This window comes from Sphingomonas sp. GC_Shp_5 (assembly GCF_026540855.1).
Taxonomy (GTDB): domain Bacteria; phylum Pseudomonadota; class Alphaproteobacteria; order Sphingomonadales; family Sphingomonadaceae; genus Sphingomonas.
On record NZ_JALNUP010000008.1, the window covers coordinates 54,446 to 112,116 of the forward strand.

Consider the following 57,671-nt stretch of genomic DNA (forward strand, 5'->3'; position numbering starts at 1 on the left):
CGCGCTCGACACCGCGGACACGCCGGCATGAGCGGCTGGGGTCCCGAGCTCCTCGACGACGGGGGCACCCGGTTTCGGCTGTGGGCCCCCGACCGCGATGCGGTGACGCTGGAGATCGACGGCGGCGACGCCGTGGCGATGGCGCGCGGAGACGACGGCTGGTTCTCCGCCACCGCGGCGGTCGGCGCGGGCACGCGCTATCGCTTCCGCCTCGCCGACGATCTGGCCGTGCCCGACCCCGCGTCGCGCGCGCAGAGCGGCGGCGTGCATGGCTGGAGCCTGGTGATCGACCACCGCCATCCCTGGCGCGCCACCGACTGGCGCGGGCGGCCGTGGGAAGAAACCGTGCTGGTCGAACTCCATGCCGGCGTGCTCGGCGGCTTTGCCGGGGTGATGGACGAACTGCCGTCGCTGGCTGCGCTCGGCATCACCGCGATCGAGCTGATGCCGGTCAACGCGTTCTGCGGCACGCGTAACTGGGGCTATGATGGCGTGCTGCCTTATGCTCCCGCCGAAGCCTATGGCAGCCCCGCCGAGCTGAAGGCGCTGGTCGATGCCGCGCATGAATTCGGGCTGCAGGTGTTCCTCGACGTGGTCTACAACCACTTTGGCCCCGACGGTAACTACCTCGCCGCCTATGCCGCCGGCTTCTTCGACGCCGCGGTCGACACGCCCTGGGGCGGGGCGGTCGCGGTCGACGAGCCGGCGGTACATCGCTTCTTCGTCGACAATGCGCTGATGTGGCTGCGCGACTATCGCATCGATGGCCTGCGCTTCGACGCCGTCCATGCCATTGCCAATGACGGCTTCCTCGATGCGATGGCAACCGAGATCCGTGCCGCCCTGCCCGATCGCCACGTCCATCTGGTGCTCGAGAATGAGGGCAATGACGCCGAGCGACTGTGCGCCGACGCGTTTGACGCGCAGTGGAACGACGATTTCCACAACGTCCTCCATGTCCTGCTCACCGGCGAGACCAGCGCTTATTACCAGGATTTTGCCGATCGCCCCGCCGAGCGGCTGGCGCGCTGCCTTGCCGACGGCTTCATCTACCAGGGCGAGGGCTCGCCCAATCACGACGGCGCGCCACGCGGCAAGCCGAGCGCGCATCTCGCGCCCACCCGCTTCGTGTCGTTCCTCCAGAACCACGATCAGATCGGCAACCGGGCGATGGGCGAGCGGCTGACCGTCCTCGCCGATCCCGACAAATTGCGGGCCGCGACCGCGCTGCTGCTGCTCGGCCCGCAGATCCCGCTGATCTTCATGGGCGATGACACCGGCAGCGACACGCCGTTCCTGTTCTTCACCGATTTCCATGACCAGCTGGCCGACGCGGTGCGCGAGGGTCGGCGGCGCGAATTCGCCAAATTCGACGCCTTCGCCGACCCGGCGGCGCGCGAACGGATCCCCGATCCCAACGCGCCTGCCACCTTCGCGCAGTCGCGCCCCGCGCCCGGGCCGCAGGCGCATCACTGGCATCCGCTCTACCGCACCCTGCTTGATCTTCGCGCGCGCGCGATCGTGCCGCGACTCGCCGGGGCGGTGTCGATCGCAGCCGAGGCGATCGGGCCCGCAGCGGTGGTCGCGCGCTGGCGGATGGGCGATGGCACGACGCTGACGATCATGCTCGATCTGGGTGACGAGGCGGTGGCTTGGCCCGAACCGGCCGAACCGCCGCTGTACCGCGACGGCGCGCGGTTCGCGGCGTGGCTGACGGCATGACCGCGGTGCGCACGGCGGCCGCCGCCGCGGGGCTGGTGGTCGACTGGGAAGATGCCAACGGTGTCGCGCATCGCGTCTCCGACGAGGTGCTGGCCGCTATCCTCGCCGTGCTGGACACCGACACCGGCGATGGTCGCTTCGTCACCGCCGACCAGCATGCCCCGATCACGCTGCCGGCGACTGCACCCGCCGGGCCCGCCAGGCTGATCCTCGAGGACGGCACCGAGCGCGACGTGGTGATCGACGCCGCGCACCGGATCGCGGCCATCGAGACCGCGGGCTATCATCGGCTGCGCGCCGGCGCGGGCGAGTGGCAGCTTGCGGTCGCGCCGCCGCGTTGCTTCACCTTGCCGGCGGGGCGGTATTGGGGGCCGGCGGTGCAGATCCCGGGACTGCGCGGCTCGCGACCGAGCGCCTATGGCGATCTCGGCACGCTCGCCGAAGCGGCGCGCGCCTTTGCCGCCGCCGGTGCCGATGCCCTGGCGATCAGCCCCACCCACGCGCTGTTCCCAGCGGACCCGACGCGGCTCAGCCCCTATTCGCCCTCCACGCGCCTGTTCCATCACGCCCTGCTGGCCGACCCCACGCTGGTGGGATCCTCGCCGAGCACGCCGGCAGGACCGGCGCTGATCGACTGGCCGGCGGCCCTGCCCGAGCGGCTTGCCCAGCTGCGCGCCGCATTTTCGGCGCTGCCGGAGGATGCACAGGCCGATCTGGCTGCCTATCGCCGCGACCGCGGCGCGGCGCTGGAAGCGCATGCCCGCTTCGATGCGCTGCATGCGCATTTCCTCACCGCGACCGGCGCTAGCGGTTGGCAGGACTGGCCGACGGCATTCCACGACTGTGCCGGCGATGCCGTGGCCCGCTTCGCGACCGAACATGCTGGTGACGTCGCCTTCTACGCCTTCCTGCAATGGCTCGCCGAACGCAGCCTCGACGCGGCACAGGCGGCGGCGACCGGTGCGGGGATGAACATCGGCCTGATCGCCGATCTGGCCGTCGGCATGGATGGCGGCGGCAGCCACGCCTGGAGCCGCGGCAGCGATCTCCTGTCCGGTCTGTCGATCGGCGCGCCGCCCGACCCGCTGGGTCCGCAGGGGCAGAATTGGGGCATCACCGCTTTGTCGCCGTTTGCGCTGCAGCGGACCGGCTTTGCGCCGTTCATCGAGACGCTGCGCACCGCGCTCGCTCATGCCGGCGGGCTGCGCATCGACCATGCGCTGGGGCTCAAGCGGCTATGGGTGATCCCCGATGGCGGCTCGGCAGCCGACGGCGCCTATCTTGCCATGCCCTTCGCCGACATGCTGCGCCTGATCGCACTGGAATCGCACCGCGCGCAGGCGGTGATCATCGCCGAGGACCTCGGCACCGTGACCCCCGGCTTCCGCGACACGTTGGCCGAGCGCTCGATGCTCGGCATGAAGGTGCTGCCGTTCGAGCGGCAGGACGACGTGTTCATCGCCAGTCGCGACTGGGGCCGCGACGCGGCGGCGATGACCGGCACCCATGACACCGCCACCGTCGCCGGCTGGTGGCGCGGGCGCGACCTCGAATGGGCGGCGGCGCTCGGCCGTACCGATCCCGATGCCGACCTGGCCGAGGTGGGCGTTCATCGCGACGAGGAGCGCGCGGCGATGTGGCAAGCGTTCACCGATGCCGGGGTCGCCGGTGGCCCGGTGCCGGCCGAACCGGCGCCGGCGGTCGATGCCGCGTTGCGCTTTGTCGCCGATTCTCCCTGCCCGCTGGTGATCGTGCCGATCGAGGATTTGCTCGGCCTCGAGGAGCAGCCAAATCTGCCCGGCACCACCACCGAACACCCCAATTGGCGACGCCGGATGCCGGACACCACCGTCGCGCTGCTCGCCCGCCCCGACGTGTCGCGCCGCACCGCCCTGTTGACGAAAGCCACCGCATGACCCCGCGCGCCACTTATCGCTTCCAGTTCCACCGGGAGTTCACCTTCGCCGATGCCGAGGCGCTGGTGCCCTATCTCGACCAGCTCGGGATCAGCCATCTCTACGCCTCGCCGATCACGGTGGCGCGCGCCGGTTCCACCCACGGCTATGACGTGATCGATCCCACCCGGATCAATCCCGAACTTGGCGGCGAGGACGGCTTCCGTCGCCTGGTCGCGGCCCTGCGCGCGCGCGACATGGGGATGATCATCGACATCGTCCCCAATCACATGGGCGTCGCGGGCGGCGGCAACGCCTGGTGGAACGATGTGCTCGCGAACGGCGAGGCGAGCGACTATGCGCGCTTCTTCGATATCGACTGGCGTCACCGCCTGGTGCTGCCGGTGCTCGGCGATCCGCTGTCGCAGGCGCTGGCGAACGACGACCTCGCGCTCGAGGGCGACGAGATCGTGGCCTATGGCGAGCACCGTTTCCCGATCCGAGCAGAGGACCGCGCCGAGGCCGCCACGCTCGACATCGCCGACCTTCTCGACCGCCAGCATTACCGCCTCGCCTCATGGCGCGTCGCCAATGACGAGCTCAACTGGCGGCGCTTCTTCACCGTCAACGATCTCGCCGGCGTCCGCATCGAGGATCCATTGGTGTTCGAGGCCACGCACGCGCTCTATTTCCGCCTGCACGACGAGGGCCTGATCGACGGCGTCCGCGTCGACCATGTCGACGGCCTCACCGACCCGATCGGCTATTGTCTCAAGCTGCGTGAGCGGCTCGGGCCCGACGCCTATCTCGTCATCGAGAAGATCCTCGGTGTCGGCGAGCCGCAGCCGACCGGCTGGGGAACCGACGGCACCAGCGGGTACGATTTCATGGAGCAGGTCAGCACCCTGATCCACGACCCCGCCGGCGAGCCGGGGCTCGGCGCGCTGTGGGACCGGATCAGCGGCCGCGGCGACTTCTTCGCGCCCGAGGAGTTTGCGGCGCGGCAGGACTTGCTCGCCTGGCAGTTCAGCGGCCAGCTCGACGGCTGCGTTGCCGCCTTCGCCGCGCTCGCCGCTTCCGCGCCCGAAGGCGATGGCCTGACCGCGGCGATGCTGCGCCGCGCGATCGAGCGGATGCTGTGGGTGTTCCCGGTCTACCGCACCTATGGCGATGGCGCCGCCGCGCCCGAGCGCGACGCGCGTACCCGCGCGCTGGTGCGCGAACAGGTCGCCGATTTGATCCCGCCGGGCGAAGCGCCGGTGATCGATCTCGTCCTCGCCTGGCTTGCCGGCGATGGTCCCGGCGACCGCGCGCTGGCCGCCGAGGCGGTGCGGCGCTTCCAGCAGCTCTCCGCGCCGATCGCGGCCAAGGCGGTCGAGGACACTGCTTTCTATCGCTACGGCCGGCTGCTCAGCCGCAACGACGTCGGCTTCGATGCCGAGACGCTCGGCGTGCCGATCGATGAGTTCCACGACGAGATGGCGACACGCGCCCGCGAGGTGCCGCGGGCGATGCTCACCACCGCCACCCACGATCACAAGCGCGGCGAGGACATGCGCGCGCGCCTCGCGGTGTTGAGCCAGATCCCCGATCGCTGGGCTGAGCGGGTGGAGGATTGGATGACGACGGCGTCCGATCATGACGTGGACCCAGCCGATCGCTACATGCTGCTCCAGACGTTGGTCGGCGTCTGGCCTGCCGAAGGCGCCTCGGCCGACTTCGCCGAACGGGTGATCGCCTGGCAGCAGAAGGCGCTGCGCGAGGGCAAGCTGCGTTCGTCCTGGGAAGCGCCGGACGAGGCGTATGAACAGGCTTGCGCCGAGCTGGTCCACGCGTTGCTCGCCGATCGCGGCTTCACGGCCGACCTCGAAGCGTTCTTGGCGGAGATCGCCGCTGCCGCCGAGGCCAATAGCCTCGTCCAGGTTGCGCTGCGCTATACGCTGCCGGGCGTGCCGGACCTCTACCAAGGCACCGAATTAGCGGATCTCAGCCTGGTCGATCCCGACAACCGGCGGCCGGTCGATTATGCCCGCCGGCAGGCGCTGCTCGACGACGGCGGTGACGCCAAGCTGGCGCTGATCGTCGCGCTGCTGGCGCTACGCCGCGCGCGACCGGGTCTGTTCGCCGATGGAAGCTACGAGCCTGCCACCGTGGCGGGCGCCGCCGGCGAGCGCATCCTCGCCTTCACCCGGCGGGCCGGTGACGAGACCCTGGATGTCGCGGTGCTGCTGCGCGGCACCGCGCTGCCGGGTGAAGGCGCGGCGATCAGCTTCGCCTCGGGGCGGCAGCTCGATGGCGATGAGGCGTTCAGCGACGGTACCGTCTGGTTCACGGCCAACAGGTGACCTGAGCGGCGCCAGCCGATTAGCCTCGGCCGAAATCGGTTTCGATCAGGGCGGTGCCGCTGCGCTCGCAAACGTCGCGCAAGGTGCGGTCGATCAGGTGATCGGTGACGAAGAAATCGACGTCGTCGAGATGGCCGATCCGCACCGGCGCCGGCCGGTCAACCTTGGTGGAATCCGCGACCAGGATAACCTGGCGCGCGTTGCGGATGATGGTCTGCGAGACCTGGACCTCATCCAGGTCGAAATCGAGCAGGTCGCCGTCGGGGTCGATCGCGGAGGCGCCGATCAGCGCAAAATCGACCTTGAACTGGCGGATGAAGTCCACCGCCAGCCCGCCGACCACCGCACGATCGCTGCCGCGTACCCGGCCGCCGACCATCACCAGCTCGACGCTGTCATGGCCATTGAGCAGGTCGACGACATTGAGGTTGTTGGTGATCACCATCAGTTCGCGGTGGTGCGCGAGATTTGCCGCAACCGCCTCGGTCGTCGTGCCGATGTTGATGAACAGGGACGCGCCGTTCGGGATCAGCGCCGCCGCTGCCGCACCGATCGCCGCTTTAGCGCCCGAGGCGACGACCCGGCGCTCGTCATAGGCGATGTTGTCGACCCCCGAAGTTACCACCGCGCCGCCATGGACCCGCGCCAGCATCGAGCGTTTGGCGAGCAGGTTGAGGTCCTTGCGGATGGTCTGCGGGGTGACCTGGAGCCGCTCGGCAAGATCATCGACGGTGACGCTGCCGGCGTGTCGCGCCAGCTCGAGGATCTCGCGATGGCGCGCGGCGACGACATCGGCTGAGCTCGGCTGGTCCGGCATCAGGAGCGCGCGATCTGCGTCGCGGTGTCTGCCCAGCCGATCATCCATGCCCCCTTGTCATTGAGCGGCGGACAGTAGCGACGGTTCGCGCACGATCAACGCCTTGCCCGCGAGATAGCGGTCGATCGCCGCGGCCGCGCCGGCCGGCACGTGGAGGCCAAGCTTGCTGCGGCGCCACAGGATGTCCTCCGCCGCCTGCGCCCATTCCTGGTCGACCAGATAATCGATCTCGCGGGCGTAGAGGTCGGCGCCGAAATGCTCGCCGAGATCGGCGACATCGCGGGCATCGCCGAGCAACCGGTCCGCCCGCGTGCCGTAAGCACGCGCCAGCCGACGCAGCAGCGTCGCCGGCAAGGACGGAAAGCGCGCGGTGAGCCGGGCCAGGAACCGCTCGAAATCGGCATCGGGCATGTCGCCGCCGGGCAGCACCGCGCCCGCCGTCCACGCCGCGCCCGCCTCGGGGAAGAACGGCGCGAGTTCGGCCATCGCGTGTTCGGCGAGCTTGCGATAGGTGGTGATCTTGCCGCCGAAGATGCTCAGCATCGGCGCGCGGCCGTCCTCGGCGTCGAGATCGAGCACATAATCGCGCGTTACCGCCGACGCGCTGGCCGCGTGGTCGTCATAGAGCGGCCGGATTCCCGAATAGGTCCAGACGATATCGGCAGGAGTCGTCGGCTTCTCGAAATAGCGAGTCGCCGTCTCGCACAGATAGTCAATCTCGGCCTGGTCGATCGTCGCCTTGCCCGGTGCGCCCTGCCAGGCCTCGTCGGTGGTGCCGATCAGGGTGAACTCGCCCTGATACGGAATGGCGAAGACGACACGCTTGTCCGGGTTCTGGAGCAGGAAGGCATGATCGCCAGCGAACAGCTTCGGCACGATGATATGGCTGCCCTTGATCAGCCGCACGCCACGATCGCGGCGTGCATCAGGCACCTTGCCCAGCACGTCGGCAACCCACGGCCCTGCGGCGTTGACCAGCACCCGCGCCGTTATCGTGCGCCGCCCTGCTTTATCCTCGATCGTGGCGCGCCATCCGCCTTGCTGGCGCTCGGCATCGACCAGCCGCGTATGGGTGAGCAGGGTCGCGCCGCGCTCGGCCGCATCGCAGGCATTGAGCACCACCAGCCGGCTGTCCTCCACCCAGCAATCCGAATAGACGAAAGCCTTGGCCTTGCCTGGCTTCAGCCCGGCACCGAGCAGGTCGATTTCGAGGCTGACGGTGCGGGTGGCGGGCAGCTTCTTGCGACCGCCGAGATGGTCGTAGAGGAACAAGCCGAGCCGGACGAGCCACGCCGGCCGCGGCGAATTGGTCTGCGGCAGCACGAATTGCAGCGGCCAGATGATGTGCGGCGCCATGCCGAGCAGCCGCTCGCGCTCGATCAGCGCCTCGCGTACCAGGCGAAATTCGTAATATTCGAGATAGCGCAGGCCGCCATGGATCAGCTTGGTCGAAGCGGACGAGGTGTGGCTGGCGAAATCGTCCTGCTCGACAAGCATGACCCGCAGCCCGCGGCCGACTGCGTCGCGGGCGATACCAACGCCGTTGATGCCGCCGCCGACTATCAGCATATCCACATCGTGCCCGCTGCCGGCTACCGGCTTAGCCATCCTCACATCCTCTTGATTGCGCAAAGCTTTATAGAAAATCGCACGTGGTTCCCTTCGCTTCATATACGTGCGAACGTTCGAAAACTCAATTGATGGTTCGAACGAAGCTGTTGACGTTCGTTTCAAATGGCTCAAGGAAGCGAAGCAACGAAGAACGAGAGGACGGGCAGGCATGGCGCACCCGAACGAAGCGGCAACCACCGTGGCATCAGCAAGCGCGAGCGCGCCGCCGCTGTCACCCGCCCGCAAGCTGATCGGCGAGCTGATCTCGGAGGCGCTGGCAATGGCGATCGTCATCGGCCTCGGCGATTCCGCGGCGGCGATGTTCACGCTGTACGATCCAAGCCCCTATGCCACCGCTTATTGGGGCGTGTGCATCGCCTGGGGTCTCGCCGTCACCACCGCCATCTACGTCACCGGTGCCGTCTCGGGCACCCACGCCAACCCGGCGGTGACGCTGGCGCTGACGCTGTTCCGCGGTTTTCCCCGCCACAAGGTGCTGCCCTATATGGCCGCGCAGGTCGTGGGCGGCTTCATTGGCGCGGCGCTGGTCTATCAGATGTTCTCGCCGGTGATCGATGCGTTCAACACCCTCCATGGCGTCGGGCGCGAGGCCGGCGGCGCGGCTGGCGTGTTCTTCACCCATCCTGGCGAGCATATCACCCCGATCCACGCCTTCTGGGACGAAGTGATCCTCACCGGTATCCTGCTGCTCGGCATCTTCGCGATCACCGACGAGTTCAACACCCAGGCGCCGATGGCCAATGCCAGCGCGCTGATCATCGGCCTGCTAGTCGCCTGCATCGGGGCGTCCGCCGGGTATCTTGAAGCCTGGCCGCTGAACCCGGCGCGCGACTTCGGACCGCGGCTGTTCTGCTATCTGTTCGGCTGGGGCGGCGCCGCATTGCCGGGGCCTGACCATTATTGGTGGGTGCCGATCGCCGGCCCATTCGTCGGCGGAATATGTGGCGCGGCGGTCTACCAGTTCCTCGTCAAACCCTATCTGCCGCGCCGTGCCGAGGCTAGGCACGGGTGAGCGCCAACCGACCACGATGACAGCATGAGGATTGCCCCCGATGGCCCCTGCCCCCACCCACATCCTGGCGATCGACCAGGGCACCACCTCCACCCGCTCGATCGTGTTCGACGTCCACGCCCGCCCGGTCGCCACCGCGCAGACCGAATTCGCGCAGCATTATCCCAATCTCGGCTGGGTGGAGCATGACCCCGAGGACATCTGGCGCGACACGCTCGCCACCGCGCGCCAGGCGATCGCCGACAGCGGCGTCGGCGCCGACGGCATCGCCGCGATCGGCATCACCAACCAGCGAGAGACGGTGGTGGTATGGGATCGCGCTACCGGCGCTGCCATCCACAACGCGATCGTCTGGCAGGACCGCCGCACCGCCGAGGTGTGCGCGCGGCTGAAGGCCGAGGGCGCCGAGCCGATGGTCCGCGCCAAGACCGGGCTGCTGCTCGACCCCTATTTCTCGGGCACCAAGCTCGCCTGGATCCTCGACCATGTCGAGGGCGCGCGCGCGCGCGCCGAGGCCGGCGAGCTGGCGTTCGGCACCATCGACAGCTTCCTGCTGTGGCGGCTGACCGGCGGCGCGGTCCACGCCACCGACGTCACCAACGCCGGCCGCACCCTGCTGTACGACATCCGCGAGCAGCGCTGGGACGAGGAACTGTGCGCGCTGATCGGCGTACCGATGGCGATGCTGCCGACGGTGCATGACAACAGCCACCTGTTCGGCACCACCGCCGCCGGGCTGTTCGACGCGGCGATCCCGATCGCCGGGATGGCCGGCGACCAGCAGGCGGCGCTGTTCGGCCAGGCCTGCTTCGCCCCCGGCATGGCCAAGTCGACCTACGGCACCGGCTGTTTCATGCTGCTCAACACCGGCGAGGAGGCGATCGACTCCGAGCATCGCCTGCTCACCACGCCGGCCTACCGGCTGAACGGCAAGATGACCTATGCGCTCGAAGGCTCGATCTTCGTCGCCGGCGCCGCGGTGAAATGGCTGCGCGACGGCATCGGGGTGATCACCCATGCCCGCGAGACCAACGACATGGCGACGCAGGTGCCCGACAGCCACGGCGTCTATATGGTGCCCGCTTTCGTTGGCCTCGGTGCGCCGCACTGGGATCCCGATGCCCGCGGCGCGATCTTCGGGCTGACGCTCGGCGCCACCGCGGCGCACCTCGCCCGCGCGGCATTAGAAGCGGTCGGCTACCAGACCATGGACCTTGCCGATGCGATGATCGCCGACGGCGGCGCCGCGCCCGCCACCATCCGGGTGGATGGCGGCATGGCCGCCAACGACTGGCTGTGCCAGTTCCTCGCCGACATGCTCCAGGTGCCGGTGGAACGACCGCTACATCTCGAGACCACCGCGCTCGGCGCCGCCTTCCACGCCGGGCTGGCCGTGGGGCTGTGGCCGGATCTCGAGGCGCTCGCGCGCACCTGGGCACGCCGCGATGCCTTCGCGCCGCGGATGGCGGACGAGGCGCGCGCCACGCTGATCGCCGGCTGGCAGCACGCGCTGGCGAGAACGCTGACCGACCCGGCCGCCTGACCGCGAGGGACCGGCGCGGCTGCGATCCCGCCGGTTACTCCACCCGTCGCAGCCTGCGTTGACGAAAAGCAGGCTGGCGGCCAGGGCTGGAGCTGTTAGATAATCGCTCCATCCCCTTGCTGCGGCCGCATATTTCGGCCTGGAACCATCCAGCTCATGCGTCTGCCTCGTTTCTTCCACCTCGCCTCGACCGATCTCGCGATCGATCTCGGCACCGTCAACACCGTCGTTTACCTGCGCAATCACGGTATCGTTCTCAACGAGCCGTCGGTGGTGGCGATTGAGACGATCGACGGCATCGCCCGGGTCCGCGCCGTCGGTGTCGAGGCCAAGCTGATGATGGGCAAGACCCCCGACGGCACCCAGACCATCCGGCCGATGCGCGACGGGGTGATCGCCGACCTCGACGTCGCCGAGCAGATGATCAAGCACTTCATCGACAAAGCGCACGGCGGCCCCAGCCGGCTGCCGCGGCGACCCAAGGTGGCGGTGTCGATCCCATCGGGGGCGACCCAGGTCGAACGCCGCGCGATCCGCCAGGCCGCGTCCAGCGCCGGCGCGAGCAGCGTGCTGCTGATCGAGGAGCCGATGGCCGCGGCGATCGGCGCCGGCCTGCCCGTGACGGAGCCGATCGGGGCGATGATCGTCGACATCGGCGGCGGCACCACCGAGGTCGCGGTGCTCTCGCTGCGTGGCCTCGCCTATAGCGCCTCGGCGCGGGTGGGCGGCGACAAGATCGACGAGGCAATCGCCTCCAGCATCCGCCGCCGCCACAATCTGATGGTCGGCGAGGCGACCGCAGAGCGGATCAAGCTCACCATCGGCATCGCCCACTTCCCGGCCGACGGCCATGGCGAGACGATGATGGTCAAGGGCCGCGACCTCGTCGCCGGGGTGCCGCGCGAGGTGGAGGTCAGCCAGGGCGACATCGCCGGCTCGGTCGCCGACCTGATCGGCCAGATCGTCGAGACCGTGCTGGTCGCGCTGGAGCAGACCCCGCCCGAACTCGCCGCCGACATCGGTGATCGCGGCATCGTCATGACCGGCGGCGGATCGCTGCTTGCGGGGATCGACACCGTGCTGTCGGAAGCGACCGGCCTTTCCGTGATCGTCGCCGAGGATGCGCTGACCTGCGTGGCGCTCGGCGCCGGCCGCGCGCTGGAAGACCCGGTGTATGACGGCGTGATGAGCGAGATCTGAGGTGACACCGGGGCGTCCTGCCAGCCTGACAGGCCGATGACGCTTTCGACAGTTGCAGTGCGCGGCCCCGCCGTCTAGGCGCTGGGCCAATGCGTTCGGCGTCTTACCTGCCCTCGTCGGACACCCCGCGCGCCGCTCGCCGGCGGACAGGATCGTTCCTGCTCGCGATCGCCGCGCACATCCTGATCATCTGGCTGCTGCTGCGGCTCGCGCCCACGCTCAATCCGCCGCCGCGCGAGGTGGAGCGGCCGCCGACCACCTTCAGCATGCTGCCCGAGCCACAGAGCACCTCCACCGCCGACAGTCGCACCCGCAAGCCGGTAACTGCCAAGACGTCCGGCGGGGCGCCGCCCAAGCGCTCGGTGCCGACCCCGGTAAAGACCACGCCGACCACCCCCACGCCGGTCACGCCCCCTTTTCCCAAGATGCTCAACCTGTCGCTAACATCGGCCGACATCAGCAAGATCCAGTCGGCGCCGGCAAGCGACGCCGCGGCGGACGAGGGCGACGGCACCGGCAGCGGCAAGGACAGCGGCTCGACCTATGGCCCCGGCGAAGGCCCGGGCGGCGAACGCCTGTACAATGCCGAATGGTATAAGGGGCCGAGCCAGTCGCAGCTCTCCTTCTACATGCCGCACAATGTCGCCAAGGGCAGCTGGGCGACGATCGCGTGCAAGACCATCCCGCGCTTCCATGTCGAGAATTGCCGGGCACTGGACGAATCACCGGTGGGATCAGGCCTGTCGCGCGCGGTTCGCGAGGCGGCCTGGCAGTTCCTGGTGCGACCACCGCGGGTCGGCGGCAAGACGCTGGTGGGCGCCTGGGTGCGGATCCGCATCGACTTCACCGACCCCGCACCCGGCCCCGCCAAGTAGCCGCCGCGGCATAACCGCCGGCCATCCCGCGGGCGGTCAGCAGCGGCGCGTGCGCATCGCCCAGACGATCGCGACGATCGGTATCACCAACGCCACCCAGGAGATCATGTCGCGAAGGCCGTCGCCGGTCAGCGCGCTGATCAGGCCGATGCAGCTGATCACGCCGATCGCCATGGGCACTGCAAAGATGGTGGTGAGCGACTGGGCACCGCGGCGTGGCGGCGCCGGGCGGACCGACGGATAGGCCTTCATGCGGCCGTCACCGGCACGGCGATGCCGCCGGTCTCCACCTCGCGCACCCGCGCGTCGAGCGAACTGCGCCGCTTGCCGAGCCACAGGTAGATCCCTGAGCCAAGGATCACGATCGTGACCAGATCGAGCAGCGCCCACAGGATCTTCATCGGCAGCCCGCCGTAATCGCCGAAATGGAGTGGCTGCGACACCAGCAGCGCCTGCACGTACCAGGGCATCGGCGCGATCGCGGTCAGCTTACCGGTGACGGCATCGACCAGCGCCGGGGTGAGCAGCCGCTTGGTCAGCGGCGTGGTGCCCTGGAGGAACACCGCATAATGATGCTTGCTGCTGTAGGTGGTGCCGGGGAAGGCAACGAATTGCGGCCGGTTGCCGGGCGCCGCCGCCTTGGCGGTATCCACCGCCGCCTGGATCGAACCGAGCTTGGCGGGGGCGATCGGCGGCAGGCCGGCATAAGCCGCGGTCATCCGCGCCAGATCATTGGCTTGCCATAGCTGGACGATCGGCGTCGCCAGCGTGTTGATCACCCCGGTGAGGCCGACGACGCTTGCCCACGCCAGCGCGACGACGCCGAGCAAATTGTGATAGTCGAGCCACTTCAGCCGCCGGCTGCGGGTGGTGCGCAGCGTGCCGAATTGCAGCTTGCGCATGAACGGCGCGTACAACACCACGCCCGAGACGATCGCGACGAAGAACAACAGGCCCATGAAGCCGAGGAACAGCAGGCCGGGCAGCCCCAGGAACATGTCGGTGTGGAGGCGCAGGATGAACGCCATCACCCCGCCACCGTTGTTGGCGGCGCCGACAGGCTTGCCGCTATAGGCGTCATAGCCGCGGAAGGTGTAGTCGGTGATCTTGTCCGGCGGGCTGGTGGTCACATAGACGACCGGCTTTTCCTCGTCGAAGCTGAGATATTGGCCGACGTCCTTGGGGCGATCCTTGAGCGCGGTGCGGACGATGCTGTCGAGCGACGCCGGCGGCCCGGCAGGCGCGGCGGACACGGCCGGCGCCGGCGAGGTCAGTTCGTCGATTTCCTCGGTGAAGATCAGCGGCAAGCCGGTGACGCACAGCATGAACAGGAACAGCGTACAGACGAGGCTGGTCCATTTGTGGACCAGATACCAGGCGCGGACGGTCGTGTTGGTCATTCCTGCGCTTGGCCGATCGTTGCGAGTGACTTTCAATAGCGTTGTTAGGTGAAGGGGATTGGCGTGGCAACCCCCGGGGATCGACAAGCGGTTACCGAGGAGACGGGGCAGGCGTCGACGCCCGCCCGCCGTCTCCCGGCTCAGGCTGACGTGACGGGGTAGATCAGCTGAGGGTGATGGCGAGCGAGCGCGCTGCGATGCCCTTGGCGGGCACCTGCATCACCAGTCCGCCGCCGGACGTCGGCTGGAGGCATTGGCGGTCGTTGCCGGCGGCCTGCAGCACCACGCTGTTGCTGCCCATCGATACCCGGCGGAACAGCTGGCTGCTGCTAGCGCCCGGCGCCACCAGCGTCACGCGACCCTGCGCATCCCAACCGAGCCGCGACTCGGGCCGCGTGATCGGCTGGATCGCGACCAGATCCGACGACGCGCCCGATGGCAGGAAGCGGAACTGGGTGGCGGCGAGCGGCCCGCTGCCGAGCTGCAGCGCGCGTTGCCGATGCACCACGAACTGGCCGACGTGCGCGGCGAACGACAGCCGATCGGGCAAGGGGCCGTTGCCGACGGGCACGCCGAAGTCCGGCGTGCCGTCGGCCTGATAATAGAGCCGCTGTACCCGGGTATGGCGGTTGGGGTCGAACAGCGGATCGCCCTTGATCGCGGCATAGTCGCGGCCATGGTAGACCAGCATGTCGCGGCCCTGCTCGTCGACGGTGAACGAATTGTGCCCGGGGCCATAGACGCCGGTTGCCGCCGAGGTGGTGAACACCGGCTGCGGCGATTTGGTCCAGCTGCTCGCCTGCATGATGTCGGCGTCGGCACGCGCGGTGAGCATGCCGAGGCAATAGCGCTGGTCGGTGGCGCTTGCCGAATAGGTCATGAACAGCCGGCCGTGGCGTTCGAGCACCGCCGGCGCCTCGTTGACCTTGAAGCCCTGGATCTCCCAGTCGAGTGTCGGCACCGACAGGCGCACCGCCTTGGCGGCCAGCGTCAGCGGCGTCTTGAGCGGGGCGAGATAAAGGTTCGAATTGGTCTCGATCCCCGGCTCGCGCTGCGCCCAGGCGAAATAGCGGGTGCCGCGGTGGACGAAGCTGGTCGAATCGAGGTTGAAGCTGTCCCACGGCGCCTGGAACTGGCCGAGCACGCGCCAAGTGCCGGTCATCGGATCGGGGCCGTCGCAGGCGACCGCCCAGGTGCGGATGCGGAACACGTCCTCGCCGCCGCCGCTCGGGCCGGCGGCGAAATACATGATCCAGCGATTGTCGACGAGATGGAGCTCGGGCGCCCAGATGAAGCCCGACAGCGGGCCGCTGGCGAGATGGCGCCACAGCACGCGCTCGTCGGCGGTGGCGAGGCCCGCCAGCGTCTTCGACCGGCGCAGCACCAGCCGGTCATATTCGGGCACCGAACCGGTGAGATAATAATAGCCGTCGGTATGGCGAAACACCTGCGCGTCGGCGCGCTGGCGGACCAGCGGGTTCTGCGGCACCGCGCCCGCCGGGGCAGCGGCGCGGGCCAGCGCCGGCGCGGCGCCGGCAAGGCCGATCCCGGCGAGGACGCCGCGGCGGCTCGGCGACCAGGGCGCGCTCAACGCACCGCCTCCGGCCAGCCGTCGCTTGTCCAGTTCAGCGGCGAGATGCGCAGCGTCGGGGCGCCGCGCGCGGCTTTGTCATAGGCGTGGTACACGATGTAATCCTTGCCGTCGGTGTCATGGAAGATGCCGGGATGGCCCGGGCCGCGGAAGCGCCCCTGCTCCTCGAGATCGGCGCGCAGAACGATCGTCCCCTCCCCATCCAGCAGCCGGCTGCCGTCCTTGCCCAGATAGGGCCCGTCGATCCGCGCGGCGCGGCCGACCACGGTATAATAGGTGCTGTTCACGCCCTTGCAGCAATAATCATAGCTCGCGAACAGATAGTAAAAGGCGCCGTGGCTGACGATGAACGGCGCCTCGACCGGGTTGGGGCCGCCGGCGGGCGCGTGGCGGCTGGCGAGCGACACCGGCTTCTCGCCGGGGTGGAGCAGCTTGCCGGTGACGGGATCGAGCGCGAACAGCTTGATCCCGGTCCAGAAGCTGCCGAGCGACAGCCAGTGGCGGCCGTCGCGATCAATGACGTGGTTGGCGTCGATCGCGTTGAAGTCGTCGCCGGGCCGCGACATCACTACCAGGCCCTCGTCGCGCCAGCCGAAGCCGGGCGCGGCGGGGTCGAGCGTCGGGCTGGTGGCGAGGCCGATCGCCGAGCGGTTCGAGCCGAAGGTCGAGACCGCATAATAGAGGTGCCAGCGGCCGCTCCAGAACGACAGGTCCGGCGCCCACATGTCCTTGGCGCCGGGGATCGCGGTCGTCGCCCAGCCGGGCAGCGCGGCGAACGGCTTGGCCGCCGCGGTCCAGTGGATCAGATCGGGCGAGGTCTTGACGTTGAGGCCGGTGCCGTAAACGTAATAGCGCCCCCTGTCCTTCGCCAGCACCGGATCGTGGGTGGGGACGAGGTCGCCGGTGATCACCGAGTTGATCGGCCCGGTGTCGGCGGGGCCGGATGACGGCGCCGGGGCCTGCGCCGGCGCGCTGCCGCCGCTCGCCAGCCATGCCGCCGCGAGCGCGGTGGCGAGATAGGTCCGAAGCGACATGCGCGTATCTCCCTGTGCAACAACGGGCGTGACGGCACCCCCGCCCCGCTCGTCGTGCAGGCTAGAACTTGAAGCGACCACCCACGGCGAAGGTGCGATCATAGGTGCGGGTATCGCGCGGGGTGCTCGAATAGAGGCCGGTGGTCTGGCTCAGCCCCTCGAAGCGATCATGATAGACGCGATCGGTGATGTTGGTCGCATCGAAGGTCAGCGTGATGTTCGAGGTCAGCGCGTAGCTGCCCGAGAAGTCGAGCTGGCCGGTCGGCTGCACGACGATGCTGCTCGCCTGCGAGCCGCCCGAGGTGTAGCTGTCGACGAAGCTTGAGCGCCAATTATAAGCGAGCCGCGCCGAGATGCCGTACTTCTCGTAGATGCCGACCACATTGTACGAATATTTGGAGACATTGACCAGCCGCTGCTGGCCACCGAAGATCGGATCCTCGGTGGTGCCAATGATATACGTGCCGTTGACCTGGGCACCGAAGCCGCTGAGCGCGCCGGGCAGGAAGTCGAAGAACTGCTGATAGGCTAGTTCGGTGCCGTAGAGCTTGCCCGAGCCGGTGTTGCGAGGCCGGCTGACCAGCGCCCGCTGGCCCTGATAGATTTCGTCGCCGGTATAGGTCTGAATGTAGCCGCTCAGATCCTTGTAGAAGCCGGCGGCGGTGATCGACGTCGAGCGTGCAGGATAATATTCGAGCGAGATGTCATAGGCTGTCGTCTTGATCGGCTGGAGATCGGGATTGCCGCCGCCGCCGGTGTAGACATAGTTCTGGTTACCGGTGGTGCCGGTGGTGGTGTAGCTGACCAGCGGGTTGAGCAATGCGAAGTCCGGCCGGGTCAGCGTCTTGGCGTAGGACAGGCGCAGCTGCAGCTTGTCGGTGAGTTCCACCTTCGCGTTCACGCTGGGCAGCACGTTGACGTAATTGGCCTTGCCCGACACGCCGGCGCCGACCAGATCCTCGACGGTGTTGACGACGCGGACGCCGCCGACGCCGCTCACCCGCAAGGTGCCGACATCGAAGCCATAGCCGACCTGGCCATAGAAGGCGTAGGTCTTCTCGGTATCGAAGAAGGCGAGGCTCGGGTCATAGGCCCGATCGCCCGCGGGCTGCGAGAACAGCGCGCGAATGGTATCGGTATTGTCGAGCAGATAGTCGGTATCGGCGAGCGCGAACTGCCCGATACCGGCGGCGCCCTTGACCAGATCGTTGGGCGACAGCGAGCTCAACCCGTCGACGCTGCTCAGCAGCACCGGATTGGTGATGCCGATGCCCTGCGACGCGGTCGCCTGCGAGGCCGCATGCCGGTTGGTGTAGCGGGCGCCGATCTTGAAGTTCGTCAGCAGCCCGCCGTCGAACGTGTACAGCAGGTCGCCACGCCACGCCCACTGCTTGCTGGTCGCGACGCTATGGTTGTCGAACAGAGTTCGCAGCGTGAAATTGGCCGGGTCGGTAATGTCGACCCCGCCGATATTGACCAGCGGCGTGCCCTTGTTGTCGAAGTTGATCCCGATCGTCGGTGCGTTGAACGAGGTGTCGAGGATGACGCTGCGGTTTGGCAGCTTCGAATAGTTATAAGTCACCTCGGTCGACAAGACCGCCGGCCCGGTGGTCCACTTGGTGCCGATATCGGCCTGGTAGGTATCCGTCTTGTCGGCATAAGCCTGCTTGCTGGTCAGCGTGTAGGCGTTGGTCGAGGTGGTGCCGCTGGCGAGTTCCGGGCTGTCGGGATAGGTGCCGGTCACGGTCGTCGTTTCGGCGGCCTTGGGCAGCCCGATGAAGAAGTTGACGTCGTGGGTGTTCTTGTAGCGCGTGAAGATGCCGTCGGCGTAGAATTCGAGATTGTCGGATGGCTTCCACTGCAGCGAGCCGTTGACCGCCAGCCGGCTGCGCTCGCCAAGCGCATAGGTACCGCCGACCGTGTCGGGGATCGCCGGCTGCCCCGCCGCGATCGGGTTGGAGACGAAATCGAACGCGGTATCGTCACGATATTGGCGGCGGTTGTACGACACGCCGACCAGTGCGCCGATCTCGCCGATGCCGGTGGTCCAGCGATCGCTCACCAGCCCGCTGCCAATATAGCCCCACTTCTTGGACTGGTCGCTGTACACCGCGCGACCGCCGCCCGCGATCTGCAGACCGTCGAAATCGAGGGGGCGGCGCAGGCGGACGTCGACCGTACCGGACAGGCCGCCTTCGACGATGTCGGGCGTGGTGGTCTTGTAGACGTCGACGCCAGCGATCAGTTCGGCCGGAATATCCTGCAGCGCGACGCCACGCGCCGTGCCGGTGAAGGCCTCGCGGCCGTTGATCAGGGTGGTGATGTTCGGCAGGCCGCGGATCAGCACCGTGCCGGCCTCGCCGGCACCGCGGGTCACCTGCACGCCGGTGACGCGTTGGAGCGCATCCGACACGGTATTGTCCGGCAATTTACCGATATCTTCGGCAACAATCGAGTCAACGATCTGGGTGGCGTTGCGCTTGAGCGCCTGTGCCGAGGCGAGGCTGCCGCGCACCCCGGTGACGACGATGTCGTCGCCGGTATCCTGGCTCTGCGCAGGGGCAGCGGCATCGGGTGCCGTCGGCGTGTCGGTGGTGGCCTGAGACTGTGGGGTCGTCGCCTGAGTCGCGCCCGAGCGGCCGGCGACGCTGCTGTTGACGTCCTGCGCCAGGGCGGGTGCCGCGACGGACGCGGTGATGGCGAACACTGATGCGGTCAGCACGGCACGATGCTTCAAGCGCATGATTATCCTCTCCGATGCTCCGCGGCATTGGCGCTCGCGGATTATTACTCGGACAATTGGCTAGGAGGCTCCTCCGTCAGTTGCAACCCGGTTTTGCGTGTGAATGGCAGGTGCTGGCCAGCTGTTGCCAATCCGCCACGCCCGACCGCACCGGTCGGCCTGCGCCCCCTCCACAACGACAAACCGCCCGCAAGCTCATGTCTGCGAGCGGTTGCCATCAAGGTCCGGAGGGCGGCGCCGGTCGTCAGGCGCGGCCGAAGTAGCCGATCAGTGGACGACTGGGTCCGGCAGCGCCTCGGTCACCCGGCTGCCCCACACGGCATAGAACAGCACGTAGAGCTCGCAGGCCGCGGTGAGCAGGAACGAGGTCTGCAGGCCATAGGTGTCGGCAAGCCAGCCCTGCACCACCACCAGCGATCCGCCGGCGATTGCCATGATCAGCAGGCCCGAGCCCTCTTCGGTGAGTGGCCCGAGGCCACGGATGCCGAGGGTGAAGATCGTCGGGAACATGATCGAGTGGAACAGCCCGACCGAGATCAGCGCCCACATTGCGACATGGCCCGAGGTGAAGGCGGCGATCAGCATCACCACCGCGGCGCCGATGCTGGCGACGGCGAGCACCCGGCCGGCCTCGACCTTCTGCATCACGAACGCGCCGACCAGCCGGCCGACCATCATGCCGCCCCACAGCAGGAACAGGTAATCCGACGCCTGCTGGTGGGTGAGATTGCCGATGTTGGGCTGCGACACGAAGTTGATGAAGAGGTTGCCGACGCCGATCTCGGCGATCAGGTAGATGAAGATCGCGGGGATACCGAACACCAGGTTGCGATGCTTCCACAGCGACTGGCCCTGGCGATCCGCCTTGGCCGAACGCTGGGTGGCGGCACCCATCGCGGGGAGCGGGAAGCGGGCGATCACCACCGCGAGCACGGCAAGCACCGCGGCGACGATCAGATAGGGCAGCACCACCGACTGGGCGTCGGCGAGCCGCTCCGCCGGAGTCAGCGCCGCAGCACCGGCCGCGGCCGTGCCCGAGGTCGTCCGCCCGAGGATCAGATAGCCGCCGAACAGCGGCGCAAGCGTGGCGCCGGCCGAGTTGAACGCCTGAACGAGGTTGAGCCGCGAGGATGCCGTCTCGGGCGTGCCGACCACCGCGACATAGGGGTTGGCGGCGACCTGGAGCAGGGTGATGCCGCTCGCGATCACGAACAGAGCGAACAGCGTCACCTCATAGGAGGGCAGCCGCGCCGCGGGGACCATGATCAACGCACCGACCGCCATCATCGCCAGGCCGATCACCATCGAGCGCTGATAGCCGACCCGCTCGATCAGCTTGGCCGAGGGGATCGAGGCGAAGAAATAGGCGATGAACCACACCGATTCGATCAGCGTCGTCTGCGTGTAGCTGAGGTTGAACACGCTGCGCAGGTGCGGCAGCAAGGTACCGTTGATGACGGTGATGAAGCCCCACATGAAGAAGAGGCTGGCGAGCAGGCTCAGCGCGGAGCGGTAGCTACCGCCCGCAGCGGCGGGATGAACCCCGCTCGGGGTACCGGCAGAGATGGGCGCGGGCATAAATCTCCTTCTCCTTGATGGGCATGGCGCGGGCGTTCGCATTGCCGGCGACACCACTTTACTTGCCCTATTTCTTTTTGTCGGACTATATGCCTGCACACGGCGCGTCAACGGCGCGCGACCGAGAGGAGAGGCTATGCGCGGGCTGGGCAAGACGGGGTTGATGATCGCCTTACTGGCGACGACGGCATGGGCGAACCCGGCGCTCGCCGCCGAGGCCAAGCGCGAATCCGCGGGCACGCTCAAGGACGGTACCGCAATCGAGGCCGTGACGCTGAGCAACGCCAAGGGCGTGTCGGCACGGATCATCAGCTTCGGCGCGACGCTGCAGAAATTGATGGTGCCCGATCGCGCCGGCAAGCTCGCGGACGTCGAGCTGGGCTATGACGACGTCCAGACCTATGCCGATGCGCCCAATTACTGGGGCGCCAGCGTCGGCCGCTATGCCAACCGCATCGCCGGCGGCAAGTTCACGCTCGACGGCAAGAGCTATCAGCTGCCGCTCAACGACAAGACCAACTCGCTGCACGGCGGCACCAAGGGCTTCGACCGGCAGAACTGGCGGATCGTCTCGGTCAAGAGCGGGCCCCAGGCAAGCGTCACCCTGGCGCTGACCAGCCCGGCGGGCGACCAGGGCTATCCCGGCACGCTGCAGGTGACCGCCACCTATGCGCTGAGCGAATCGGGCGACCTCACCATCGACTATGATGCCAAGACCGATGCGGCGACGGTGGTGAACCTCACCAACCACGCGATCTTCAACCTCGCCGGTGAAGGCGCGCCCGGTGGCATCCTCAACCACCGGCTGACGATCCCGGCGAGCCGCTACACCCCGGTCGATGCGGCGCTGATCCCGACCGGCGAGCTCAAGCCGGTCGCCGGCACGGTGTTCGACTTCACCCATGGCAAGGTCCTCGAAGAGGGCCTGCGCGACGGCACCGACCCGCAGATCGTGTTCGGCCGCGGCGTCGATCACAATTTCGCGCTCGATGCCGGCCAGACCAAGCAGCCCAAGCTCGCCGCGCGGCTTGAGGATCCGGCATCGGGCCGCGTGCTCGAGGTGTGGACCGACCAGCCGGGTGTGCAGGTCTATACCGGCAACTTCCTCGACGGCACCTATATTGGGAAGTCGAAGCATGTGTATCGGATGGGCGATGGCATCGCGCTCGAACCGCAGAAGTTTCCGGACACCCCCAACCAGCCGGCGTTCGGCTCCGCGCGCGTCGATCCGGCGCACCCCTATCACCACCGCATGATCTTCCGCCTGTCGACGACCGGCTGAACCGAGGAATCCCCATGACCACGCTTACCCCGACCAACAAGCTCCGCAGCCGCGCCTGGTTCGACAATCCCGACAACATCGACATGACGTCGCTGTACCTGGAGCGGTACCTCAACTTCGGGCTCAGCCTCGAGGAGCTGCGGTCGGGCCGCCCGATCATCGGCATCGCGCAGACCGGCTCGGACCTGTCGCCGTGCAACCGCCATCACCTGGTGCTGGCCGAGCGGATCCGCGAAGGCATCCGCGAGATGGGCGGAATCGCGCTCGAATTCCCGGTCCATCCGATCCAGGAAACCGGCAAGCGGCCGACGGCCGGGCTCGATCGCAACCTTGCCTATCTCGGCCTAGTCGAGCTGCTCTACGGCTATCCGCTCGACGGCGTCGTCCTCACCACCGGCTGCGACAAGACCACCCCGGCGCTGCTGATGGCGGCCGCGACGGTCAACATTCCCGCGATCGCGCTGTCGGTGGGGCCGATGCTCAATGGCTGGCACAAGGGCGAGCGGACCGGCTCGGGCACGATTGTCTGGAAGGGCCGGCAGATGCTCGCCGCGGGCGAGATCGACGACGAGGGCTTCATCAAGCTCGTCGCCTCCTCGGCGCCGTCGACCGGCTATTGCAACACCATGGGCACGGCGACGACGATGAACAGCCTGGCCGAAGCGCTCGGCATGATGCTGCCGGGCTCGGCGGCAATCCCCGCGCCGTATCGGGATCGCCAGGAAGTCGCCTATTTCACCGGCAAGCGCATCGTCGAGATGGTCGCCGAGGATCTCAAGCCCTCCGACATCATGACGCGCGAGGCGTTCCTCAACGCGATCGTCGTCAACTCGGCGATCGGCGGCTCGACCAACGCGCCGATCCACCTTGCCGCGATCGCGCGCCACGTCGGCGCCGAGCTCGAGCTGCAGGACTGGCAGACCCACGGCCACAAGGTGCCGCTGCTCGTCAACCTGCAGCCCGCCGGAGAGTATCTTGGCGAGGATTACTACCACGCCGGCGGTGTGCCCGCGGTGGTCGCCCAGCTGATGGAGCAGGGCCTGATCCACGAGGGCGCCATGACCGTTAACGGCAAGACGATGGGCGACAATTGCCGCGGCAAGACGATCGAGGACGAGCGTGTCATCCGCCGCTTCAGCGAGCCGCTGGTCGAGGACGCCGGGTTCCTGGTGCTCAAGGGCAATCTGTTCGACGCCGCGGTGATGAAGTCGAGCGTGATCGGCCCCGAGTTCCGCAACCGCTACCTGTCTAACCCCAACGATCCCGAGGCGTTCGAAGGGCCGGCCGTGGTGTTCGACGGGCCGGAGGATTACCATCACCGGATCGACGATCCCGCGCTCGGCATCACGCCGGAAACGCTGATGTTCATGCGTGGCGCCGGCCCGGTCGGCTATCCGGGCGCCGCCGAGGTCGTTAACATGCGCCCGCCGGCCTATCTGATCCGCGAGGGCGTCCATGCACTGCCGTGCATCGGCGACGGTCGCCAGTCGGGCACGTCGGGCAGCCCGTCGATCCTCAACGCCTCGCCCGAGGCGGCGGTCAACGGCGGCCTGGCGCTGCTCAAGACCGGTGATCGGGTGCGCATCGATCTCGGCCGCGGCACTGCCAACGTGCTGATCTCGGACGAGGAGCTGGCGCAGCGTCGTGCGACGCTGATGGAGCAGGGCGGCTTCAGCTACCCCGCCTCGCAGACCCCGTGGCAGGAAATCCAACGCGATCTGGTCGGCCAGCTCAACACCGGCGCGATCCTCGAGGGCGCCGAAAGCTACCAGCGTATCGCCCAGACCCGCGGCCTGCCGCGCGACAACCACTAGGACGACGTCCCCTCCCTGTTCCTGCCGTGGCGGGAACAGGGAGGCGCTTCCGGTGCTGGCCCGCGCGTCAGCCCTTTAACGACAGCTCGGTATCCTGCAGCGCCAGCCGCACCAGCTCGGTCATCGCCGCGCGGGCTCCCTCGACATCGCCATTGGCGATCGCCTCGTAGATCCGCTGGTGATCGGGCAGCGGGTCGCGCGGCAGCTTGCGCTTGCGCTGCTTGAAGATCGTCGTCCAGCTCACCGCCGCCGCGATCGAGCTCGACAGCGCGACCAGCGGCGCGTTGCGCGTCGCCTCGAGCACGACATGGTGGAACGACTGGTCGGCCGCGCGCCCCTCCTCGGTCGCTAGGCCGAAGCGCGCCATCTCGCCGAGCGCGTGCCCCATATGCGCGAGCTGCGCGCCGGTCCGCCGCTCGGCAGCGAGCGCCGCGGCGGCGGGCTCGACGATCAGCCTCAATTCGAACAAGTCGCGGATGAAGGCTTCGCTCGGCTCGGCCTCGAACGCCCAGGCGAGCACCTGCGGATCGAGCAGGTTCCAACGGCTGCGCTCGGACACCCTGGTGCCGGTCTTGGGCCGGCTCTCCACCAGCCCCTTAGCGGCGAGGATGCGGATCGCCTCGCGATAGGCGCTGCGCGACACCTTGAGCTGCTCGCTGAACTCGATCTCGCCCGACAGCGTCTCGCCCGGCAGATAGCGACCGGTGATGATCGCGACGCCGAGGTCATGGGCGATCGAGCCATGGATCCGCTTGGCGCCTTGCGGCCCCATCGGCAGCATGATGCGTTCCGGCGTATCCGCTCGCCCCACCCATTCTCTCCCAGTTAGCCCGACATCATGCGAAATGATCCGCGATGGCGCCAGACGTCAAACCCCTCGCCCGACGGTTTCGCTTGATCGCCGTGGCGCACCTTCGTACGACTATTGTCTGACAAGTCAAAGCAGGCAGCGAACGTCTGCGGGCAACAGGGAGGACGCGCATGTCACCGATCACCGGGACAACACGATTACGGCATCTCGCATCGGCGATCTCGCTTGGCGTGCTCGCGCTGTGCGGCGCGGCCAGCGCCCAGGTCGCGCCGACCGAGGCCACCATCACCGTTCATGCCGACCAGCCCGGCGCGCACATCAACCGCGAGGTGTTCACCCAGTTCGCCGAGCATCTCGGCCATGGCATCTACGAGGGAATCTGGGTCGGCCCGGGTTCGAGCATCCCTAACACCAAGGGGTATCGCACCGACGTGATCGACGCGCTGCGTGCGATCAAGGTGCCGGTGGTGCGCTGGCCGGGCGGCTGCTTCGCCGACGAATATCACTGGCGCGACGGCATCGGCGCGCGGGGCAAGCGCCCGGTCAAGGTCAACACCCATTGGGGCGGCGTGACCGAGCCCAACAGCTTCGGCACCCACGAATATATGGACTTCGTCGACCTGATCGGCGCCAAGCCGTATGTTTCGGGCAACGTCGGCGATGCGCCGCCGCGCGAGATGGCCGAGTGGATCGAGTACATGACCTCGCCGACCGGCTCGAGCCTTGCCAAGGAGCGCGCGGCGAACGGCCATCCCGCGCCCTGGGCGCTGCCCTATTTCGGCATCGGTAATGAGCTTTGGGGCTGCGGCGGCAACATGCGGCCTGAATTCGCCGCCGACGAGACGCGCCGCTACGCGACCTTCGTCAAGGCGCCCGCCAATACCAAGATCATGAAATTCGCCAGCGGCGCCAATGTCGACGATTATAATTGGACCGACACGATGATGCGCATCGCCGGCGACCGGATCGACGGGCTGACGCTGCATTATTACACCTTCCCGGGCAGTTGGGAGCACAAGGGATCGGCGACCGACTTCGACGAGGCGGGCTGGGCGAGCACGCTCAAGAACACGCTGAAGATGGAGGATCTTGTCACCCGCCACGCCGCGATCATGGATAAATATGATCCGGGCAAGCGGGTGTGGCTGGTGGTGGACGAGTGGGGCACCTGGTATGACCCGACGCCCGGCACCAACCCCGGCTTCCTGCGCCAGCAGAACACGCTGCGCGACGCGCTGGTGGCGGCGATCAACCTCAACATCTTCGCCCATCACGCCGACCGGGTGAAGATGACCGCGATCGCGCAGATGGTGAACGTGCTCCAGGCGATGATCCTCACCGATGGCAAGCGGATGGTGAAGACGCCGACCTACCATGTGTTCGACATGTATCTGCCGTGGCAGGATGCGACCTCAATCCCGATCGACATCAAATCGCCCTGGTACAACAAGGACGAGTGGACGATGCCGTCGGTCAGCGCCTCTGCGGTGCGCGATGTCGCTGGCCAGGTCCATGTCGGCCTCGCCAATCTCGATCCCAACAAGCCGGTCACGGTGTCGGCGCGGCTCGACGGCGTCACCGCGACGAGCGTCGGCGGGCGGGTGCTCACCGCGGGGGCGATGAACGCGCTCAACGACTTCGATCACCCCAATGCCCTGGTGCCGCAGCCGTTCACCGGCGCCAGCCTGGCGGAAGGCACGCTCAGCGTCACCCTGCCGCCGAAGTCGGTGGTGGTGCTCGACCTGAAGTGAGCGATGAGGGGAAGGGCACACCGCCCTTCCCCTTCGTCATGCTGAACTTGGTTCAGTATCCACGGCCAGACCATTCCGCTTGGCGCAGCGCCGTGTGATGAATCCTGAAACGAGTTCAGGGTGACGGTCACCCGTTGCAACAATCCGCATTGCGTCCCGGCGCCGCCCGGCGCACCTTCCGCTCACCACGACCGGAAGGACCCGCATGCCTCGCCTTGCTCCGCTCTCCTGCCTCACCGCCTTGGCGGCCGTGCTCGCCGCCACCGCCGCTGCCGCGCAGCAACCGAGCTTCAGCACCCAGCGGGTGAGCCAGGACGTCCAGACCCTCGCCAGCGATGCCTTCGAGGGCCGCGGCCCGGCAACGGCGGGCGAGACCAAGACGGTCGCCTATATCACAGCGCAGATGAAGGCCGCGGGGCTGCAGCCGGGTGGCACGCTCAAGGACGGCAAGCGCGGCTGGACGCAGGACGTGCCGCTGCTCAAGGCCGACATCACCGGCCCCACCGATCTGTCGCTGACGATCGGCAACACGGCGCGTGCCCTCACCCAGGGCAATGAGATCGCGGTGCGTGCCGCGCTCACCGGCCAGACCGAGGTCGCGATCGATCATGCGCCGCTGGTGTTCGTCGGCTATGGCGTGAAGGCGCCCGAGCGCCAGTGGGACGACTTCAAGGGTGTCGACCTCAAGGGCAAGATCATGGTCGTGCTCGTCAACGACCCCGATTTCGAGGGCGGCGAGGGCAATTTCGGCGGCAAGGCGATGACCTATTACGGCCGCTGGACCTACAAATATGAGGAAGCTGCGCGCCAGGGCGCGCTCGGCGTGCTCGTCGTCCATGAATATGAGCCGGCCTCTTATGGCTGGCCGACCGTCAAGAATTCCAACACCAACACGATGTTCGACATCGTTCGCAGCCGGCCGACCGACTCGCACGCCCAGTTGGAAGGCTGGATCCAGCGTGACCTCGCGGTCGATCTGTTCAAGGCAGCCGGCAGCGACTTTGCGGCGGCCAAGCAGGCCGCGCGCCGCCGCGACTTCAAGCCGATGACGCTCAACGCCAGCCTCAGCGCACATTATGCGGTCGCGGCCTCGACCATTGTCTCAAAGAACGTGCTCGGCCGGCTACCCGGCAAGACGCACCCGAACGAGACGGTGATCTATTCGGCGCATTGGGACCATCTCGGCGTCGGCCAGCCCGATGCCAAGGGCGACCGGATCTACAATGGCGCGCGCGACAATGCCTCGGGGATCGCGATGCTGATCGAGCTCGGCCGCGCCTATGCCAAAGCGCCGCGCACCGATCGCTCGACGGTGTTCCTCGCCGTCACCGCCGAGGAGAAGGGCCTGCTCGGCTCCGAATATTACGCAAACAACCCAGTCTATCCGCTCGCCACCACGGCGGGCGTGATCAACATGGATTCGACGATCGGCCCCGCCGCGGCGCATGATTTCACCATTTCGGGCACTGCGAAACTGGGGCTGCTCGACATGCTGATCGCCGACGGCCGCAAGCTCGGCCGCCGCTACACCCCCGATCCCCGCACCGAGGCCGGTGGCTTCTACCGCTCCGACCATTTCTCTTTCGCCAAGCAGGGCGTGCCCGCCTTTTCTTACGGCGCCGGCCGCGACCTGATCGACGGCGGGGTCGCACGCGGCCAGGCACTATCTGCCGCCTATACGCGCGATCGCTATCACCAGCCCGCCGACGAATGGAGCGCCGACTGGGACATGACGGCCGTCGTGCCCGATCTCACCCTGCTCTACGATGTCGGCCACGACCTCGCCGACGGGCGCGCCTGGCCCGAGTGGAGCGCGGATTCTGAGTTCAAGGCCAAGCGCGACGCCAGCGCCGCGCAACGCTGAGGCGCGGCCGCGTCTCCCCCCGTTCGTGCCGAGCCCGTCGAAGCAGCATGCGACCCATGCCCTCGACAGGCTCAGGGCGAAGGAGGGGTAGGTTGCGATGCCCCTGTCTGCTTACCCCAGCAGCACCTTGGTCCGACGCTCCACCACCTCTTCCATCACCGTCAGCGGCATCGCGCCGTCCTTCAGCACCTCGTGGAACCACTTGAGGTCGAACCGGCTGCCGAGCGCCGCCTGCGCCTTGGCGCGCGCACGGGTCCAGGCCATGTGGCCGACCTTGTACGAACAGGCCTGGCCGGGCTGGGTGCAGTAACGCTCCACCTCGCGCTGCGAACGCGCCTGGGCGAAGCCGGTGGTGTCGACCAGATATTGCGTCGCTTTCTCGCGGCTCCACTGCTTGGTGTGGATGCCGGTATCGATCACCAGCCGCGCAGCGCGGAACAGGAACGACTGGAGATAGCCTGCCCGCTCCAGTGGCGACAGATAGGCGCCGAGCTCGTCGGCGAGCTGCTCGGCATAGAGCGCCCAGCCCTCGGTATAGGCGCCGAAGAAGCCGACCTTGCGCAGCGTCGGAATATCGCGCGAGCCCTGCGCGATGCTGATCTGGAGGTGATGCCCCGGCACGCCTTCGTGATGGGTCAGCGAGGGCAGACTGTACTTGGGCCAGTCGCCGACATCCTTGAGGTTGATGAAGTAGATAGCGGGGCGCGACCCATCCAGCGCGGCGCGCTTGTAATAGCCGTTGGAAGCGCCGTCCTGAATCTCCACCGGCACCGCGCGGATCTCTAGCGGCGCGCTCGGCACGCTCGCAAAGGCCTGGGGCAGCTTGGCGTACATCCGCTTGATGCCGTCGTTGAGCGAGGCGATCAGCGCCACGCGACCGGCGGCAGTATCCGGAAACAGCTGGTCGGGGCTCTTGTTGAGCACGGTCAGCCGCTCGCCGACACTGCCTTGCTTCATCCCCTGGCTGCGCAGGATGGTGTCAAGCTCGGCGGTGATCGAGGCGACCTGCTCCAGCCCCATCCGGTGCACCTCGTCAGGCGTGTAGTTGGTGGTGGTCGCCTGGGCGAGCGCGGCGGCGTAGATCGCCTCGCCCTGCGGCAGGCGCCACACGCCGGCGCCGGGCTTGATCTTGCCGCGCAGCTCCTTGACCAGCGCGATCTGCCGGTCGAGCGCCGGATAGACGCGGGTCTCGACGATCTGCGCGGCCGGCGTCGCCCAATCGCCGGCGATCCCCCGGGCGGCGGCGCGGGTCACCAGCGAGCGCACCAGATTGCTCTCGGCGGCCGGCGTGGCGCGCAACCGCTGCATCTGGCCAAGGGTAAGATCGAGCGCGAAATCGGGCGCGATGATCCCGCGCGTCGCCTGGTCGCGCTGCACGACCGTATCCTGGTCGAGCACCGTGGCAAACGCGCCGAGCCGCGCCAGATAGGCGTCGGCGTCCGCCTTGGTGGCGATGACATGGGCGTCGTTGAGGAAATCGGGCACGCTGTAATAGGCGCCGCCCTGCTGGAAGATGCGATACGGCCGAATCACCGAATCGAGCCCGAACCGCTCGGGCGCGATCGTCTGCTGGCGCAGCGAATAGAGCACGATCTCGCGGTTGAGAGCCGCCGGCGCAGTGAGCCCCGCGGTGGGGAAGCGCTCGAGCTCGCCGAGCCAGCGCTTGGTCGCGGCGAGATCCTCCTGGCGGCCCTTGTCGGACGCATCGCTGAGCTTGCTCTTCGCCGCGGCGCGCGCGCCCTTGTCGAAGCCGAGCGAGGTGGCGAATTCGGGCGAGCGATCGATGCTGTCGTCGAAGATCCGGTCGAACAGCGCGTTGAGCCGGCCATCGGGACTCGAGGCGAGCGCCTGCGCCGCGCCCGGTGCCGCCCGCAGCCCCGCGATGACCGCGGCCGCGGTGGCCGAACCGATGAAGTTGCGCCGATCCATGTCATGTCCCCCGTGATGTCGAATGGGATCAGTCTGCCGCGAGGACTGCCGGAACGCCAGGCAAGAACTCAGGTCAGCTCCTCCAGCGGCTGCAGCCGGTCCCCACCCGCTACCGCCCGAAAGCGTTTGGCGCTCGCGGTTTGATACGGTTTGGCGAGGATCGTCGAGACGGTGCGGAAATCGCCTACCGCCTGCTCGGGCGTCAGCGTCAGCAGCAGGAAGCCTTTGCGATCCTGGTCGCAGAAGCGGACCTCGCCCTTGTTGGCATCGGCAATCAAGGTGCCGATCCCGGGCAGCAGCGAGCCATAGGACGGGCTGGTGATCGCGGTGCAGCCGAATTCGGCGGCGACCAGCTGGCCGGACTCGTCATGGAGGTCGTTCGCCCAGGCGGCATGGCTGTCCCCCGACAGCACGATCGGCCGCGATTTTGCCCGGCGGAACGCCGCGTAGAGCCGCTCGCGCGCCGCCGGATAGCCGTCCCAGCTATCGAAGTTGAACGGTAGCCCGGCGCGATAGGAGGCCGCCGCCGTGGCGATCCGGGTGCGATACGTCGGTGGCATCTTGGCGATGACGGCGGCGTAGCGGTCCGGGCCCAATTGGCGCTCGAGATCGGGGCCGGCGACCTTCGCCATCACCACCTGGTTGCCGAGCACCTGCCACGGTTTGCCGGCCGTGACCGAGGCCGCCATCGTCCGTTCCACCCAGGCAAGCTGCGCCGGCCCGAGCAGCTCGCGGCCCGGCTGCGCCCGTTCCGCCATCATCGGCGCATACTCCGCCGGTTCGATGCCTTCGCCCTTGGAGGCGACCTGCTGGCTGCGCGCGAGCAGCCGCGTCTCGACCATCACCAGCGTCGCCAGGTTGCCGAACTCGAAGCTGCGGTTGATCGCCTCCCAGGGCTGGCCGGGCTTGGGATCGCGGATCGGCATCCATTCGAAATAGGCCTGCATCGCCGCCGCCTTGCGCTTGTTCCAGTCGCCCTCGGTCTTGGGGTCGTGGTTCTCGGCGCCGTGCATCCAATCGTCATTGGCGACCTCGTGGTCGTCCCAGACGCAGATGAAGGCGGCGCGGGCGTGGGCGGCCTGCATGTCCATATCGCGCTTAACCTGGGCGTGGCGCAGCCGATAATCGGCGAGGCTGACGATTTCATGCGCGGGTTCGACGATCCGGCCGATCTTCTTGGCGATATCGGCGCCATAGCCGTCGGCGCCATATTCGTAAATGTAATCACCGAGGTGGAGCACGGCGTCGAGCCGCTCCAGCCGCGCGATCGCGTCATAGGCGTTGAACAGCCCACCGGCGTAGAGCTGGCACGACACCACCGCCATCACCACGTCCGCCACCGCGCCGCGCGGCAGAGTGCCAAACCGCCCGACCGGCGAGCGGGTGCCGTCCGCCGCCGCGAACCAATAGCTGTAATCGTGGCCTGGCTTCAGCCCGCCGACCTCCACCTTGGCGGTAAAGTCGCGCGCGCCGCGCGCCAGCGCCTTGCCGGTGCGGATCGGCGTGCCGCCGGTGAGTTCGGCGACATGCCAGCTGAGCGGCAGATCGCCGGCGAAGCCGGCATCGGCCGGCGTGGCGCGGGTCCACAGGATCGCCCCGGCTGCCGAGGGATCGCCGCTCGCCACGCCATGCGCGAAGCTGACCGCCTGGGCGTCGGCACCGATCGCCGCGGTCGCCGGCAGGCTCAAGGTGGCGCCCGCACCGATCAGGGTCAGAGCGTCGCGGCGATTGATTGGCATAAGGGTTTCCTGTGGCGGTTCACCGCCTGCTACCCTCGCCTGGCGACAGTTCCGTGGCAGTCCTGTCACGCAACATGACACGCATGTCATCTATCGTTCATGGTTCCGACGTTGAAACGTCACCGGCCCCGCTTAGTCCCCGCCGCAACAACGGGGGATTTCATGACGACGATTCTGACGCGGCTGCTGCTCGCGACGCTGGCGACCACCTGCTCGACGACCGCGCTGGCCCAGGCCACGGTGCAGCCGAGCGAACGCGACCAGGCGGCGATCGACGACAATGACATCATCGTCACCGCGCAGAAGCGCGAGCAGCGGATCGAGGACGTGCCGGTCACCGTCACCGCGCTCAGCGGCGCGCGGATGGCCGACATCGGCATTTCCGAACTCGACGAGGTCGCGCAGTTCATCCCCGGCCTCCAGGTCCAGGAGCAGAGCGCCAACAACCCAGGCTTCGTGATCCGCGGCATCACCTCGGATAACGGCTCGTCGCAGCAGGGCGCGCGCGTCACGCTCTACTACAACGGCATCGACATCAGCCGTTCGCGCGGCGCGTGGCAGGATCTCTACGATCTTGAGCGGATCGAGGTGGTTAAGGGCCCGCAGGCGACGCTGTTCGGCACCGCCGCGGCGGTCGGCGCGGTCAGCCTGATCTCGGCGCGGCCGGTGCCCGGCACCGCCGCCGGAGTCGACGCGTCCTACGGCAATTACAACCGCGCCCAGGTATCGGGCTTCATCAACGCCGGCAACGACGTGCTCGCCGGGCGCCTCGCGTTCGCCTACAAATATCGCGACGGCTATGTCCGCAACATCGCCGGCGATCCCAAGGTCCCGAACCAGAACCAGGGCGGCGTCGACCAGGACGATCTCAACGGCCAGGACCAGCGCGGCATCCGCGGCTCGCTGCGCTGGCGCCCCAGCCCCAGCCTCACCGCCGATCTGGTCCTCACCTATGACGGCCAGCGCAACCCCGGCACCGCGTTCAAGAGCCGCGCCTTCGCGCCCACCGGTGGCCAGACCGGCGACTATGGCTATGCCGAACTCTCCGGCTCGCCCTACAGCAACGCCGTGCTCGGCGCCCGCAAGCTGGGGCTCGACCGCAACGTCTATGACGCCAATCTGACGCTGAGCTGGGATATCGGCCCCGGGGTCACCTTCACCACCGTCAACGGCTATCGCCGCTTCGACGCGCTGGAGATCTTCGACGCCGACGGCGGCCCTGCCGCCTATCTCGAATTCGCCGAGGACGCGAAGGGCGATCAGTGGAGCCACGAGAGCCGCTTCGCCTTCGACGGCCCCACATATCGCGCGTCGTTCGGCTGGAACGCCTTCTTCGAAAACGGTTTCCAGCGCGTGCCCTTCGCCACCGAGGAAGGCACCTATCTCGCCTGCTCGGTCACCGCCGCCTATGCGCCGATCCGCACCGCGCTCAACGCCGCCGGCATTCCGACCGGCCCCGCTTGCGTCGCCGCCAACGGCACGGTCCCGGCAACCCGCGCCACCGCGGTGCTCAGCCGCGGCGCGCTGACCGCGGTGCCTTATCGGTCCGAGTTCACCAACTATGGCAACAACGATACCTATTCGGTGTTCGCCGACGCCACCTGGATCCCGGTGCCGCAGCTCGAGCTGACCGCCGGCGCGCGCGTGCTGATGGAGGATCGCCTATCGGGCTATTCGTCGATCCAGCCGAATTCGCAGCTGCTCGCCGCGCTCGGCATCCGCACCAGCCTGCTCGGAACCGCCAACACCAACGGCAACAAGTTCGTCGCCGAGAAGAGCTACACCGCGGTGCTGCCGCGCTTCAACGCGCTGTTCAAGCTGACCGACGCCGTCAACCTCTATGCCACGATCAGCAAGGGCCGCCGCTCGCCGGTGGTCCAGCTCACCGCGCAGGCGACGGCGTTCGGCGTCGGCCCGAACCTGCAGCAGGTGCCCGAGGAGAATGTCTGGAACTACGAGGGCGGCGTGAAGGGCCGGGTGGGGCCGTTCAGCGGCGCCGCTTCGGTGTTCTACCAGGTCTATGACGGCTTCCAGGTTTCGGTGACCCAGCCCAACGGCAGCGCGCTGACCCAGAGCGCCGGCTCGGCCAAGAACGTCGGCGTCGAGCTCGAGGGCAATCTCAAGCTCGCCGAGTATCTCTCGCTGTTCGGCAGCTTCGCCTATCTCGATGGCGGGATCGCACGCAATTCGAGCTTCACCTCGGCCTATGCCGGCGCCCGCTTCCGCCTCCAGCCCGATACCACCGCCGCCGGCGGCGCGATGCTGCGGCTACCGGTGGGGGCAGCGACAATCTATGCGACGCCATCGGTCACCTACCGCTCCAAGGTGTTCTTCGAGCTGCCCAACAGCGAGGCGATCAGCCAGGACGGCTATACGCTGGTCAACATCCGCGCCGGCCTCGAGTTCGCCGACGGCCGCTACAGCGTCGGCGGCTTCGCCCGCAACGTCACCAACAAGCGCTATCTGATCGACGCCGGCAACACCGGAGGCGGCTTCGGCGTGCCGACCTACATCGCCGGCGAACCGCGCTTCTACGGCGTCGAGCTCGGCGCCAAATTCTGATCAATCGGGCGGGTTCGCCCGCCCTCCTGTGCACTGCCGCGGCCATTGGGAGCCGCTTCTTCCGGGGGGATTACTCATGACGATCGACACGACGGGCATCGCCGGCGGTTATAGCGACGGCGACATCGACACCAATCCGAGCGCCAACCCGCACCTCAACGACCTGATCGCGACCCGCTATTCGCGCCGCCAGACGCTGATGGGCGGCCTTTCCGCGGCGACCGCGGCAGTGTTCGGCGGCATGCTGTTGACCGCCTGCGGCAATGACGATGACGGCTCCAGCCCGGTGCAGGTGACCGCCGGCACCAGCGGCAGCGCCGCCGCCGGCCGCGTCGTCACCCTCACCGGCTCGGCGATCGGCCAGGTTGACAGCGTCGCCTGGACCCAGACCTCGGGCCCCGCGGTCACGCTCACCGGTGCGACCACGACCACCGCGACCTTCGTCGTGCCGGGCGTCGCCGCCGGTACCGTGCTCGGCTTCCTGTTCACTGCCAACAGCGGCGGCAAGGCCACCACCGCGACCGCCACCATCACCGTCGGTGCCGCCTCGCTGGGCTTCACCGCGGTGGCCAAGAGCCTCGCCGACGCTGTCTCGGTGCCGGCGGGCTATGCCGTCACCGTGCTGTACCGCCTGGGCGATCCGATCGCGAGCGGGGTCGCCGCTTATGCCAATGACGGTAGCGACACGACCTTCTCCAAGCGTGCCGGCGATCATCATGACGGGATGAGCTATTTCGGCCTGTCCGCCGCCGGCGCGCCCGACGCCAACGGCAACACGCGCGGGCTGCTGGTGCTCAACCATGAGAACATTACCCAGCGCTATCTCCACCCCGCCGGGCCGACCACGGTGGCGGGCGCCCGCCCCGAGGCCGAGGCGCTGAAGGAGATGGAATGCCACGGCGTCTCGGTGATCGAGATCAACCGCGCCGCGGCGTGGAGCTACGCCCCAACCTCGTCATTCAACCGCCGGATCACACCGCTGACGCCGATGAGCTTCTCTGGCCCGGTGCGCGGCGATGCCAGCCTCAAGACCCGCTATTCGCCCGATGGCACCGCCGGCCGCGGCACCATCAACAATTGCGCCAACGGCACCATGCCGTGGAACACCTACCTCACCAACGAAGAGAATTGGGTGGGCTATTTCCGCCGCGACACCGGCGACGCGGCGCGGCGCGCGGCGACCGGCACGGTCGGCACCAAGGCGAATATCTCGCTGACGCGCTATGGCCGTAGCGAGGGCGGCGCCGGCAATTACGGCTGGTCCACCGTCACGCCCGCGGATGCGACCAGCACCGCTTATGCGCGCTGGAACATCACCGCCCAGGCGACCGCGCCAGCCGATGGCACGGGCGATTTCCGGAACGAGATCTTCCACTATGGCTGGGTGGTCGAGATCGATCCGTTCGATCCCGCCTCAACGCCGCGCAAGCGCACCGCGCTCGGCCGGATGAACCATGAGGGCTGCCAGGTCGGGCGCACCATCGCAGGCGTCCGCCCCGCCTTCTACATGGGCGACGACGCCCAAAACGAATATATCTACAAGTTCGTCTCCACCGCGGTGTGGGCGGCGGCGGATGCCACCAACGCCAATCGCCTCGCGATGGGCGACAAATATCTCGACGCCGGCACGCTCTATGTCGCCAAGCTCAACGCCGATGGCTCGGGCCAGTGGCTGCCGCTGGTGTTCGGCCAAGGTCCGCTGACCGCGGCCAATGCCACCTACCCGTTCGCCAGCCAGGCGGACGTGCTGATCAACGCCCGGCTCGCCGCCGACGTGCTTGGCGCCACCCGCATGGACCGGCCGGAATGGACCGCCGTCAACCCCGCGACCGGCGAGATGTATTGCACCCTCACCAACAACAGCTCGCGCACGGTGGCCAACACCGATGCCGCCAACCCGCGCGCCTATGTCGATCCCAAGACGCCGACCGGCTCGACCACCGGCAACGCCAACGGCCATGTCATCCGCCTGCGCGAAGCCGGCGACACCTCCGAGGCGACCAGCTTCACCTGGGACATCTACGCCTTCGGCGCCGGCAGCGACCTTGATGCCGCCAACATCAACCTGTCGGGCCTCGATGCGACCAACGACTTCTCCTCGCCCGACGGCCTGTGGTTCGGCCTGCCGAGCAACGCCTCGGGCACGATCACGCCGGTGATGTGGATCGAGACGGACGACGGCGCCTATACCGACGTCACCAACTGCATGCTGCTCGCGGCGATTCCCGGCACCGTCGGCGATGGCGGCACCAAGACCATCACCAACACGGTCGGCGCCGCTTCGGGGCAGGTGACCACCCGAATCGGCAAGGCGCCGGGCACCGCGCTGCGTCGCTTCCTGGTGGGCCCCAAGGAGTGCGAGATCACCGGCATCCATTCCACCCCCGATGGGCGCTCGCTGTTCGTCAATATCCAGCATCCGGGCGAGAATGGCGGCCCGGACAACATCACCAGCAGCTGGCCGGCCAATCAGGCCGGCGCCGTGACCACACCGGTGCGGCCGCGATCGGCGACGATCGTGATCACCAAGACGGATGGCGGAGTGGTCGGCCTCTAAGGAGGCGGTATCCGCTGCGACAAATTGCGACAATATTTCCTTGCCCCGCCCGGCAACCATGCCGGCGGGGCTTGGTTGTTGGGCCCGTCCCCTTCAACGAAGACAGGAAACGATCATGACCCGTTCCACGACCATCGGCTCGCTCTGCGCAGCGCTCGCGGCCACCATGCTGGTGTCGGCGCCGGTCGCCGCCCGCCCTCACCATGACAAGCGCCAGGTGTGCAAGGTCCAGAACCATCACGGCAAGCACGTCCGCACCTGCCGCTGGGTGCGCCGCTAAGCTGATCGGGGCTCCGAACGGATAGCCGCCCGGGGCCCGTCATGCGGCCTCAATGCGCCGCCGCGTCGTGGACGCCGATCCCCGTTTCCGAGCGCAGCCGCTGCTCGGGGTAGCCCGCCTTGTCGATTGCCGCGCGTGGCGAGGTGTCGAGCACCGAGATCAGCCAGATCGCGAGAAAGCCCGCGGGCACAGAGAACAGCGCCGGCGAGCTGTACGGAAAGATTGCGGCGTCGAACTTGAACACCGCCACCCAGATCACCGGTGACAGCACGGTGAGCGCGAACGCCGCGAGCAGGCCGATCGCGCCACCCCAGGCCGCCCCCCGCGTGGTGCAGCCCTTCCACAGCAGCGACATCACCAGCACCGGAAAATTGCCCGACGCCGCCAGCGCGAAGGCGAGGCTGACCATGAAGGCGACGTTCTGCTTCTGGAAGACGATGCCGAGCGTGATCGCGGCGATGCCGAGCAGCACGGTGGTGATCCGCGACACCTGCAGCTCCTTGGCGGGATCGGCGGCGCCCTTGCGGATCACGCTCGCGTAGATGTCGTGGCTGATCGCCGAGGCGGCGGACAGCGTGAGCCCGGCGACCACGGCAAGGATGGTCGCGAAGGCCACCGCCGAGATGAAGCCGAGGAACAGATTGCCGCCGATCGCATGGGCAAGGTGCATCACCGCCATGTTGTTGCCGCCGCGAAGGGCGCCTGCGGCATCGACATAGGCCGGGTTGAACGAGATCAGCACGATTGCGCCGAAGCCGAGGATAAAGGTGAGCGCGTAGAAATAGCCGATCCACACCGTCGCCCACAGGATCGACTTGCGCGCCTCGCGCGCGTCGGGGACGGTGAAGAAGCGCATCAGGATGTGCGGCAGGCCGGCGGTGCCGAGCATCAGCGCGAAGCCGAACGACAGCGCCGAGACGGGATCCTTGATGAACCCGCCCGGCCCCATGATCGCGCGGCCCTTGGTGGCGGCGTCGGCGGGCGACAGGCCGCTCTCCAGCGCCAGCCGCGTCTTGATCGCCACCGCGCGGGCGAACAGCGCCTCGAACGAGAAGCCGACGTGCGCCATCACCCCAATCACCAGGAAGGTGGCGCCGCACAGCAGCATCACCGCCTTGATGATCTGCACCCAGGAGGTCGCGCGCATGCCGCCGAACAGGACGTAGACCATCATCAGCCCGCCGACGACGGTGATCGCGTACAGATAGGGCAGCCCGAACAGCAGCTGGATCAACTGACCCGCGCCCACCATCTGCGCGATCAGGTAAAAGGACACCACCAGCAGCGTGCTGACCGCGGCGAAGCTGCGGACCGGCCCCTGGAGGAAGCGGTAGGAGGCGACGTCGGCGAAGGTGAAGCGGCCGAGGTTGCGGAGCTTTTCCGCGACCAAAAACAGCACGATCGGCCAGCCGACGAGGAAGCCGATCGCGTAGATCAGCCCGTCATAGCCGTCGTTGAAGATCTGCGAGGTGATGCCGAGGAACGACGCCGCCGAGCAATAGTCGCCCGCCATCGCCAGCCCGTTCTGGAAACCGGTGATGCCGCCGCCGGTGTAGAAATCGGACACGGTGCGCGTCCGCCGCGCCGCCGCGGCGGTGATCCACAAGGTGATCGCGACAAAGCCGGTGAACATCGCAATCGCGGTCCAGTTGGTCGGCTGGCGCTGAACGGCGCCGGCGATCGCGGCCTGGGCCCCGGTCGCCCAGCCGAGCAGCACCAGCAGCCCGGCGCTGCGGATCAGGCTGCGCGTCACGAGTCGAGGCTCCCGAGCAGCTCGGCGAGGCGGGCGTCGTAGCTGCCGTTGGCGCGCCACACATAGACGGCGCAGATCGCGACCGTGCCGGCCAGCATCGCCGCGCCGAGCACCACGGCGAGGCTGATCGTGCCGCCGCCGATCGGCCGCGCCATCAACGGCTTGTCGAACGCGATCAGCGAGATGAAGCTGCTGTAGACGATCACGGTAATCGCGGTCAGCGCCCAGGAGAACCGCTGCCGGTCTCGCACCAGCGCGACATAGCGGGGGTCGGCGGCGATGCGTGCGTCGAGCGCACCATCGTGATGGGGAGGCATCGGCATGCGCCATCATCGGCGAGGCGGCCGCCAATGGCAATCGCGCTGCCAGCACCGGCGCGAGCAGCGCCGGCACCGATACCCGTTAGACGAAGCGCGGGATCGGGCCCGGGTGCGGCGTCTGATCGGGAAGATCGACCTCGACCGCGTCGACATAGCACCAGCCCCAGCCTTCGGGCGGATCATAGCCTTCGATGATCGGGTGGCCGGACGTGTGGAAATGCGCCGTCGCGTGCTTGTTGGGCGAATCGTCGCAACAGCCGACATGGCCGCACACCCGGCAGAGCCGCAGGTGCACCCACCAGCTGCCGGTCTTCAGGCATTCCTCGCATCCCGCCGCGCTCGGCGTCACGTCGTGGATCACGGCCATGTGCGAACATCCGGTCATTGGGCTTCTCCGTGTCAGGCGTGGCGTCGGGACTATCTTGCGAAAGGATCGGTCCGTGTCACCATAACATCAAATCCTCCCGCCAGGCTCTTCCTGACTATGGTTGCGCTACCGCGAAGCGCCGCCTAGCATCGCTCCATCATCGACTCTCCTGGCAAAGGCGAAAACGACCATGTCAGAGACGATCTTTGACTGTCCTACAGCATCGCCATCGCCCCGCCCGCAAAATAATCGATGGCAATTATAATAGCTTAGACAAACCATCCCCCGATTACTTCCACGCTCACTGACCGGAGAAAGCACCATGAGCAGCGGCTTTGTGACGACCAAGGACGGCATCGAGATCTTCTACAAGGATTGGGGGCCCAGGGATGCCCAGCCGATCCATTTTCACCACGGCTGGCCGCTGTCATCGGACGATTGGGACACGCAGATGCTGTTCTTCCTGGCCAATGGCTATCGCGTCGTCGCCCATGATCGCCGCGGCCATGGCCGCTCGAGCCAGGCGGACACCGGCAACGACATGGATCATTATGCCGCCGATGCCTCGGCAGTGGTCGAGCATCTCGATCTGCGCAACGCAGTCCATATCGGCCATTCCACCGGCGGCGGCGAAGTCGCGCGCTATGTTGCCCGCTATGGCCAGCCGCAGGGCCGCGTCGCCAAGGCGGCGCTGGTCAGCGCGGTACCGCCGTTGATGGTCAAGACCGAGAGCAACCCGGGCGGCCTGCCGATCTCGGTGTTCGACGGCCTGCGCGATGCGCTCGCCGCCAACCGCGCGCAATTCTACATCGATCTCGCGGCGGGCCCGTTCTACGGCTTCAACCGGCCGGGCGCCAAGGTGTCGCAGGGCGTGATCGACAATTGGTGGCGCCAGGGCATGGCCGGCGGCGCGCTTGCCCATTACGACGGCATCAAGGCGTTCTCGGAAACCGACCAGACCGAGGATCTCAAGGCGATCACCGTGCCGATGCTGATCACCCAGGGCGACGACGACCAGATCGTCCCCTATCAGAACGCCTCGATGCTCCAGATCAAGCTCGTCCAGAACGGCACGCTCAAGATCTACGAGGGCTTCCCCCACGGCATGCTCACCACCCATGCCGAGATCATCAATCCCGATCTGCTCGCCTTCGTGAAGGGCTGAGCCGACCGCACGCGCAGCGGCCGTTTGCGGGCACGACCATCATGGTCGTCGCCGGCGAACGGCCGCCCCGAGCTGCACCAGCACCGCGGCGGCGGCAAACCCGCCACCGAGGATCGACACTCCGCCCCACCCAGCATGTGTCCAGGCCGCGGTGGCGGACGCCGAGCCGATCGCGCCGCCAAGGAACATCGCCCCCATGAAGATGGTGTTGAGCCGCGCCCGCGCCTCGGGGCGAAGCGCGTAGACGATGTGCTGGTTCGATACCAAGGCGCTCTGCACCCCGAAATCGAGCAGGATGACGCCAACGATCAACCCGGCGATCGACACCCACAGCCCGAACGTCACCCAGCCCATCAGCGTCAGCGTCGCGCCGAGCAGGATCACCGGCCGCGGCCCATGACGGTCGGCGATCCGCCCGGCGACCGGTGCCGCGAGGACGCCGACCGCGCCGACGATGCCGAACAGCCCTGCGATATCGGCGCCGAGCCCGAAAGGTGGTTGCTGCAGGCGCAGCGCGAGGATCGTCCAGAAGGCGCTGAACCCGGCGAACAGCAGCGCCTGGGTGACCACGGCGAGGCGCAGCGCGGGAAACGCGCGCCACAAGCCGCCCAGTGACGCGATCAGCGCCCGATAGCTGAGATCCGCCTGCGGCATGCTGCGCGGCAGTCGCGTCGCCATCAGCGCCGCGGTGCCGAGCGCCATCGGCACGCCCAGCCAGAACATCGCCCGCCAGCCGGCGTGCGTTGCAACCAGGCCGGCGAGGGTGCGGCTGAGCAGGATCCCGCACAGCAACCCCGACATGACGATGCCGACGGTGGCGCCGCGCCGCGCCGGCGTGGCAAGATGGGCGGCGAGCGGCACGATCTGCTGGGCGACGGTGGCGAGCACACCGACGAGCAGCGAGGCGGCGATCACCATCGCAGCGCTCGGCGCCAGCGCCGCGAGTGCCAGCGCCACGGCTAGGCCGAGGAATTGCACCACGATCAGCCTGCGGCGTTCGACCAGATCGCCGAGCGGCACGAGCAGGAACAGGCCGCTCGCATAGCCGAGCTGGGTCGCGGTCGGCACCAGGATGGTCGCCGCGCCCGGCAGGTCGCGCTCCATCACCCCGAGCATCGGCTGGTTGTAATAGATGTTGGCCACCGCCACCCCCGCGGCGACGGCCAGGGCGAGGGTCAGCCCGCGCTCCAGCGCCGGTTTGCGGGCCGCCGCCGCGTCGGGGTCATCGGTGATGGTCGTCATGCCAGCGCCATGCACATGGGTGGCGCCCGGCACAACGCCCGCGATGCGCCGAGGCGCCGACTACAGGTTGAGCTTGAGCGCGACCGAGAAGCCGGTGGCGACATAATCCTCCAGCTTCTGCGCCCGCACTTCCGCCGACACGCCATAGAAGTCGTTGCCGACCACAAAGCGCGCCGCGGCGAGCGGGCCGTAGCGCAAGGCGTCCGGCTGCAGCGTGAAGGTGGAGCCGCCGGCGTACGAGGCGGTGGTATCACCCACCGACCCGTTGAGCCGGCTGCGATCGCCGAGTTCCAGCTCCACCCGGCTTGCGGTCTCGCCGCGCCCGAGCTGATAGCCGGTGACCAGTGAATAGGTGCCGGCGAGCGAATCGCTGGTGCGCTTGGCCAGCAGCAGGTCGAAGGCGTCGCCGCCGCCGGTTTCCTGATGCGCATCCTCGCTCAGGCGGAAATAATCGACCTGCACGGTCGGGCGGACATAGACCCTGCCCACCGCCAGCTGGTAGCTCGCGCCGCCGTCGAACGCGATGGTATGCCCGGTCCAGTCCGCGGCGGACTGGGCAACAATGTCCGAATCGTCGACTGGATTGGTCAGGTAACGCTTGCTGGTATAAGAGACCTGGCCGATTGCGGCGCGGCCGGACAGATGGAGCCCGCCCCAGCTACCGCGCCAATAGCCGCTGATCTCGGAGAGATAGCCGATCACCTGGTTGGCGTTGTCGCCATTGTCGACGCTGTTGTACGACCAGTCATAGCCGATGCCGGCGGTGCCGAACTTGCCGAGCTTATATTCGGCACCGAATGCCAGGCCCCAGCTGGTCAGGTCGTAGCTCTCGGTGTCGCCCTGGTTCTTGCTCGCGCGGTTGCCGAGCTGGCCGACCCACAGCGACAGGCCGCCGCTGGTGCTGCGCGGCGCCGAATCATTGGCCATGAACGCCGCCGCACCACGCGAGATGTCGGCCGCCGCGAGGAAGGTGCCCCCGGCATGTTCGGGCAGCATCTCGCCATAGAGGTGCGCGAAACTGGCGGCATCGGTGGCGGCGATGAAGGCGGCGGTGACCGCGCTGTCGGCAGGAATGGCCGCATAGATGGCGCTATAAGCGGCGGTCCCTGAGCGGTTGAGCCCGAGCTCGGCCGCGGTCTTGGCGCCGATCGTCACGCCAACCGTACCGGCGGTCGCATCGGTGGTGAGGGCCGCCTGGTACAGATAGGGTAGATCGGCGGTGGTCAGGGTGAGGTTGCTCGCGCCGGTCAGCGAGCCTGCCTGGATGATCGTATAGCTTTGCGGCTGGGTGACCAGCGAGGCGATCGTCAGCGCGACGCTGGCGCCGCTGGCGAAATTGGCGCTGCCGCTGACCGTGTAGAGCGTGCCGCTCGCGGTCGCAGGATCGAGATGGACGCCGAGCACGCCGGTGCTGCCGACCGACAGGCTGGACAGCGCGACCGCGCCGGTGGTGGTCGGCACGAAGCTGCCGCCGGCGATGGTGAGCGCGACCGGATTGCCGTTCTGCACCAGCGTGCCGGTGAACGAGGCGGTATCCGCGAGCGTGATGCTGCTGCCGGCGCCGAGCGTGACGTCGCCGGTCAGCGCCGCGCTGCCCGACAGCGCGAGCGTGCCGACGCCGCTGCCGAAATCGACATTGCCGACGAGCTGCGCGCTGGCGAGCGACACCGTGTCGTTGCCTGCGCCGAGCGACACCGCGCCGGTCAGCGACCCGGCGGTCAGCGTCAGGCTGTCGTTGCCCGATCCGGTGATGACCTGCCCGACGATGGTGGGGAGCACCGCGCCGCTGACAGTGCTGGCGCTCTGGGCGATGGTGACGCCGCTGGTGTTGGCAGACAGATCGATCGCGGTGTACTGGGTGGCCGCATAGGTGCCGGTCAACGACGCGGCGATGGTGCCGGTGTTGGTGATGCTGGCGAGCGTGCCCGAGAGATCCTGGATCGCCGCCGAGGTCCCGGCGCTGCCGCTGTTATAGGCGGCGATGGTGCCCGAATTGATCAGCGACGGCACCGACGCCCCGGCCTCGATCACCAGGGCGCGCGAGGCAAAGGTGCCGACCCCGCCGGTCGAGCTCAGCGTGCCGCTGACGTCAAGCGTCGGCACGGCGGTGCCGCTCGCGAGCTCGAGCCCGAGCGCATTGGCCTGGTTGGCGACCGCGCTCACCGTGCCGGCGATGCTGATCCCGCCGGCAATGGCGACCGTGCCCCCCTCGCCGCCGACGCGGATCGCCTGGGCATCGACGCCGGCGTTGACGCCCGAGCCGGTGACCGCGCCGGCGATCGACAGACCATAAGTGGTATCGGCGACCAGGCCGATCGTGGTGCCGCTCGCCGCGCCGATCTGCACCGCCGGCGCGCTGCCGTAGCTGATCACCGAGCCAGCACTGTCGATGCTGATCCCGCCGCCGACGCTGCCCGCGACCGCGAGACCCGGGCCACCGATCAGCAGGTCGTCGGCATCGGGATAGGTGTAGAGCGCGCCGCTGTCGCGAAAACCGGTGGCGGTGATGCTGCTGCTGACGGTGAGCGCCCCGCCGACATCGCCGTCGATGGCGACACCCACCGCATTCTCGCCCTGCGCCGAGGTCGCGCCCGAGATGGTGACATCGCCGCTGACCGAGCCGGTGTGGATCGCATAGCTGTCGCTGCCGATGACGCTCACCGCGCCGCTGCTGACCAGCGAGCCGGTCAAGGGCGCGTCGATCGCGATGCCCGCGGAATTGTTGCCGACCACGGTGATCGTGCCGCTGTTGGTGACGGTGCCGGTGAAGGCAGCACCGCCGGTGCCGGTACCGACGACATGGATACCATAGCGGCCGCTGCCGTTGGCGAGCGGCGTGTCATTGTCGCCATCGCCATCGGTGTCGCTGGCGGTGCTGGTCTCGCTGTTGGTGATGGTGCCGGCGTTGGTGATCGATCCGGCAAGCCCGCCGCTCGCGACGATCCCGGCGCTGTCGTTGACACCGGTAAAGGTGATCGTGCCGTTGTTGGTCACCGTGTTGTTGCTGTTGACCGTGATCGCGGCACCGGCGGCGGGAGATACCGTGACGCCCGAGTTGATCGTGACGTCGCTGCCGCCCGTGGCGAGATTGCTGCTGGTATTGGACGACACCGTCTGCGCGGCAGACGGGACGGCGGCGGCGAACAGCGCCATGGGCGAGACGCCCAGCAGAAGGATTTTGTGCATCGTGACCCCAAGCGAGAAGCGCGCCATGGGGCGCGTCTCCGCGGCGCTAGCCAGCCTGCGTCTCACCGGTGTTGCTCGACATTTCAGTCGATGGCTGCCGGCAATCGACTACCAAAACGAAACCGCAGCCCCCGTTGCCGGGAGCTGCGGTCGGTACGCTTACCGTGTCAGGATCAGAACTGAACGTTCAGCGTCGCCGAGACGGTGCGCGGCGGGCTGATGAAGACGAACGGATCGTTGGTGTTGGCCACGCCGCTGCTGGCGTGGTTGATGTACAGCACGTCGAACAGGTTGGTGACGTTGAGCTGGAGGTAGGTCTTGTCGTTGAGACCGGTCCAGCCAAGGTTCATCCGCGCGTCGAGGTTGACCACCGTATAACCCTTGGTGACCTTGCCATAATCCACGCCATTGTAGACGAGATTGAGGTTCTGGTCGTTGAGGTAGCTCGGGCCGGTACGCTTGAGCTCGGCACCGATGGTGACGGGGTCGACGTCGACCTGGGCGCGGCCGCCCGCGGTGTAGGTCGGGGCGCCCGATTCACGCTTGCCGGCGGTCAACGCATAGATCGACTGGCCCGCGGTGGTGCAGGTGCCGATGCCGGCGTTGAGCCCCGCGGTGACGTTGGCGGCGGTGCACTCGCCGGTGACGACATCGTCGAGGATCTTCGACTTCAGGTACGAGCCGAAGGCATAGAGGGTCAGCGGACGGATCGGATGGTAGATAACGCTGCCGTCGACGCCGTACTTATGCACGGTGCCGAGATTGCGATACACGGTGATGTCGTTGACCGGATCATAGGACGATGCCAGCCGGTTCGAGAAGATCGTGTACCACGGGCCGACCTGCGCCTCGATCTTGCCGCTGTGGTAGCGGACGCCGGCGTCGAAGTTCTGCGTGATCTCCGGCTTGGTGTCCTGGACTCCTGGGGCGCTGTAGAAGGACGCATAGAGGTTGTCCGTGCCCGGGACCTGGATGCCTTCCGAATAGCTCGCATACAGCGACATGCCGTTGTCGAACTTGTAGGTCAGGCCCGCGCTCGGCAGCACGCGATTGTACGCGAAGTTGCGGGTCTGCGGCAGCACGTACGTGGGGTTCGCCGCAGCGTAGGCGGCAAGATCGGTGGCATCGCCATCGACGCAGCTGACGCCGCCGGTTGCCGAGGTGGTGAAGCAATAGTTGTTCAGCTCGCGGCGGAAGAACTTGCCCGATACACCGCCGGTGACCGTCAAATGATTGTCGAAGAAGCGGCCGCGATATTCGCCCGACACTTCGTTGAGCGTCACGTACGACTTGCGGTTGCGCTTCTCGACGATGTTGCCATCGGCATCGAGCAGCGGATCGTCGATCGGGAAATAGGCGGTCGAGAAGCCGTTCTGCTGCAGCGGGGCGAGCTCGCCGGTCTGGCGGTGGCGGGCATGGTCATAGGTGTAGCTGAGGCGCAGCGACTGGGTGTCGGACGGCGACCACAGCAACGAGCTGAGCACCAGCACGCGATTGGTCTGGGTGTGGCTCGGGGCATACAGCTTGACGCCGCTTGCCGTCATCGTCTTGCAGCTGCCGTCGGCATTGAACACGGTGCAGACCTTGCGGCCGTCATCGAGCACGTCGCCATCACCGTTGAGATCGCGGCCGAAATAATAGCCGGTACCGTAGGCGCCGGTAACATAGCCGAGCGCACCGCCGGTGCCGGCGCTTTCGAACGCGTTCACCGCACTCGAGCCGCCGTTCGCCTTGGTGTACCAATAGGTCGGGTCGACCGAGAGCACCAGATTGTGGCCGAGATGGAAGCTCGACGAACCGCGCAGCGTGCCGGTGTTCGACGGATTGTAGCTCGCGGTATAATCGGTGCCGCACGCATTAGGGACGTCCGACACGCCAGCCTGCGGCGTATCCACCTGGCAGGCAGCTATGGTCTGGTCGCGCGCTGCCTTGGTGCGCGGCGCGGCATCGAGGTAGAAATCGGGCGTGTTGTTGTTGCGGTTGACGTTGTAATTGCCCGCGAGCGAGACGAAATCGCCGCTGCCGCCGATCGGCTGATAGACCTTGAAGTTATAGGCGGTCTTGTCGATCTTGCCTTGGTTCGAATATTGGGCGTTGTACGTCTGGTTGCTCGCCGCGAACCAGGCCTTGGTGCCCCAGGGCGTGAACGTGCCGGTGTTGATCATGCCGAACACGCGCATCATGTCGAGATCGCCGATCGATCCCGCCATCCGCGCACCGGGCTGGTCGGTGGGCGTCACCGTGACATAGTTGACGGTCGAGCCGGACGCCGACGCCGTCGGGCTATCGAGATCGGTCGAGCCGAGCACGACTTCGACATGCTCGATCAGCTCGGGATCGACCTGCTGGTTCGAATAGATGGCATAATTACCGGTGTCATTGAGCGGCACGCCATCGACGGTCAGCGCGATGCGGCTGGCGTCGAAGCCGCGGATGGTGAGCGTGCCACCAGACGAGCCATAAGCGTCGTTGTTGGTGAAGCTGACACCCGGCAGGTTGTTGATCGTTTCGAGTACCGACTGGCCGGCGACCTCATGGCTGAGGAACGCGTTCGAGAGCGCAACCTTGGTCTTGGGGCTGTCAGGAATCGTTGCGCCCGAATCTTCGGCGGCGTTGGCGCCGGTCACGACGATGTCGTCCGACTTCTCGAACTCGCGGGTGCCCGTCGACTGCGCGAACGCAGCGGCTGGGATCATCAGCGCGGCATAGGCCACGCCGAGCATCATGTGTTTCGGTCGCATCATTTTCCTCAAAGCCCCCCAGGGCGCCGACTTGCCGCGAGATGCGGCAGGCCCCCTTTGCCAGCGAATGAGAAAGTTTTGTGACGGATCTGAGTGTCGCGAACCCGTTGATTAACGGAGTTTTGTTGCGTTGCACCCAAGCACCACTTTGTCACCGACGGTTACGTCAATGCATCCGATTGTTGGCGCATATGTCAGTGTTGGGCGTGCTCTACGGCCGAGCGAGGTGGCAGAAGTAGGCTGGCGCGATGATCGCCGCAAGCTATCCTACGGCTGATCGCCTGGGCCAATCGGCGCCAGTCCATCCATGATGGCGGTCAAGGCCAGCGCGGTCTGCAATTCCATGGCGCTATGACCGGCATTGGTCCGCACGTAAGTCACCGGCGTCGCACCGACCGCGGCCATCGCTGCGATCAGCCGGGATGCCTGGGTGAGCGGGCACACCTGGTCGAACCGCCCGTGGACGACATGCATTGGGGTGGCCGCGATCCGATCGACATTGCGGAGGATATAGTCCGGCTCGAGGAACAGGTGGTTGGCGAAGAAATGCGCCTCGATCTGCGCGAACGACAGCGCGAACTCGGCATCGCCGAACTTGCCGGGGTCGTCGTCCTGCGGGATCATGTTGGAGATCGTGCCTTCCCACACCGACCAGGCGAGCGCCGCGCGCAACTGCAACGCGCGATCGGCGTCGCTCTGCGGCACCATGTCGAAGATCGCCTTATAGGCGTGCATCATGTCGGCGCGGCGATCGGCCGGAATAACCTCGACGAACGCGCGCCACTCGTCGGGATAAGTCACATAGCTACCGGGCTCGGTCAGCGCGAACGGCGCTTCGGCGAAGGTCGCGGCATTGCCTTGGTACATGTAGCGCAGATCCTCGCGCGCGCCGATGAAGATGCCGCGCAGGATCAGCGTGGCGACATGCTGCGGATGGCGGATCGCATAGACCAGCGCGAGCGTGCTGCCCCAGCTTCCGCCGAACACGTGCATCTTGCCGACGATACCGAGCGCGTCGCGTAAGGCGTTGATGTCCTCGACCAGATAGTCGGTGGAATTGCGGGTCAACGCCAGCTGCGGCCCCGCCTCGGCAACGGTTGGCTCGCTGCGGCCGCAACCGCGCTGGTCGAACAGGATGACGCGGTAGCGCGCCGGATCGAAGAAGCGTGCCATCACCGGCGCACAGGCGCCACCGGGCCCGCCGTGCAGGAACATCACCGGCTCGCCCGCCGAGTTGCCATATTCCTCCCAGTATAGCCGATGATCGGGCGCGGCATCGACCTGCAACAGCCCGCTGCGATTGGGTTCGGCGGCCGGGTATGTCCACTCGTCCGTTATGGCACTGGTCGCCTGAAGCACGGGAATAATGATCGTTCATCCTTACTGCGTGTGCGAGGGCTAACCGGCCCTGAACCCGTTCGCAACTTCGTGCGGCTATCTGTGATGGTCACGGCATGCCATCGAGCGGCGCGGCACGGCCTGTCGAGACAATTGAGGCGTTCAGGCGATGTATCGCCACTTGGCCTGCCACGCCGCGGACGTCGGTTCGGCTGCAATCGAGCGGGTGGCAGTTGGTCAACGGCGGCCTGTTCGCAACCAACCCCGGCCGCGCTTTGGCCGTCAAACGACAACGCCGCCGGTAAGGACGGCGTTGTCGTATCCGGAGACTGATCGCAGAGCCCGCGCTGAACGATGCGCCACTTCTGTGATCATCGATATTCGACGCTCGACACACATCCGAAGCGGGATCTAGTCCGATCATGTCAACGGCGAGATTTACAGCCTAAAAAGGCTGTCTAGAGCAATCTCTGATTTGTCACGGACTAGGACTAAGCCGTTTTTTTCACGGGTGCACTCCGCGTAGCGCAAGTTCCCGCTGAACACCGGCAGCCCTATCTCACTTTGCGACACCGGGCGCTACTATCTTGAACTCTTTAGGCGGCTCTGCCCCCATCAGATTGTCGACAAAATAGTCCCAGCGACGCCGCATCATATAGTTTGCTTGATCGCCGTAGCCGTGATGCGCGCGGGGGAATAGCACCAGATCGAAGTTCTTGTTCGCTTTCTGAAGCGCGTCGACCACCAGCAGTGTCGACGACACCGGCACGTTATCGTCGAGGATACCATGCGCTAGCATCAACTTGCCCGTCAGGTTGCGAGCGAGATCCTCATTGGCCTGCACATCATAGTTGGAGCTCTTCCCGTTACTCTCCAGCAAACCTAGGTACTTTTCGTAATAATCGTCTTCATAGTTCCGGTTGTCGTGGTTGCCGCTCTCGGCAATCCCAACCTTGAAGAACTCAGGGTAGCGAAACATCGCAGCGGCGGTCGCATTGCCGCCGCCTGAGTGCCCCCAGATGCCGACCCGATCGGTATCCATCCATGCATGTCGCGACGCCAGATCCTTGATCCCAGTGACTTGGTCAGGGACGGCTTGCTTGCCCATGTCGTGATAGTAGAAGTCCTGAAAGATCTTCGAGCGGCGCGGCGTACCCAGCGCGTCGATCTCCACCACGGCAAAGCCGAGCTGTGCCAACGCACCGGCGTCGCCCATAGACGGAGCGAACTGCCGGGACGAAATCGTTCCGATGAACGGCCCTGGATAGATATAGTCGATGACCGGATATTTCTGCCGCGGATCAAGCCTCGCCGGCTTGAAGAGCAGCCCGTAGCACAGCGTTTTGCCGTCGGCGCACCGGACGGCGATGTTCTCCGGCGCCTGCCAGCCCGCCGCTCGCAATCGGGTCACGTCGCCTTTCGCCAGCTCCTTGACCACCGTGCCATCCGCACGCCGCAAGACCGCGGTCTGCGGCTCCTGAGGAGTCGAAAAGATATCCACGAAGTAACGTCCGTCGCTCGAGGGCGTCGCGATATGGTCCTGCTTCTCAGGCGTCAGCAGCTTCGGTTTGCCGCCCTTAAGATTGATCGCATAGATGCTGTGATAGTAGGGATCGACGCCGGGTTCCCGCCCGACCCCGGCGACCAGCATCTTCCCGCTGCGCTCGTCGATGAACACCGGATGGTCGACGTTCCAGTGGCCTTGGGTCACCTGCCGTACCAGCCTGCCGGTACGTGCGCTGTACAGATAGTAATGACCCCAATCGTCGCGCTGCGACCACCACAGGATCTCGCCTCGCTCTGACAGATAGCGCCAGTTGATACCCTCGTCATTGTATCCGCTGTCGAACCAGGTCGGCACCGTCTCGGTGAACACCTCGCGCACCGTGCCCGTCGCCGTATCGGCGATGCGCACCGTCTCCACCTTGTGGTCGCGCGAGGTCGACACGAACGCGAGCGTCCGGCCGTCCTTGGCCCATTGCATGTCCTGCGGACCCGCGCCGCACACCACGTCGTCGCACAGCGATGACCGGTGCAGGTCGGGCGACATCTTCAGACGGACGACGCGGGCATCGTCCACATCGATGATGACACGCTGGATATGGATGATCTCCTTGTCGCCCACGAAAGGGTATTTCCACGTGTCCGTAAGGGAGTGGCCGACCTGCGTCGTGGTCGTCGTGAAGTCCGCGACCGTGCGCTGATCTTGCTGGAAGGTCGCTATCTTCCGCGAATCCGGCGACCAGATCACGATCGCCTGATCCGAGTGTTTCCAGCCAGCGTTATCCGTCGCGTAGCCGAAATCCTTGACGCCATCTGTCGTCAGCCGCCGCTCCGCGCCGGAGTTGACGTCCCGTACCCACAGGTTCCAGTCCCGCACAAACGCCGCGCGCTTGCCATCCGGAGAGACCACCGCAGACGCCCTGCTTCGCTGCGCCGCGGCGCCAGCGATCTGGCCGGCGTCGAGCTTAGCCATCGTCCTGCAATCATAAGGCTGCGCCAGCGCGCACGAATAACGCTCGCCACCAACGCTCACGACCGCGGTGTTCGCCGTAAAATCCGGCTCCAGCCCCTCGACGAACAGCCTCTTCGCGTCCTGCTCCTTCAGCCCGGCCGCATTCAGCGATGTCAGCAATGCCGCCGTGTCGAAGGCTGGTACCTTCGTGCCCTTCGCCGCATCGCCGAGCATGATCGTCGGCACGCCGTGGCTGGTGTCCGCATACCAGAAGTGCCGGGCATCGATCCAATGCGCTGCCCGCACCGCGTGGTCGACCAGTGGCGATGTCCACGGGCTCAGTTGGTGCATGGCGCGATCATAGTCGGTGGCAGTCACCGTCGGTCGCTGCTGCGCGGCCGCCGTGCCGACGATCATGGAAGCCCAAAGCAAGCAGGCGATCAAACGCATCAAGGAGCTTTCTGAAGGTTGGAAGTCGAGATTCACGGAAGAGAGTGTGAGGGGCTTGTCCCGTCGCTCACCCCAAGCGTTGCTGCCCCCTGGAATGGGCATGGCCATCATGGAGACCGGCGGCGACGATCACAATAGCGCAGGTCCACCATGCTTAGCGTTAGCCGACGCTACGACGACCTCGCTGCGATGGCGGACACATCGGCACTGGCGCAGACGCAGGACACCAGGCACTGCTCGATCAGTCGATCGCGACCAGCGCCGATGCCGCGCCCGACAGCGCCGACATGATCGTCGTCACCGGCTCGGATCCGCCTTGCCAGGCTGGACAATGCCGCGCCGGTGTCGGAGATCACATCTCAATCGATTACCGATCACGGGTTCATCGCCGCTGCCGATGCGCTCAACAATCTGCTGTCCAACGCGCCGGTGCTCAACCAGGCAGACGGCAGCGGCGATTCCAGTGGCCCGGGTTACTGGCTTGCCGAGTCCACGATCCTGCATGTCGCCTCGCTTCTTTGGCCACGGGCCGCTACGGTGCAAGGCGCCTAAACGTTTCAGTCAACGCCTGGGGGTTGAGCGGTTTGGTCAAAATCACTGCTTGCGCGTCACACGGCATGCACTCTTGTGGCATGGCCGTTATAAAGATGACCGGAATCGGCCCCCAGGTCTCTTGGATCGTGTGTACGGCTAACGGGCCAGTTCCAGCCCGCAGATTTACATCCGATAGGATGATGTCGGGGCGCCGACCGGCCGCAGCTTGAACCGCATCCCGCTCGCAATCGACAATCTCAATAGAGGTCGCACCCCCGTCACGTGCCAGCTGTTCGACATAATCTGCGATCAGCCAATCATCTTCAATAATCAGTACATGGCACACATGCTTTCCAATCGCGTCGCTTGTTACAACCATGCTCGACGACGATCGGGCCCTTGCTGAGCTGAATTTAGTTAAGGTGGGTTGTCCATAAAACGATCGTTTGTTGAACGCACCGATGACGCAAGGGCGACAATCTCAGTGGGGCGCGGCCATCTTGGCATCAACCAATAGCGTCAGCGCGCGTGGATCATACGGTTTCGGGATAAAAACCCCGTGATTGGGAATGTCAGCGGCAGCTAAATTCGGCCCTCCCGAGGTGACGATGAGCTTCAAATCAGGTTGCTGACGGTGAGCGATAACAGCGAGATCAATGCCGTCGAGATTGCCAGGCATATTGATATCGGTGAAGAGCAGATCGATCCGACCTGCTGCCTGGATGACCGCCAGCGCCTCTTCGACGCAGTCGGCGTCGAGAACGATCATCCCGTGCTCAATCAACACATCACCGCGATCATACGCACGAAGGGCTCGTCTTCAACGACTAGGACGACGAAGCGGCTGGGGTTTTCGGCCACCGAAAGTCAACCGCTCGCGCCGAAGGCCGTTCCGGATATTATCATTAGTTGTCAATGAGAACGCTTGCGCAATGAGTTTGTGAGGCGGTCTTGAACCGATGCAAGCCGGCTTCGGTTGATCCGCAATCCGCCTGCTTTCGGCCGGACACATCGAGAAAGATGCCGAAATTAACTCCCCGCCAGAATGGCCTGCGCGACGATGCGCTCGCACAGCGCGTGAGTGTCGTACAAGTCCGCGGCCGCGGTTGCCCTTCCTTGGCGCACGCCAGCGAGGAAATCGGCGCACATCGCCTCGAAGCCGCGCTGGCGCGCCACGGGAGTCCAGTCCCCGCGCCGCGACACGCGCTCGGCGCCATCCGCCTCCACCCGCTCGGACAGGTTGAGCACCGCCCGTCTGACGTCGCCACCGATGACATCGAGCCGCTCCTCGTCGAGCCCCGAGCGACGGTTCATGGTGCCAACCGCATGGAAGCCGTCGCCTGCCAGCGTGAGCATCACGCTCTCCAGCATGCCGCCGGCGGCGACGACGTCGATCTGCTCGCGATCAATGGTTGCCGGAGCGAGGAAGCGCAGCGTGTCGGCGACGTGGATAAAATCGTCGAAGATAACCCGGCGCGGCGCGTCAGGGTGGGCGCGGCGATGCTTGTGCATCGTCAGCAGGCTGCGCGGCGCGTGGCGGAGCGCCGCATAATCGGGCGCAAAGCGGCGGTTGAAGCCGACCGCAAGCAAGCATCCGCGGCGGGTCGCGTGGTCGATCAGCCTGGCCGCCTCGTCGAGATTGTCCGCCAGCGGCTTGTCGACAAGCACAGGGATGTCGTGGGCCAGCAACATCTCGACCAGCGCGGGATGCGCCACCGTTGCCGCATGGACGAACGCCGCGTCGTAGCGGGCAGCGGCCATCGCTGCGTCGAGGCTCGTGTAGCGATGCGGGATCCGATGCGCCGCGCCGACCTCGTCGAGCGTGGCGCGATGGCGGGTGGCGAGATGGAGCTCGAGGCCGGGCATCGTCGCGAGGATCGGCAGATAGGCCTTGCGGGCGATGTCCCCCAGGCCGACGACCAGAATGCGCATGTGGAAATTCCTTATCGACCACCCGCCAGCCGCGAGCGGCAGCGCTATGCGCCGATGAAGGCGATTCCCGCTACCTTGGCGCGCTGATCGGTCGTCGCGAGCCGACCATCGGCCATGATGTTTAGTCGGGCGATGGTGCCCGAGCGCTGGTTGGCGACCAGCATCGTGCCCTGATCGTCGAGCAGCACGAACAGCCGCGGCCAGTTGCCGCCACTGTCGATATGCTGGAGCAGCCGCAAGTCACCGTCCGCGTCGACGGCGAACACCGCGATGCTGTTATGGCCCCGGTTGGACACGTAGAGTCGGGTGCCGGCACGGTTGAGTGAGATGTGCGCCGCGGCGGAATCGCCGTGGAAGGCCGCCGGCAGCGTCGACACCACGCTACGCGCCGCGAAGGTGCCATCCGCCCGGCTGCGCAGGATCGTCACCGTGTTGGCGAGCTCCGCGACCAGATAGGCAACCGGCAGCCGGGGGTGGCGCGCGAGGTGACGCGGTCCCGATCCGGCGACTGCGCGATAGGCGATCGAGGTGTGGGTGACGGCGCCGGTCGCGGCATCGAGATGATGCGCAAAGATCGCGTCGGCGCCAAGATCGACCGAGTGGAGCAGCGTGCCGTTAGCGGCAAAACCGACCCAATGGGCATGAGGCCCCGCCTGTCGCTCGCTGTTAGGCCCGCGGCCCTCGTGGCGCACCAGTTGCGCATCGCCTTGCGGCAGCCCCGCGCGATCAAGCCGCCACAGCGCGACGCTGCCGCTCGAATAATTGGCGACGGCGAGCATCGTCCCGTCGGGGCTGAGCGCCGCGTGGCAGGGATCGGCGCCGAGCGTCGGCCGCTTGGCGAGTTGCCGGAAGGCGCCGTCGTAAACGCCGAGTCCGCCCTGGGTCTGTTCGTCGACCAGATAATGGATGCCGCGCCGCGCGCTCTTCACCTCGAACGACGCATTGCCGATCCGGGCGATCGCTGCGCCCGCGACGATGCCATTGGCACCGACCTTGAGCGAAACGAGCCCGGGGCCGCCTTCATTGGCATAGGTGCCGCCGATCAGCGTCGGCGCGGGCGCCGCCGCCGCGCCAGTGGGGAGCGCACCAAGCGCCAGCGCGCCGCCGACAAAGCTTCGCCGGGTGGGTATTGAGGAGTTGTCCATGGTCATGTCCTCTTGAACCGTGCGCCGTCGGTCGCGTCAACATCGCCATGGTCGTATGGGCCAGTCACCGTCACTTGCCTCGGCAAAGTCGCCTGCTAAGCTGACGTCGATGATACCAATTCAACACCGGGGAATGTGGATGAGCGGACGGACAGACTGGCGTGCCTATGCCTTGATGCTGGCCGCGCTGCCGCTCCTCGCCACCGTTGCGCCGACCCCGCTGGCCGCAGCGCCGGTTACCCTGCCCGCGCTCTATCCTGCGCCCGTATCGATCACGCTCGGCAGCGGCGCGATCCCGCTCGGCGCGGATGTGGTGCTGATAGCAGCGCCCGGCGTCGAACCCGGGACGACGGCGCTGGTGCGCGACATTCTCACCGCCGCGGGGGTGGACTCGATCACCACCGCGCAGCGGGTGCCGGCGGTGCTCGATCGTCCGTACATCCTGCTTGGCACCGGCGACGCCCCGCTCATCCGCGATGCACTGGCCCGCAGCGGCACGGTGCGGGACGGCCATGGCGAAGGCTATACCATCGCCAGCATCAAGAGCGGCCGTGGCGGCCTCATCACTCTCGCCGGCGCGGATGCCGACGGCCTGTTCCACGCCGCGCAGACCTTCCGCCAATTGACGCAGCGCGCCACCTTCCCGGCGGTAACGATCCAGGATCACCCGGCGATGCCGATCCGCGGCACGATCGAGGGCTTCTACGGCGCGCCCTGGACGATGGCCGATCGCACCAAGCATCTCGACTTCCTCGCCAGCGTCAAGGCGAACACCTATGTCTACAGCCCCAAGGACGACCCCTTTGCGCGCGATCGCTGGCGCGATCCCTACCCCGCCGCGACGCTGAGCGCGCTCGGCGCACTCGAGAAGACGGCGCGCGCCGATCACGTCGACTTCGTCTATGCGGTGTCGCCGGGCCCCTCGATCTGCTTTTCCGATCCCGCCGACGTCGCCGCGCTCAAGCGCAAGTTCGCCGCGCTGCGCTCGATCGGCGTCGACAGCTTCTATGTCGCGCTCGACGACATCGAATACACCAAGTGGAATTGCGACAAGGACAAGACCAGCT

General features: G+C 67.0%; 41 protein-coding genes (2 of these 41 running past the window's edge). 18 read left to right on the plus strand and 23 right to left on the minus strand.

Annotation, left to right across the window (positions count from 1 at the left end; all coding sequences use genetic code 11):
- The 4 genes in view from glgX to treY are tightly spaced (each overlapping or abutting the next) and all read left to right on the plus strand, a layout consistent with a single transcriptional unit that may run on beyond the window.
- Nucleotides 1–31, plus strand: partial view of a glycogen debranching protein GlgX gene (gene glgX / locus OXR60_RS08340; protein ID WP_267395399.1) — the end only. The gene continues 2,084 nt to the left of window position 1, outside the view; the window shows 31 of its 2,115 coding nt (coding positions 2,085–2,115); its start codon lies off the left edge, out of view; its stop codon occupies nt 29–31.
- Entirely contained in the window at nt 28–1,722 is a 1,695-nt protein-coding gene (gene treZ / locus OXR60_RS08345) for a malto-oligosyltrehalose trehalohydrolase (RefSeq protein ID WP_267395400.1), read from the plus strand. The genes glgX and treZ overlap by 4 nt, the downstream gene beginning before the upstream one ends.
- Nucleotides 1,707–3,638 carry a 4-alpha-glucanotransferase gene (gene malQ, locus OXR60_RS08350; RefSeq protein WP_267395401.1) on the plus strand — a complete coding sequence of 644 codons (1,932 nt, stop codon included), beginning with the start codon at nt 1,707–1,709 and terminating at the stop codon, nt 3,636–3,638. Before treZ ends, malQ begins: the two co-directional genes overlap by 16 nt.
- A complete protein-coding gene (treY, locus tag OXR60_RS08355; protein WP_267395402.1) occupies nt 3,635–5,962 on the plus strand; it encodes a malto-oligosyltrehalose synthase in 2,328 nt (775 codons plus the stop codon). Before malQ ends, treY begins: the two co-directional genes overlap by 4 nt.
- 19 nt (nt 5,963–5,981) lie before the next feature.
- Here treY and OXR60_RS08360 read toward each other — a convergent pair whose 3' ends face one another.
- Both OXR60_RS08360 and OXR60_RS08365 read right to left on the minus strand, forming a co-directional pair.
- Entirely contained in the window at nt 5,982–6,827 is an 846-nt protein-coding gene (locus OXR60_RS08360) for a DeoR/GlpR family DNA-binding transcription regulator (RefSeq protein ID WP_267395403.1), read from the minus strand.
- 9 nt (nt 6,828–6,836) lie between these two features.
- Nucleotides 6,837–8,387, minus strand: coding sequence for a glycerol-3-phosphate dehydrogenase (locus OXR60_RS08365; protein ID WP_267395404.1), 1,551 nt, complete (start codon nt 8,385–8,387; stop codon nt 6,837–6,839).
- Nucleotides 8,388–8,559: 172 nt separating this feature from the next.
- On the opposite strand from OXR60_RS08365, the gene OXR60_RS08370 reads away from it, so the two are divergent.
- From OXR60_RS08370 to OXR60_RS08385, 4 genes are all read left to right on the plus strand, one after another.
- Complete coding sequence (locus OXR60_RS08370; RefSeq protein ID WP_267395405.1) at nt 8,560–9,423, plus strand: MIP/aquaporin family protein; 864 nt, start codon at nt 8,560–8,562, stop codon at nt 9,421–9,423.
- Between the two features lie 40 nt (nt 9,424–9,463).
- Nucleotides 9,464–10,966, plus strand: a complete 1,503-nt coding sequence (gene glpK, locus OXR60_RS08375; RefSeq protein WP_267395406.1) for a glycerol kinase GlpK — start codon at nt 9,464–9,466, stop codon at nt 10,964–10,966.
- 156 nt (nt 10,967–11,122) lie between these two features.
- Complete coding sequence (locus tag OXR60_RS08380) at nt 11,123–12,166, plus strand: rod shape-determining protein (protein ID WP_267395407.1); 1,044 nt, start codon at nt 11,123–11,125, stop codon at nt 12,164–12,166.
- An 89-nt stretch (nt 12,167–12,255) separates the two neighbouring features.
- Nucleotides 12,256–13,041 (plus strand): hypothetical protein, encoded by a 786-nt coding sequence (locus OXR60_RS08385; protein WP_267395408.1) that lies wholly within the window; start codon nt 12,256–12,258, stop codon nt 13,039–13,041.
- 36 nt (nt 13,042–13,077) lie between these two features.
- Here the strand turns inward: OXR60_RS08385 and OXR60_RS08390 are convergent, their stop codons facing one another.
- From OXR60_RS08390 to OXR60_RS08415, 6 genes are all read right to left on the minus strand, one after another.
- Complete coding sequence (locus OXR60_RS08390) at nt 13,078–13,293, minus strand: hypothetical protein (protein ID WP_267395409.1); 216 nt, start codon at nt 13,291–13,293, stop codon at nt 13,078–13,080.
- A complete protein-coding gene (locus OXR60_RS08395; protein ID WP_267395411.1) occupies nt 13,290–14,441 on the minus strand; it encodes a PepSY domain-containing protein in 1,152 nt (383 codons plus the stop codon). The genes OXR60_RS08390 and OXR60_RS08395 overlap by 4 nt, the downstream gene beginning before the upstream one ends.
- Before the next feature lie 163 nt (nt 14,442–14,604).
- On the minus strand, nt 14,605–16,032 hold the full coding sequence (locus tag OXR60_RS08400; protein ID WP_267395413.1) for a glycoside hydrolase family 43 protein: 1,428 nt from the start codon (nt 16,030–16,032) through the stop codon (nt 14,605–14,607).
- On the minus strand, nt 16,029–17,066 hold the full coding sequence (locus tag OXR60_RS08405) for an arabinan endo-1,5-alpha-L-arabinosidase (protein WP_267395414.1): 1,038 nt from the start codon (nt 17,064–17,066) through the stop codon (nt 16,029–16,031). The genes OXR60_RS08400 and OXR60_RS08405 overlap by 4 nt, the downstream gene beginning before the upstream one ends.
- Nucleotides 17,067–17,127: 61 nt before the next feature.
- The gene (locus tag OXR60_RS08410; protein ID WP_267395415.1) at nt 17,128–19,809 is read right to left on the minus strand and encodes a TonB-dependent receptor; all 2,682 of its coding nucleotides are present in this window, start codon (nt 19,807–19,809) and stop codon (nt 17,128–17,130) included.
- Nucleotides 19,810–20,076: 267 nt separating this feature from the next.
- Nucleotides 20,077–21,387, minus strand: coding sequence for a sugar MFS transporter (locus OXR60_RS08415; RefSeq protein ID WP_267395416.1), 1,311 nt, complete (start codon nt 21,385–21,387; stop codon nt 20,077–20,079).
- Nucleotides 21,388–21,523: 136 nt separating this feature from the next.
- On the opposite strand from OXR60_RS08415, the gene OXR60_RS08420 reads away from it, so the two are divergent.
- Nucleotides 21,524–22,669 carry an aldose epimerase family protein gene (locus OXR60_RS08420; protein WP_267395417.1) on the plus strand — a complete coding sequence of 382 codons (1,146 nt, stop codon included), beginning with the start codon at nt 21,524–21,526 and terminating at the stop codon, nt 22,667–22,669.
- A gap of 14 nt (nt 22,670–22,683) precedes the next feature.
- A complete protein-coding gene (locus OXR60_RS08425; protein WP_267395418.1) occupies nt 22,684–24,483 on the plus strand; it encodes an IlvD/Edd family dehydratase in 1,800 nt (599 codons plus the stop codon).
- Between the two features lie 67 nt (nt 24,484–24,550).
- Here OXR60_RS08425 and OXR60_RS08430 read toward each other — a convergent pair whose 3' ends face one another.
- Nucleotides 24,551–25,264, minus strand: a complete 714-nt coding sequence (locus OXR60_RS08430; protein ID WP_267395419.1) for a FadR/GntR family transcriptional regulator — start codon at nt 25,262–25,264, stop codon at nt 24,551–24,553.
- Between the two features lie 200 nt (nt 25,265–25,464).
- On the opposite strand from OXR60_RS08430, the gene OXR60_RS08435 reads away from it, so the two are divergent.
- Nucleotides 25,465–27,045, plus strand: coding sequence for an alpha-L-arabinofuranosidase C-terminal domain-containing protein (locus OXR60_RS08435; RefSeq protein ID WP_267395420.1), 1,581 nt, complete (start codon nt 25,465–25,467; stop codon nt 27,043–27,045).
- 205 nt (nt 27,046–27,250) lie between these two features.
- On the plus strand, nt 27,251–28,909 hold the full coding sequence (locus OXR60_RS08440) for a M28 family metallopeptidase (protein ID WP_267395421.1): 1,659 nt from the start codon (nt 27,251–27,253) through the stop codon (nt 28,907–28,909).
- A 111-nt stretch (nt 28,910–29,020) separates the two neighbouring features.
- On the opposite strand, the gene OXR60_RS08445 is transcribed toward OXR60_RS08440, so the two are convergent.
- Nucleotides 29,021–30,838 carry a DUF885 family protein gene (locus OXR60_RS08445; RefSeq protein WP_267395422.1) on the minus strand — a complete coding sequence of 606 codons (1,818 nt, stop codon included), beginning with the start codon at nt 30,836–30,838 and terminating at the stop codon, nt 29,021–29,023.
- Nucleotides 30,839–30,906: 68 nt separating this feature from the next.
- The gene (locus OXR60_RS08450) at nt 30,907–32,577 is read right to left on the minus strand and encodes an alkaline phosphatase D family protein (RefSeq protein ID WP_267395423.1); all 1,671 of its coding nucleotides are present in this window, start codon (nt 32,575–32,577) and stop codon (nt 30,907–30,909) included.
- A gap of 162 nt (nt 32,578–32,739) precedes the next feature.
- Between OXR60_RS08450 and OXR60_RS08455 the strand changes: the two genes are divergently transcribed.
- The 3 genes from OXR60_RS08455 to OXR60_RS08465 all read left to right on the plus strand — a co-directional run bounded on the left by OXR60_RS08455 (nt 32,740) and on the right by OXR60_RS08465 (nt 37,976).
- The gene (locus OXR60_RS08455; protein ID WP_267395424.1) at nt 32,740–35,139 is read left to right on the plus strand and encodes a TonB-dependent receptor; all 2,400 of its coding nucleotides are present in this window, start codon (nt 32,740–32,742) and stop codon (nt 35,137–35,139) included.
- A gap of 76 nt (nt 35,140–35,215) precedes the next feature.
- Nucleotides 35,216–37,696, plus strand: coding sequence for an alkaline phosphatase PhoX (locus OXR60_RS08460; RefSeq protein ID WP_267395426.1), 2,481 nt, complete (start codon nt 35,216–35,218; stop codon nt 37,694–37,696).
- Nucleotides 37,697–37,811: 115 nt separating this feature from the next.
- Nucleotides 37,812–37,976 (plus strand): hypothetical protein, encoded by a 165-nt coding sequence (locus OXR60_RS08465; protein WP_267395427.1) that lies wholly within the window; start codon nt 37,812–37,814, stop codon nt 37,974–37,976.
- Nucleotides 37,977–38,025: 49 nt separating this feature from the next.
- Here OXR60_RS08465 and OXR60_RS08470 read toward each other — a convergent pair whose 3' ends face one another.
- The 3 genes from OXR60_RS08470 to OXR60_RS08480 all read right to left on the minus strand — a co-directional run bounded on the left by OXR60_RS08470 (nt 38,026) and on the right by OXR60_RS08480 (nt 40,434).
- On the minus strand, nt 38,026–39,693 hold the full coding sequence (locus tag OXR60_RS08470; protein ID WP_346015421.1) for a cation acetate symporter: 1,668 nt from the start codon (nt 39,691–39,693) through the stop codon (nt 38,026–38,028).
- Between the two features lie 32 nt (nt 39,694–39,725).
- Nucleotides 39,726–40,052 (minus strand): DUF485 domain-containing protein, encoded by a 327-nt coding sequence (locus OXR60_RS08475; protein WP_267395429.1) that lies wholly within the window; start codon nt 40,050–40,052, stop codon nt 39,726–39,728.
- A gap of 79 nt (nt 40,053–40,131) precedes the next feature.
- Nucleotides 40,132–40,434: a UBP-type zinc finger domain-containing protein gene (locus tag OXR60_RS08480; RefSeq protein WP_267395430.1), complete on the minus strand. Its 303-nt coding sequence runs from the start codon at nt 40,432–40,434 to the stop codon at nt 40,132–40,134.
- 304 nt (nt 40,435–40,738) lie between these two features.
- On the opposite strand from OXR60_RS08480, the gene OXR60_RS08485 reads away from it, so the two are divergent.
- Nucleotides 40,739–41,581 (plus strand): alpha/beta hydrolase, encoded by an 843-nt coding sequence (locus OXR60_RS08485; RefSeq protein ID WP_267395431.1) that lies wholly within the window; start codon nt 40,739–40,741, stop codon nt 41,579–41,581.
- A 39-nt stretch (nt 41,582–41,620) separates the two neighbouring features.
- Here OXR60_RS08485 and OXR60_RS08490 read toward each other — a convergent pair whose 3' ends face one another.
- The 5 genes from OXR60_RS08490 to OXR60_RS08510 form a co-directional block, all read right to left on the minus strand.
- Nucleotides 41,621–42,823 (minus strand): MFS transporter, encoded by a 1,203-nt coding sequence (locus OXR60_RS08490; protein WP_267395432.1) that lies wholly within the window; start codon nt 42,821–42,823, stop codon nt 41,621–41,623.
- A gap of 60 nt (nt 42,824–42,883) precedes the next feature.
- Entirely contained in the window at nt 42,884–46,009 is a 3,126-nt protein-coding gene (locus OXR60_RS08495) for an autotransporter domain-containing protein (protein ID WP_267395433.1), read from the minus strand.
- Nucleotides 46,010–46,182: 173 nt separating this feature from the next.
- Entirely contained in the window at nt 46,183–48,735 is a 2,553-nt protein-coding gene (locus tag OXR60_RS08500; protein WP_267395434.1) for a TonB-dependent receptor, read from the minus strand.
- Between the two features lie 282 nt (nt 48,736–49,017).
- Nucleotides 49,018–50,109: a prolyl aminopeptidase gene (gene pip / locus OXR60_RS08505; RefSeq protein ID WP_267395435.1), complete on the minus strand. Its 1,092-nt coding sequence runs from the start codon at nt 50,107–50,109 to the stop codon at nt 49,018–49,020.
- Nucleotides 50,110–50,647: 538 nt separating this feature from the next.
- Nucleotides 50,648–53,029, minus strand: a complete 2,382-nt coding sequence (locus OXR60_RS08510; RefSeq protein ID WP_267395436.1) for a DPP IV N-terminal domain-containing protein — start codon at nt 53,027–53,029, stop codon at nt 50,648–50,650.
- 306 nt (nt 53,030–53,335) lie between these two features.
- Between OXR60_RS08510 and OXR60_RS08515 the strand changes: the two genes are divergently transcribed.
- On the plus strand, nt 53,336–53,545 hold the full coding sequence (locus OXR60_RS08515) for a hypothetical protein (RefSeq protein ID WP_267395437.1): 210 nt from the start codon (nt 53,336–53,338) through the stop codon (nt 53,543–53,545).
- On the opposite strand, the gene OXR60_RS08520 is transcribed toward OXR60_RS08515, so the two are convergent.
- The 4 genes from OXR60_RS08520 to OXR60_RS08535 all read right to left on the minus strand — a co-directional run bounded on the left by OXR60_RS08520 (nt 53,526) and on the right by OXR60_RS08535 (nt 56,604).
- Nucleotides 53,526–53,906 carry a response regulator gene (locus OXR60_RS08520; protein ID WP_267395438.1) on the minus strand — a complete coding sequence of 127 codons (381 nt, stop codon included), beginning with the start codon at nt 53,904–53,906 and terminating at the stop codon, nt 53,526–53,528. The two genes, OXR60_RS08515 and OXR60_RS08520, sit on opposite strands and share 20 nt — an antisense overlap.
- Before the next feature lie 102 nt (nt 53,907–54,008).
- Entirely contained in the window at nt 54,009–54,314 is a 306-nt protein-coding gene (locus OXR60_RS08525) for a response regulator (RefSeq protein ID WP_267395439.1), read from the minus strand.
- A gap of 242 nt (nt 54,315–54,556) precedes the next feature.
- Nucleotides 54,557–55,459 carry a Gfo/Idh/MocA family oxidoreductase gene (locus OXR60_RS08530; RefSeq protein WP_267395440.1) on the minus strand — a complete coding sequence of 301 codons (903 nt, stop codon included), beginning with the start codon at nt 55,457–55,459 and terminating at the stop codon, nt 54,557–54,559.
- Nucleotides 55,460–55,503: 44 nt separating this feature from the next.
- Nucleotides 55,504–56,604, minus strand: a complete 1,101-nt coding sequence (locus OXR60_RS08535; protein ID WP_267395441.1) for a lactonase family protein — start codon at nt 56,602–56,604, stop codon at nt 55,504–55,506.
- Between the two features lie 139 nt (nt 56,605–56,743).
- Here OXR60_RS08535 and OXR60_RS08540 point away from each other — a divergent pair, with 139 nt between their 5' ends.
- On the plus strand, nt 56,744–57,671 hold the 5' portion of the coding sequence (locus tag OXR60_RS08540; protein ID WP_267395442.1) for a beta-N-acetylglucosaminidase domain-containing protein. It continues 1,028 nt past the right edge of the window; the window shows 928 of its 1,956 coding nt (coding positions 1–928); its start codon is at nt 56,744–56,746; its stop codon lies beyond the right edge, outside the window.

Excerpts from the sequence above, each read along its gene's own strand:
- treZ (WP_267395400.1), top strand. The coding sequence starts at position 28 with ATGAGCGGCTGGGGTCCCGAGCTCCTCGACGACGGGGGCACCCGGTTT.
- treY (WP_267395402.1), top strand. The coding sequence starts at position 3,635 with ATGACCCCGCGCGCCACTTATCGCTTCCAGTTCCACCGGGAGTTCACC.
- OXR60_RS08360 (WP_267395403.1), bottom strand. The coding sequence starts at position 6,827 with ATGGATGATCGGCTGGGCAGACACCGCGACGCAGATCGCGCGCTCCTG.
- OXR60_RS08365 (WP_267395404.1), bottom strand. The coding sequence starts at position 8,387 with ATGGCTAAGCCGGTAGCCGGCAGCGGGCACGATGTGGATATGCTGATA.
- OXR60_RS08370 (WP_267395405.1), top strand. The coding sequence starts at position 8,560 with ATGGCGCACCCGAACGAAGCGGCAACCACCGTGGCATCAGCAAGCGCG.
- glpK (WP_267395406.1), top strand. The coding sequence starts at position 9,464 with ATGGCCCCTGCCCCCACCCACATCCTGGCGATCGACCAGGGCACCACC.
- OXR60_RS08380 (WP_267395407.1), top strand. The coding sequence starts at position 11,123 with ATGCGTCTGCCTCGTTTCTTCCACCTCGCCTCGACCGATCTCGCGATC.
- OXR60_RS08385 (WP_267395408.1), top strand. The coding sequence starts at position 12,256 with ATGCGTTCGGCGTCTTACCTGCCCTCGTCGGACACCCCGCGCGCCGCT.
- OXR60_RS08390 (WP_267395409.1), bottom strand. The coding sequence starts at position 13,293 with ATGAAGGCCTATCCGTCGGTCCGCCCGGCGCCGCCACGCCGCGGTGCC.
- OXR60_RS08395 (WP_267395411.1), bottom strand. The coding sequence starts at position 14,441 with ATGACCAACACGACCGTCCGCGCCTGGTATCTGGTCCACAAATGGACC.
- OXR60_RS08405 (WP_267395414.1), bottom strand. The coding sequence starts at position 17,066 with ATGTCGCTTCGGACCTATCTCGCCACCGCGCTCGCGGCGGCATGGCTG.
- OXR60_RS08410 (WP_267395415.1), bottom strand. The coding sequence starts at position 19,809 with ATGCGCTTGAAGCATCGTGCCGTGCTGACCGCATCAGTGTTCGCCATC.
- OXR60_RS08415 (WP_267395416.1), bottom strand. The coding sequence starts at position 21,387 with ATGCCCGCGCCCATCTCTGCCGGTACCCCGAGCGGGGTTCATCCCGCC.
- OXR60_RS08420 (WP_267395417.1), top strand. The coding sequence starts at position 21,524 with ATGCGCGGGCTGGGCAAGACGGGGTTGATGATCGCCTTACTGGCGACG.
- OXR60_RS08425 (WP_267395418.1), top strand. The coding sequence starts at position 22,684 with ATGACCACGCTTACCCCGACCAACAAGCTCCGCAGCCGCGCCTGGTTC.
- OXR60_RS08430 (WP_267395419.1), bottom strand. The coding sequence starts at position 25,264 with ATGCTGCCGATGGGGCCGCAAGGCGCCAAGCGGATCCATGGCTCGATC.
- OXR60_RS08435 (WP_267395420.1), top strand. The coding sequence starts at position 25,465 with ATGTCACCGATCACCGGGACAACACGATTACGGCATCTCGCATCGGCG.
- OXR60_RS08440 (WP_267395421.1), top strand. The coding sequence starts at position 27,251 with ATGCCTCGCCTTGCTCCGCTCTCCTGCCTCACCGCCTTGGCGGCCGTG.
- OXR60_RS08445 (WP_267395422.1), bottom strand. The coding sequence starts at position 30,838 with ATGGATCGGCGCAACTTCATCGGTTCGGCCACCGCGGCCGCGGTCATC.
- OXR60_RS08450 (WP_267395423.1), bottom strand. The coding sequence starts at position 32,577 with ATGCCAATCAATCGCCGCGACGCTCTGACCCTGATCGGTGCGGGCGCC.
- OXR60_RS08455 (WP_267395424.1), top strand. The coding sequence starts at position 32,740 with ATGACGACGATTCTGACGCGGCTGCTGCTCGCGACGCTGGCGACCACC.
- OXR60_RS08460 (WP_267395426.1), top strand. The coding sequence starts at position 35,216 with ATGACGATCGACACGACGGGCATCGCCGGCGGTTATAGCGACGGCGAC.
- OXR60_RS08465 (WP_267395427.1), top strand. The coding sequence starts at position 37,812 with ATGACCCGTTCCACGACCATCGGCTCGCTCTGCGCAGCGCTCGCGGCC.
- OXR60_RS08475 (WP_267395429.1), bottom strand. The coding sequence starts at position 40,052 with ATGCCGATGCCTCCCCATCACGATGGTGCGCTCGACGCACGCATCGCC.
- OXR60_RS08480 (WP_267395430.1), bottom strand. The coding sequence starts at position 40,434 with ATGACCGGATGTTCGCACATGGCCGTGATCCACGACGTGACGCCGAGC.
- OXR60_RS08485 (WP_267395431.1), top strand. The coding sequence starts at position 40,739 with ATGAGCAGCGGCTTTGTGACGACCAAGGACGGCATCGAGATCTTCTAC.
- OXR60_RS08490 (WP_267395432.1), bottom strand. The coding sequence starts at position 42,823 with ATGACGACCATCACCGATGACCCCGACGCGGCGGCGGCCCGCAAACCG.
- OXR60_RS08495 (WP_267395433.1), bottom strand. The coding sequence starts at position 46,009 with ATGCACAAAATCCTTCTGCTGGGCGTCTCGCCCATGGCGCTGTTCGCC.
- OXR60_RS08500 (WP_267395434.1), bottom strand. The coding sequence starts at position 48,735 with ATGATGCTCGGCGTGGCCTATGCCGCGCTGATGATCCCAGCCGCTGCG.
- OXR60_RS08520 (WP_267395438.1), bottom strand. The coding sequence starts at position 53,906 with ATGGTTGTAACAAGCGACGCGATTGGAAAGCATGTGTGCCATGTACTG.
- OXR60_RS08530 (WP_267395440.1), bottom strand. The coding sequence starts at position 55,459 with ATGCGCATTCTGGTCGTCGGCCTGGGGGACATCGCCCGCAAGGCCTAT.
- OXR60_RS08535 (WP_267395441.1), bottom strand. The coding sequence starts at position 56,604 with ATGGACAACTCCTCAATACCCACCCGGCGAAGCTTTGTCGGCGGCGCG.